Origin of the sequence: Brakhagea baltica (assembly GCF_052161605.1) — a bacterium.
Classification (GTDB): Bacteria; Planctomycetota; Planctomycetia; order Pirellulales; family Pirellulaceae; genus JBKCUI01.
On record NZ_CP197409.1, the window covers coordinates 2,595,219 to 2,652,889 of the forward strand.

Annotated in this window: 49 protein-coding genes (2 of these 49 cut by a window edge); 28 read left to right on the forward strand and 21 right to left on the reverse strand. The window is 51.6% G+C overall.

The genetic code is table 11. The annotated features are described in order from the left end of the window. Window positions 1-942: the beginning of an Orn/Lys/Arg family decarboxylase gene (locus tag SH449x_RS09525; protein ID WP_482381102.1), read on the reverse strand. It extends 1,413 nt beyond the left edge of the window; the window shows 942 of its 2,355 coding nt (coding positions 1-942); it begins with the start codon at window positions 940-942; the stop codon falls past the left edge of the window. Between the two features lie 683 nt (window positions 943-1,625). Beyond that, entirely contained in the window at window positions 1,626-3,611 is a 1,986-nt protein-coding gene (locus SH449x_RS09530) for a hypothetical protein (RefSeq protein ID WP_482381103.1), read from the reverse strand. A 384-nt stretch (window positions 3,612-3,995) separates the two neighbouring features. Here SH449x_RS09530 and SH449x_RS09535 point away from each other — a divergent pair, with 384 nt between their 5' ends. Together SH449x_RS09535 and SH449x_RS09540 are read left to right on the forward strand one after the other, a co-directional pair. Beyond that, a complete protein-coding gene (locus SH449x_RS09535) occupies window positions 3,996-7,085 on the forward strand; it encodes a PSD1 and planctomycete cytochrome C domain-containing protein (protein WP_482381104.1) in 3,090 nt (1,029 codons plus the stop codon). Beyond that, window positions 7,075-8,547: a DUF1501 domain-containing protein gene (locus SH449x_RS09540; protein WP_482381105.1), complete on the forward strand. Its 1,473-nt coding sequence runs from the start codon at window positions 7,075-7,077 to the stop codon at window positions 8,545-8,547. The genes SH449x_RS09535 and SH449x_RS09540 overlap by 11 nt, the downstream gene beginning before the upstream one ends. Window positions 8,548-8,568: 21 nt before the next feature. Here SH449x_RS09540 and SH449x_RS09545 read toward each other — a convergent pair whose 3' ends face one another. Further along, window positions 8,569-9,699 (reverse strand): acetate/propionate family kinase, encoded by a 1,131-nt coding sequence (locus SH449x_RS09545; RefSeq protein WP_482381106.1) that lies wholly within the window; start codon window positions 9,697-9,699, stop codon window positions 8,569-8,571. Between the two features lie 45 nt (window positions 9,700-9,744). Between SH449x_RS09545 and mobA the strand changes: the two genes are divergently transcribed. From mobA to SH449x_RS09570, 5 genes are all read left to right on the forward strand, one after another. Then, entirely contained in the window at window positions 9,745-10,353 is a 609-nt protein-coding gene (mobA, locus tag SH449x_RS09550; RefSeq protein ID WP_482381107.1) for a molybdenum cofactor guanylyltransferase, read from the forward strand. Between the two features lie 123 nt (window positions 10,354-10,476). Beyond that, window positions 10,477-11,355 (forward strand): DUF4058 family protein, encoded by an 879-nt coding sequence (locus SH449x_RS09555; RefSeq protein ID WP_482381108.1) that lies wholly within the window; start codon window positions 10,477-10,479, stop codon window positions 11,353-11,355. Next, the gene (locus SH449x_RS09560) at window positions 11,352-11,489 is read left to right on the forward strand and encodes a hypothetical protein (RefSeq protein ID WP_482381109.1); all 138 of its coding nucleotides are present in this window, start codon (window positions 11,352-11,354) and stop codon (window positions 11,487-11,489) included. The genes SH449x_RS09555 and SH449x_RS09560 overlap by 4 nt, the downstream gene beginning before the upstream one ends. 518 nt (window positions 11,490-12,007) lie before the next feature. Then, window positions 12,008-14,569, forward strand: a complete 2,562-nt coding sequence (locus SH449x_RS09565; RefSeq protein ID WP_482381110.1) for a circularly permuted type 2 ATP-grasp protein — start codon at window positions 12,008-12,010, stop codon at window positions 14,567-14,569. Further along, a complete protein-coding gene (locus SH449x_RS09570) occupies window positions 14,566-15,477 on the forward strand; it encodes a transglutaminase family protein (RefSeq protein ID WP_482381111.1) in 912 nt (303 codons plus the stop codon). Before SH449x_RS09565 ends, SH449x_RS09570 begins: the two co-directional genes overlap by 4 nt. A gap of 294 nt (window positions 15,478-15,771) precedes the next feature. On the opposite strand, the gene recA is transcribed toward SH449x_RS09570, so the two are convergent. From recA to SH449x_RS09585, 3 genes are all read right to left on the reverse strand, one after another. Further along, on the reverse strand, window positions 15,772-16,896 hold the full coding sequence (gene recA / locus SH449x_RS09575) for a recombinase RecA (RefSeq protein WP_482381112.1): 1,125 nt from the start codon (window positions 16,894-16,896) through the stop codon (window positions 15,772-15,774). Between the two features lie 287 nt (window positions 16,897-17,183). Further along, window positions 17,184-17,711 (reverse strand): low molecular weight protein-tyrosine-phosphatase, encoded by a 528-nt coding sequence (locus tag SH449x_RS09580; RefSeq protein WP_482381113.1) that lies wholly within the window; start codon window positions 17,709-17,711, stop codon window positions 17,184-17,186. After that, the gene (locus SH449x_RS09585; protein ID WP_482381114.1) at window positions 17,695-18,204 is read right to left on the reverse strand and encodes a hypothetical protein; all 510 of its coding nucleotides are present in this window, start codon (window positions 18,202-18,204) and stop codon (window positions 17,695-17,697) included. The genes SH449x_RS09580 and SH449x_RS09585 overlap by 17 nt, the downstream gene beginning before the upstream one ends. A gap of 152 nt (window positions 18,205-18,356) precedes the next feature. Here SH449x_RS09585 and SH449x_RS09590 point away from each other — a divergent pair, with 152 nt between their 5' ends. The 13 genes from SH449x_RS09590 (at window position 18,357) to SH449x_RS09650 (ending at window position 34,202) form a co-directional block, all read left to right on the forward strand. Continuing rightward, on the forward strand, window positions 18,357-19,250 hold the full coding sequence (locus SH449x_RS09590) for an ImuA family protein (protein WP_482381115.1): 894 nt from the start codon (window positions 18,357-18,359) through the stop codon (window positions 19,248-19,250). Next, entirely contained in the window at window positions 19,174-20,982 is a 1,809-nt protein-coding gene (locus tag SH449x_RS09595; protein ID WP_482381116.1) for a Y-family DNA polymerase, read from the forward strand. The genes SH449x_RS09590 and SH449x_RS09595 overlap by 77 nt, the downstream gene beginning before the upstream one ends. Window positions 20,983-21,190: 208 nt before the next feature. Next, window positions 21,191-22,015 (forward strand): transglutaminase-like domain-containing protein, encoded by an 825-nt coding sequence (locus SH449x_RS09600; protein ID WP_482381117.1) that lies wholly within the window; start codon window positions 21,191-21,193, stop codon window positions 22,013-22,015. A gap of 483 nt (window positions 22,016-22,498) precedes the next feature. Further along, complete coding sequence (locus SH449x_RS09605; RefSeq protein WP_482381118.1) at window positions 22,499-24,556, forward strand: GAF domain-containing protein; 2,058 nt, start codon at window positions 22,499-22,501, stop codon at window positions 24,554-24,556. A 20-nt stretch (window positions 24,557-24,576) separates the two neighbouring features. After that, window positions 24,577-25,863 (forward strand): efflux RND transporter periplasmic adaptor subunit, encoded by a 1,287-nt coding sequence (locus SH449x_RS09610; RefSeq protein ID WP_482381119.1) that lies wholly within the window; start codon window positions 24,577-24,579, stop codon window positions 25,861-25,863. 72 nt (window positions 25,864-25,935) lie between these two features. Continuing rightward, window positions 25,936-28,182: a hemolysin D gene (locus tag SH449x_RS09615; protein ID WP_482381120.1), complete on the forward strand. Its 2,247-nt coding sequence runs from the start codon at window positions 25,936-25,938 to the stop codon at window positions 28,180-28,182. A 93-nt stretch (window positions 28,183-28,275) separates the two neighbouring features. Next, window positions 28,276-28,611: a DUF3467 domain-containing protein gene (locus SH449x_RS09620; RefSeq protein WP_482381121.1), complete on the forward strand. Its 336-nt coding sequence runs from the start codon at window positions 28,276-28,278 to the stop codon at window positions 28,609-28,611. A 240-nt stretch (window positions 28,612-28,851) separates the two neighbouring features. Continuing rightward, window positions 28,852-29,085 (forward strand): AbrB/MazE/SpoVT family DNA-binding domain-containing protein, encoded by a 234-nt coding sequence (locus tag SH449x_RS09625; protein ID WP_482381122.1) that lies wholly within the window; start codon window positions 28,852-28,854, stop codon window positions 29,083-29,085. Further along, window positions 29,082-29,489 carry a PIN domain-containing protein gene (locus tag SH449x_RS09630; protein ID WP_482381123.1) on the forward strand — a complete coding sequence of 136 codons (408 nt, stop codon included), beginning with the start codon at window positions 29,082-29,084 and terminating at the stop codon, window positions 29,487-29,489. The genes SH449x_RS09625 and SH449x_RS09630 overlap by 4 nt, the downstream gene beginning before the upstream one ends. 127 nt (window positions 29,490-29,616) lie before the next feature. After that, a complete protein-coding gene (locus SH449x_RS09635) occupies window positions 29,617-31,026 on the forward strand; it encodes a DUF1501 domain-containing protein (RefSeq protein ID WP_482381124.1) in 1,410 nt (469 codons plus the stop codon). After that, a complete protein-coding gene (locus tag SH449x_RS09640; protein ID WP_482381125.1) occupies window positions 31,026-32,222 on the forward strand; it encodes an iron-containing alcohol dehydrogenase in 1,197 nt (398 codons plus the stop codon). The genes SH449x_RS09635 and SH449x_RS09640 overlap by 1 nt, the downstream gene beginning before the upstream one ends. A gap of 12 nt (window positions 32,223-32,234) precedes the next feature. After that, complete coding sequence (locus SH449x_RS09645) at window positions 32,235-32,819, forward strand: hypothetical protein (RefSeq protein WP_482381126.1); 585 nt, start codon at window positions 32,235-32,237, stop codon at window positions 32,817-32,819. 300 nt (window positions 32,820-33,119) lie between these two features. Beyond that, window positions 33,120-34,202, forward strand: a complete 1,083-nt coding sequence (locus SH449x_RS09650; RefSeq protein ID WP_482381127.1) for a 3-oxoacyl-ACP synthase III — start codon at window positions 33,120-33,122, stop codon at window positions 34,200-34,202. Here the strand turns inward: SH449x_RS09650 and SH449x_RS09655 are convergent. The 13 genes from SH449x_RS09655 to SH449x_RS09715 all read right to left on the reverse strand — a co-directional run bounded on the left by SH449x_RS09655 (window position 34,199) and on the right by SH449x_RS09715 (window position 45,360). Beyond that, entirely contained in the window at window positions 34,199-35,095 is an 897-nt protein-coding gene (locus tag SH449x_RS09655) for a DUF1559 family PulG-like putative transporter (protein ID WP_482381128.1), read from the reverse strand. The genes SH449x_RS09650 and SH449x_RS09655 overlap by 4 nt on opposite strands. A 43-nt stretch (window positions 35,096-35,138) precedes the next feature. Then, complete coding sequence (locus tag SH449x_RS09660; RefSeq protein WP_482381129.1) at window positions 35,139-35,591, reverse strand: hypothetical protein; 453 nt, start codon at window positions 35,589-35,591, stop codon at window positions 35,139-35,141. Continuing rightward, a complete protein-coding gene (locus SH449x_RS09665; RefSeq protein ID WP_482381130.1) occupies window positions 35,581-36,165 on the reverse strand; it encodes a hypothetical protein in 585 nt (194 codons plus the stop codon). The genes SH449x_RS09660 and SH449x_RS09665 overlap by 11 nt, the downstream gene beginning before the upstream one ends. Next, a complete protein-coding gene (locus SH449x_RS09670; protein WP_482381131.1) occupies window positions 36,162-36,521 on the reverse strand; it encodes a hypothetical protein in 360 nt (119 codons plus the stop codon). Before SH449x_RS09670 ends, SH449x_RS09665 begins: the two co-directional genes overlap by 4 nt. A gap of 90 nt (window positions 36,522-36,611) precedes the next feature. Beyond that, entirely contained in the window at window positions 36,612-37,703 is a 1,092-nt protein-coding gene (locus SH449x_RS09675) for a type II secretion system F family protein (RefSeq protein ID WP_482381132.1), read from the reverse strand. A gap of 15 nt (window positions 37,704-37,718) precedes the next feature. Then, window positions 37,719-38,729, reverse strand: coding sequence for a type II secretion system F family protein (locus tag SH449x_RS09680; RefSeq protein ID WP_482381133.1), 1,011 nt, complete (start codon window positions 38,727-38,729; stop codon window positions 37,719-37,721). After that, on the reverse strand, window positions 38,730-39,731 hold the full coding sequence (locus SH449x_RS09685; protein ID WP_482381134.1) for a hypothetical protein: 1,002 nt from the start codon (window positions 39,729-39,731) through the stop codon (window positions 38,730-38,732). It abuts the gene before it with no gap. 210 nt (window positions 39,732-39,941) lie between these two features. After that, a complete protein-coding gene (locus SH449x_RS09690; protein WP_482381135.1) occupies window positions 39,942-40,409 on the reverse strand; it encodes a hypothetical protein in 468 nt (155 codons plus the stop codon). Beyond that, entirely contained in the window at window positions 40,399-40,980 is a 582-nt protein-coding gene (locus SH449x_RS09695) for an RNA polymerase sigma factor (protein WP_482381136.1), read from the reverse strand. Before SH449x_RS09695 ends, SH449x_RS09690 begins: the two co-directional genes overlap by 11 nt. A gap of 101 nt (window positions 40,981-41,081) precedes the next feature. Then, the gene (gene queA, locus SH449x_RS09700) at window positions 41,082-42,152 is read right to left on the reverse strand and encodes a tRNA preQ1(34) S-adenosylmethionine ribosyltransferase-isomerase QueA (RefSeq protein WP_482381137.1); all 1,071 of its coding nucleotides are present in this window, start codon (window positions 42,150-42,152) and stop codon (window positions 41,082-41,084) included. A 436-nt stretch (window positions 42,153-42,588) separates the two neighbouring features. Beyond that, window positions 42,589-44,835, reverse strand: coding sequence for a ferrous iron transport protein B (feoB, locus tag SH449x_RS09705; RefSeq protein WP_482381138.1), 2,247 nt, complete (start codon window positions 44,833-44,835; stop codon window positions 42,589-42,591). Between the two features lie 22 nt (window positions 44,836-44,857). Beyond that, entirely contained in the window at window positions 44,858-45,100 is a 243-nt protein-coding gene (locus SH449x_RS09710; protein WP_482381139.1) for a FeoA family protein, read from the reverse strand. Next, a complete protein-coding gene (locus SH449x_RS09715) occupies window positions 45,097-45,360 on the reverse strand; it encodes a FeoA family protein (RefSeq protein ID WP_482381140.1) in 264 nt (87 codons plus the stop codon). The genes SH449x_RS09710 and SH449x_RS09715 overlap by 4 nt, the downstream gene beginning before the upstream one ends. A gap of 430 nt (window positions 45,361-45,790) precedes the next feature. Here SH449x_RS09715 and SH449x_RS09720 point away from each other — a divergent pair, with 430 nt between their 5' ends. The 5 genes from SH449x_RS09720 to SH449x_RS09740 all read left to right on the forward strand — a co-directional run bounded on the left by SH449x_RS09720 (window position 45,791) and on the right by SH449x_RS09740 (window position 52,712). Continuing rightward, window positions 45,791-46,390: an RNA polymerase sigma factor gene (locus SH449x_RS09720; RefSeq protein WP_482381141.1), complete on the forward strand. Its 600-nt coding sequence runs from the start codon at window positions 45,791-45,793 to the stop codon at window positions 46,388-46,390. Next, window positions 46,387-48,363 carry a serine/threonine-protein kinase gene (locus SH449x_RS09725; protein WP_482381142.1) on the forward strand — a complete coding sequence of 659 codons (1,977 nt, stop codon included), beginning with the start codon at window positions 46,387-46,389 and terminating at the stop codon, window positions 48,361-48,363. Before SH449x_RS09720 ends, SH449x_RS09725 begins: the two co-directional genes overlap by 4 nt. A gap of 29 nt (window positions 48,364-48,392) precedes the next feature. After that, window positions 48,393-49,256 (forward strand): hypothetical protein, encoded by an 864-nt coding sequence (locus SH449x_RS09730; protein WP_482381143.1) that lies wholly within the window; start codon window positions 48,393-48,395, stop codon window positions 49,254-49,256. Window positions 49,257-49,847: 591 nt separating this feature from the next. Further along, window positions 49,848-50,453 carry an RNA polymerase sigma factor gene (locus SH449x_RS09735; RefSeq protein WP_482381144.1) on the forward strand — a complete coding sequence of 202 codons (606 nt, stop codon included), beginning with the start codon at window positions 49,848-49,850 and terminating at the stop codon, window positions 50,451-50,453. Between the two features lie 12 nt (window positions 50,454-50,465). Then, window positions 50,466-52,712: a serine/threonine protein kinase gene (locus SH449x_RS09740; protein ID WP_482381145.1), complete on the forward strand. Its 2,247-nt coding sequence runs from the start codon at window positions 50,466-50,468 to the stop codon at window positions 52,710-52,712. Between the two features lie 89 nt (window positions 52,713-52,801). Here SH449x_RS09740 and SH449x_RS09745 read toward each other — a convergent pair whose 3' ends face one another. Further along, a complete protein-coding gene (locus tag SH449x_RS09745; protein WP_482381146.1) occupies window positions 52,802-54,079 on the reverse strand; it encodes a hypothetical protein in 1,278 nt (425 codons plus the stop codon). A 739-nt stretch (window positions 54,080-54,818) separates the two neighbouring features. Between SH449x_RS09745 and SH449x_RS09750 the strand changes: the two genes are divergently transcribed. From SH449x_RS09750 to SH449x_RS09760, 3 genes are all read left to right on the forward strand, one after another. Further along, the gene (locus tag SH449x_RS09750) at window positions 54,819-55,625 is read left to right on the forward strand and encodes a DUF4058 family protein (protein ID WP_482381147.1); all 807 of its coding nucleotides are present in this window, start codon (window positions 54,819-54,821) and stop codon (window positions 55,623-55,625) included. Between the two features lie 41 nt (window positions 55,626-55,666). After that, a complete protein-coding gene (locus SH449x_RS09755) occupies window positions 55,667-56,374 on the forward strand; it encodes a hypothetical protein (protein WP_482381148.1) in 708 nt (235 codons plus the stop codon). A 63-nt stretch (window positions 56,375-56,437) separates the two neighbouring features. After that, window positions 56,438-57,115: a hypothetical protein gene (locus SH449x_RS09760; RefSeq protein WP_482381149.1), complete on the forward strand. Its 678-nt coding sequence runs from the start codon at window positions 56,438-56,440 to the stop codon at window positions 57,113-57,115. 440 nt (window positions 57,116-57,555) lie between these two features. Here the strand turns inward: SH449x_RS09760 and SH449x_RS09765 are convergent, their stop codons facing one another. Next, a protein-coding gene (locus tag SH449x_RS09765) for a hypothetical protein (protein ID WP_482381150.1) crosses the window boundary here: on the reverse strand, window positions 57,556-57,671 show its 3' portion. It continues 349 nt past the right edge of the window; 116 of the gene's 465 nt are visible here — the last part of the coding sequence; its start codon lies off the right edge, out of view; the stop codon is at window positions 57,556-57,558.

The following is a 57,671-nucleotide window of genomic DNA, read 5'->3' on the forward strand; positions in this document are numbered from 1 at the left end:
CGCAAAAGGATTCGCATCGATTTTGCGTTGGATTGCTTCGGGGCTGAACTCTTCGATCGGAATTGGCCCGATGATGCCGAGATTATTGCGGGTAGGAGTTAGAAAGACGGGGACCGCGCCTGTCATAATGATGGCGTGCAGTACCGACTTGTGACAGTTACGATCCACGACGACGATATCGTCGTTAGCGACGGTAGAGTGCCAAACAATCTTGTTACTGGTTGATGTACCGTTGGTCACAAAGAAACAGTGGTCGGCTCCGAAAATCCGGGCTGCATTTCGTTCCGAGGCAGCGACGGGACCGGTATGGTCAAGCAATTGCCCAAGTTCCTCGACGGCGTTGCAGACGTCCGCGCGAAGCATGTTCTCACCGAAAAATTGGTGAAACATCTGACCAACCGGACTCTTCAAGAAGGCGACGCCTCCGGAATGGCCCGGGCAATGCCACGAGTAGGAGCCATCGTTGGCGTAATGTACCATAGCTCGAAAGAACGGAGGAGCTAGGCCATCAAGATAGGCCTTGGCTTCGCGAAGAATGTGTCTCGCCACGAATTCGGGCGTATCCTCAAACATGTGAATAAAGCCATGGAGCTCTCGCAGAATGTCGTTGGGGATATGCCGAGAAGTCCGCGTCTCACCATACAGAAAGATAGGAATGTCTGGGTTTTTGTTTCGAATCTCGTTGATGAAGTTCCGAATGTTCGCCAAAGCGTGAGCCATCGAGATCTCGTTGGAGAACTCATCGTCATCAATGGACAAAATAAATGCCGAAGCTCGGCTCTGTTGCTGAGCGAACTGGGACAAGTCTCCGTAATTCGTGACGCCAGCTACTTCGATCCCTTCTTGTTCGATGGCATCCGCAAGGGCTCTGATTCCAAGGCCGGAGGCGTTTCCGGAACGAAAATCTTCATCAATAACAACGATGGGGAATTTGAACTTCATAGGTACCCTAATCATTCCGGTGGCAAAAAGTGGGAGAGGCCCACGTTTATTACCTGTCAACTTAACGGAGTTCAGAAAGTCCGAAAAGCGAAATTCTCGATTTTCTAGATCGGTTAACCTACAGAATTTTCTACCAAAACGAACCAAGGAACCTCATTGACTGAGATTCCTTGGCCGCTGGAAGGAATCCAGTTAGATCCATTCCCTCTGTATAATTTTTCTAATAACCGCTCAAGGAGTAAACGGATACACCGGGCGACCATCGACAGCGAATTCGCGTCCTACCTGTTGCTCTCCACTGACCTCGTGTCAGTGGAAGCACGACTAAGTGGCTAGAAAACCTTGTCCCCCAACCGCCTCCCGGCTCTCCACCGAGTTTACTCGGTGGAAGCGTGACTCGTCGGCTACTCAGCGATGTCCCGGATCGTCGGCGCGTTCTCCTAGCAAGCCAGTCATCCGCTCCATTGAGGCGAGCTCAATGGGGGCGAAGAACACGCGGTGCGTCTTTTGTTGCTAGCCAGCAAGTCATCGGTCCACCGACACGAGGTCGGTGGAGCCGTAAGAACGGGGGGACGTTGCGTTGCTCGCCGGTTAGTCTCCGGTCCAATGACACAAGGTCAGTGGAGCCGCACCACGAATCGACGTGAACGGTCAACTTTACCAGCTCCGCAAGAACCGGGATTTTAGAAGTTGTAATTCATGCCGAAAACCGCACCGTGCAGAATAAGGCTTCGATCATTCTTGATTCCTCGGATCGAACTTACGTGAGTAAACTCAGTCGGGATCTGTCCAACGGAGGTCGCGACACCTGCAACCCCCACGACACGATACCCCAGATTAAGTGTCCAGCCTGGCTTGATAAAAATCCCCGTTCCTAGAGTTCCCTCTCCGATGAACGCGACATCGTTCAGAGAATTTCTAAAGTTATAGGCAACATCAGCTTCACCTGGTGCTCCGAGCGGACGAACCATAGCGTCGGTCGACGTGGTGCCAGCGCGAGTGAAAGTTCGGATATGGTTGTTATAAACACCAAAGGTTGTGCCACCGAAGAAGTTAAACCGGTGACCGGTACACCATGTAGCGAGCGTACCTAACTGAACTCCCACCAAGTCGTTTGTCACGTTGCTGACGTAGTAAAAATCGTCGTCAGTGGTTCCAAACATGTTGTCGCTTTGGCTGGATGCGTACTCGAGTTCATCGCCGAACCGGAACCATCGGAGACCACCGAACGTGTTGAGTCTCAACCTGCTGCACTGAGCGCCATACCAAGGGGCACAAGGACCGGTTAGACCAGTTCCGCATCCCGCTAGGTTGGGACCACAGGAATTGGCACCCCAACCTGCGTCGCCGCTTGGACCACAGCTATCGCCACATTGACCGCCATGGCTATAGCCACGATGTCCGCCGTGGTGACCACCATGATGCAATAAGCCTCCGCCAAGTCCTCCGCAGCCGGTACCTGCTATACCCTGCCGAGCCCCCCCACCGAGAGCAAAGGTGAATAGGTTGAGTTCAACGTTGTGAAACTCGTTGTCGCGTCGCAACCTTTGCGAATGAGTTGCGGGGTTATTGGCGCCCACCCCGCTGCCACTATCGTACCAGTCATAGATCGGTCGATTGCCGCCCGGCATGTATGCTCCGTACCAAGGCATCGGATCACCGGCCGGTGCGATCGGTGAGAAGGCTAGATCAGTTCGGATATTGTTGCCAGCACCGGGCGTGATCGTTACCGTCCGCGGATTGCTGAAGATACCCCAGTAAGTTCCCACGAGAGCGTATCTACCACAACCAAAGTAACGACCCACCGATCCTTGAAAACCACCTGTCGCTCGCATGGCCGCATCGCCTGTTCCGAGCCACGGAGTTGGACCACTGGATGCTAGTTTGCGGTTGTAGTCATCGACGCGATTGAACAGCAAACCTCCAGCACCGAAGATCCACGGCGATGGCGAAACTGCCGTAGTAAGTCCCACCGCAGAAGGTCCGCAGTCGTAATACCCTTCGTTACCAGCCTCGATTCCGTAGGTTGGTCCTCCGTCGAAGGAATGGTCGGAATAGTAGGCACCAACACTATGGGTGGCACAAGCTCCCGCGGCACATGCCGGGCAGGGAGCCTGCGGACCTTGGTACTGCGGAACTGGTGCGGCATAGGCGTGTGGGTCAGGATGATGAAGCTGAGGAGCGTGCGAATGTTCGTGCGGCTGATGGCCGAACTGTTGCTGCCCAAATTGCTGTTGGCCGTGTTGGGGGTGGCCGAACTGCTGTCCGTATTGCAGTCCTTGCATCTGTGGGGCGGTATTCACCTGAGGTGGAGGGGGCGGTGCAGCCGGGCGAGAGTGGATCTGCGGAACAGCTGGCACGCTCTCAATTTCTCCGAGATTGCCGATGGAGTAAGGATCTTGATAGGCGGCGGTTGGGTTCGGAACTCCGCTGCCAATCGTGTTCGCTCCTACCTGACGGTAATTGGTAGGATGAACCATGTTCCCATAGGTTCCGGGAGTAGGTGCCCCCGGAGCCGCCAACGGCGTCCTGCTAGGAGGCAATGGGGGGAGCTGAAAGGAGCTGGCGCCCAAGCCGGTTCCGTTACCAACATACTGAGCTTCAACCTGCCCAGGTAACGCTGCAATTCCCATGGAAATTGCCAAGCCACTAAACCACTTCTTTTTCACCACACAGCTCCTTGCTTTACTCGTCCATCCGTAGACGTGGCGTTCATTACCTTGTTGTTTCGAGCGGGGGAGGCCCCGCTCTTGCCACGGTGCGACCTATCCTTAGGCGCACATTGTTGCTGAGTTCCGTCATCGGTCCCTTGATGCGCTGTCAAATAGTTTCCACTGTAGAAGCAGCAATAAAATTTCCACCGGTCCATGCATAACCGGAATATCTAGTCTGTGCAGCACGTGTGGATTCGGGCCGGCGCCTCTGCTATGTGCTGCACACCTCCACATACTTTTCCCAGGCCGCAGAACCAGCAGAGTCGATTTCATTGATTTTTTGGCTTCGCTGGAGAGGGGCAGACCCCTTTTCGGATATGCACCTAATATAATGTAGAGATGCGAATACCCCACCTCCCCCTCCCAGGCTTCGTCGCGGCACTATATTATTCCGTCGCGACACTCTATCTTGCGAGTGCGACAGCCCATGCTCAGCACTTTGAAGCTTCGGTTCTGCCGATACTCCGAACTCACTGCGTTTCTTGCCATAACAACGACGATCGCAAAGGAGACTTTTCCTTTTCCGATCGGCAGTCAGCCTTCTCAAGCGGAATGATCGAGCCCGGCGATCCTGATAGCAGCACGCTTTTAGACTCCGTGAAGTCTCACGGCAACAATCCTCCAAGAATGCCTAAAGCAGCAAAGGCTCTCAACACGGAGGAAATTGCAGTGCTAACGGAATGGATCGTAGCAGGAGCGGAGTGGCCCGACAGCGTGACGATCGAACCACCCACCGTAACCGATTGGAACTGGTGGTCGCTGCAGCCTATCACCCGACCTGACCTTAATGATTTCTTAGGAATGCAGGGAAACGAATCTGATTATCGCGAATCAGAAAACCCAATCGACCTATTCCTAGAGGCTAAACGACGCGAACTCGGTTTGTCGCATTCTCCAGAAGCCCCAGCCAAGATATTGCTTCGTCGTCTGTTTCTCGATTTAATTGGCTTGCCTCCCACGCAAGAAGAGCTTGCGGAGTTTGAACGGAGTTACCAACCAGGATCAGCAAACGCTGAAGCGGTTTACCTACAATGGGTCGATCGACTACTAGCGTCACCTCGATACGGAGAGAAATGGGCTCAGCATTGGCTCGACGTGGCTCGCTACGCAGATACCGCCGGATACGACAAAGACAAACTCCGCCCCAATGCTTGGCCCTATCGCGATTATGTCATACGCTCTTTCAATACGGACAAGCCGTACAGCCGATTTCTCCAAGAACAAATCGCCGGCGATCGACTGTTCCCGGGCGAACCAGATGGGATTCTTGGCTTGGGCTTCCTAGCCGCCGGTCCATGGGATTGGATTGGACACGCCGAAGTCCCCGAGTCCAAGATCGATGGCAAGATTGCTCGCCACACCGATCGGGACGAGATGGTTAGCGCGACCCTCAATACCTTTTGCTCCATTACGATTCAGTGCTGCCAATGCCACAATCACAAATTTGATCCCTTTACGCAGACTCATTACTACAATCTGCAATCGGTTTTTGCCGCAGTTGATAGAGCCGACCGGATCTACGACGACGATCCAGAAATCGCCCAACAACGTGAACAACTAACACGCACCCTCGAATCGAACCAGCAGCTACTGGCGGATCTGGACAAAGCGGTTCGTGTGCGAGGTGGTGCCGCTCTGACTGAGATGAATGAACGCATCCGTGAACTGACTCCCCTCGCAGAACTGCACTCAAACCCACCCGAGTTCGGCTATCACAGCGCAATCGCCTCTCGACCAGACGAAGCGAAATGGATCGAACTCGAACTACCTGCCGCTACCGAAATCGATCGTATTATACTGAGGCCATGTCACGATGATTATGCCAACATCGGTGCAGGGTTTGGTTTTCCTCAGCAGTACCAAATTCTCACTTCCCCTTATCCAGCCGATTCTAATGAATCAGACTCTCGCGAACCAAACGAGACATCCGCTGATGATTGGTTTGTGATTTTTGACTCTAGAACCAACCTCGATTCCAAGCAACACAACAACATCAATCCTGGAATCGCTGCTCAATCTTTTCATTGCGACAACAGGCTAACTCGACGTGTTCGCATCGTCGCAAACCAATTGGCTCCGCGTTCTCAGGATTATATTTTTGCCTTGGCAGAGGTAGAACTCCTCACGGCCTCAGGCGATAACTTAGCCCCCCAATGCAAGATCACCACCTTGGATTCGATCGAAGCCCCACCTAGATGGAGTACGGCCAACTTGATTGACGGCTTGTTTCCTAAACCTCAAGACGAGTCGGCGGCGATCCAGCTCTTTGCGGCCAGAAAGGAACAATCAGAGCTGCTCGGCAAACGGATTACTAGCGAAGAATTGCAACAACGAGCCGCCGCCGAAAAGCTCGCAACTGAGATCTCAGGGCAGATTGCAGCACTGCCGCTGGGACGATTCGTTCACGCAGCAACGACAGATTTTCCGGTGATAGGCACGTTTCGGCCCACGTTGGGGCAACCTCGCGAGATTCATCGTTTGCATCGAGGGGATGTGCTACAACCACGTGAGCCATCGGCTCCGGGCACGATACCTCTCGCCCCTGAAGAATCGGGAGTCTTTGAGTTAGCAACGGATCACACCGAAGCAGATCGACGCGCCGCCCTGGCTCTTTGGTTAACCAGTACGGATCACCCACTGGTTTGGCGATCGATTGTAAATCGAATTTGGCAATTTCATTTCGGTCGAGGCATCGTCGATACTCCCAACGATTTTGGACGCATGGGCTCACTTCCCAGCCATCCTGAATTACTGGACTTCCTCGCTTGCGAATTCCGAGATCATCAATCCTTCAAAAAATTACACAGAAGAATTGTCACAAGTCGCGCTTACCGACAAAGCAGTCAACATAACCAGGAAAATGCAGCCATCGATGCCGACAATCGATACTACTGGCGTATGCATCGACGGCGACTGTCTGCAGAGGAAATCCGGGATTTGCAACTCTGGGTGAGTGGCCGACTCGACACCAAGATGGGTGGCCCGGGATATTATCTGTTCTCGCTGGAACGCCCCGAACATTCGCCTCACTACGAGTATCACAAATTCGATCCTACCGATCCCGCGACCCATCGACGTTCGATCTATCGCTTTGTCGTTCGCTCGCAACCCGATCCATACATGACGACCCTCGATTGTGCAGATGCCGCACAAAGCACTCCGCAACGAAACGAGACCCTCACCGCCTTGCAAGCCCTTACGATGCTGAATAGCAAATTCAGTTTGAGTATGGCCGAGTACTTTGCCCAACGTGTCGAATCATTCTCAAGCGATCCAAACGATCAGGTAGATCATGCCTTTGAGCTCACTACCGGTCGATTACCGAACTCCGAAGAGCAGAGCATGCTTCGGGAGTATCGAATTGAGCATGGGCTCGTCAATTTATGTCGTATTCTTTTCAACTTGAGCGAGTTTGTTTATGTGGACTAGACGACATTGGCTCGCGACATCGGCCCAAGGGTTTGGATTATTGCCCCTTTCCCAATTGCTCCTCGGTGACGAGCCGAAAGCCGATAGCATCCTCACAGCAAGCATCGGACGGGGAGGCCAACTCAACGCCCTTCATCATCCTCCCAAGGCCAAACGGGTGATTCAACTCTTTATGTCGGGAGCAGCCTCGCACATAGACCTTTGGGATCACAAGCCACAGCTAGAGAAACATCACGGTGAACCGTCCCATTTTGGGGAACATGTCGAAGCGTTCCAGGACGGACTGGGGCCATGGATGAAATCCCCCTTCGCGTTTCGACCTCACGGTCAGTGTAGCAAGATGCTTAGCGAGGTCGTGGAGCCAATGGGCAAGGTAGTCGACGAGTTGGCGTTTATTCATAACATGGTCGGCAAAACGGGAGTTCATTCAACAGCCACGTTTTTGCAAGCAACGGGATTTCAAAATCCAGGCTTCCCGGGAATGGGCGCGTGGGTTAGCTATGGACTGGGTTCGATCAGCGACAACCTTCCCACCTTTGTCGTCCTTCCTGATCATCGGGGCTTTCCCTCGAATGGCCCTAAGAATTGGTCGTCCGCTTTTTTGCCAGCCCACACCCAAGGGACAACGATTTTTCCGCAGAAAAGAACGCCGATCGAAGATCTCCTGCCCTCCAGGGAATTTGTCACCCCGAGCAGCGATCTGGCTGGCAGAGAACTTTTAGCTCAACTGAATCGAGGGTATCAAGAGTCCAGGCCGGGCGATTCGCGACTCGATGCTCGGATCGCTTCTTATGAGTTAGCGGCCAAGATGCAACTCAGCGCGCCCGAAGCCTTGGATATCAGCCAAGAACCGGAATACATACTTAAGATGTACGGTCTGGATTCGATAGGTCGCGAGTATCCGTCGGAGATCAATGCACCAGAGGAGATCGAGTATTTCGGTCGCAAATGCTTAGTCGCGAGACGATTGCTGGAGCGAGGGGTTCGATTTGTTCAAATATGGTCAGGAAACGATAACAGTTTTCCGAGGCGGAACTGGGATAGCCACGAAGACATAAAACGTGATCACGGACCGTTAGCGATGGGGATGGCGGTCGGTGCCTCGGCGCTGATTCAAGATCTAAAACAACGGGGCATGCTGGAGGATACGATCGTTTTGTGGACCACCGAGTTTGGCCGTATGCCATCAACCCAAGGTACATTGGGTCGGGATCACAATCCATTCGTCTTCACCAACTGGATGTGCGGCGGAGGAATTAAGCCAGGTATCAGTTATGGCCCATCCGATGAGTGGGGCTACAAACCGCTGGATCGCGAGTCACCGACCCAAGTGTACGATGTGCATGCTACGATTCTTCACCAACTCGGAATAGACCATACCAAACTGACCTATCGCTCCAACGGTATCGATCGTCGGTTAACGGATGTTCATGGTCATGTTCTTCAAGATCTGATCGTCTGAAGTTGAATGCCTTGGTGAGAATCAGGAGATCAGCGACATTGCATGCCTTGCGACGATTCCTTGTTCGTCCGTGGCTAGTTTCAATAGAGCGATCTTGCTCGCTGGTTGATGCAGTATGGGTGTTTGATTGGATTGATTGGCTTCGGAATCCAATCGAAGGCCGAGCCAATCTAATTGCTTAACGATCCGGCTTCTGATCGTGGGACAATTTTCACCGATACCTGCCGTGAAGATGATCGCGTCGAGACCCGCCATGGATGTGGCTGCGGCTAGAATATGCTTGGCGACAGAATGACAGAATTGGTCGATTGCAAATTCGCAATCTGGATTGGAACTCGCCTCGCGCAGTAAGACCTTCATATCCGATGAGACCCCACTCACTCCGAGCAATCCCGACTCCTTCAAGAGGATGCGTTCTATTTCTTCGTGCGTGCATCCTTGCCTAAGCCAATGTATGACCACTCCGGGATCGATTTGACCGCTGCGAGTTCCCATAATCAAGCCGTCCAGCGGGGTGAAGCTCATGCTGGTGTAGCAGCATTGGAGCGATCGCATCCCACACACTGAAGCTCCGTTACCCAGGTGGCATACCGCGACGCGGCCTTGTGCGAATTCGGAGTAGGTTTCACGCAATTGCATCGCGATCGATTCGTACGATAGTCCGTGGAAGCCATAACGCTGGATCCCTTGTTCCCAGAATCGCTTAGGTATAGGAAGCCTCGACTCTACGGCAGGCAAACTCGTGTGAAAGGCCGTATCAAAACAAGCGACATGCGTTTTGTCGGGGAACGCAGCGCGCCCCATTTCGATGGCGGCTAGACAATAGGGTTGATGCAAAGGTGCCAATTCCGAAAGCGAACGGATTCCTGCCACCACGGTTTCATCGATTCTGGCTGGTTTGGAAAATAGTCTTCCTCCATGGACGACGCGATACCCAATCACATCAGGAACGCTTGGTAGTTGATCCGTGATACGACGCAACGCTTCTGCGAAGGACTGATCCAGCGACCTTTGGTTTAGGGTTGGGCGACAGGCTTCGTTAGGTAAATCCGATACGTCGAGCGCAATGGTATCATGACGCGATTCAACCCCGTTGGAGTAGAATGCATATTTGAGTGTTGAGGAACCTGGGTTCAGGACGAGTACGTTCAAGGGGGTGATTCTCCCAAATCGGTGCTGGAGAAAGTGTTGGTAACAATGGATCGTGATGAAGATCGCAGGATACGGCGAGCATACATTTTAGCAGGCGGAAAGAGTAGCCGGTTCGGCTCACCGAAGTCGTTTGTGGAAATCGACGGAAAGCCGTTGATCGATCGACTTTGCTCAGTGTTGGCGGATAGGGGAGTTGCGCCAACCATTGTTGCCAAGTCGAAATTCGATTTCTCACGATTTTCATGGCACTGCATCGAGGATGATGAGCCGGACAGCGGGCCATTGCATGGCATCCAACGATCTTTAGAAGATTGCCGAGCGAATGGCGAAACGTTGTGTTGGATATTGACCTGTGATTTACTAGCTTGGAAACCGATTTGGGAGCATGAGGTTTTAAGGCAAGAGATTGAGGTCTTGAGAAAATTCGATGTGATTTTGTTTCAAGTGGAGAGTGGCTTTATGCCGTTTCCTGGGATTTACGGAGTCTCTTGCTTGGAGTCGATTCAAAAGTCATGGAGTGAAGGAATTCGTTCTATACGCTCGTGGCAATCCACGATTCATAATAGAATCCTGAGGATTCCGATAGATCGAGCAGACTCTCCACAGACCTTTAATACTCCCGAAGAGCTCGCAAAGTTTCGGCCGCGAGCTTAACACGGGCCAGCGACGAGCTTCATTGCAATGGATTTGGTTGTTCGTTTGGGCGAACGTTGAAAATTTTATCGATTGTGCGATAATAGTTATCAACGACAAATTGGTGTGGTGGATTGAGACTGCGTGATCGATGTGGTCGTTCGCGAGTGCCAAATCCTCAAAATCCGAGAGACCATGAGAGCTTTTGCGAACAATCCGTTTCCCGGCATGAATCCGTGGCTCGAACGCCATTGGAGCGATATTCATTCTGCTTTAACTCTGTACGCGCGCGACGTTATTGAACAGGCTCTACCTCGTGGTTTGCAGGCCAGAGTCGAAGAGTACCTTTCTGTCGAAGGCCCTGACGAAGAGTATGATGATGAGTTTCCTAGGCGCATTGTACCAGACGTCACCCTATATGACACGCGATCCAGTGGAGTCTTTCTTTCTCCACGCGGGGTTGCCGTCATGGAAGGCTCGGAGCCGATCCGGTTTCCCCGTCGCGCCGAGCCAGTGACTCTGCGTTACATCAAGATCATCGATTCACGTGAACACCGACAAGTGATAACGGCCATCGAGTTTATCAGCCCTGCTAACAAGACGCCCAAGGGAGCTATTCGATTTCGCAAGAAACAAGATTTTTTGCTTCATGGCATGGTCAACTTGGTAGAGATCGATTTATTGCGGCAGGGAGAATGGGTGCTGACCGCAGATGAGAAAACCTATCCACCTCAGGTCGCCTTGCCGTATCGGATTTGCGTTACACGGTCGCTGGAACCGGACCACTCGGAAGCCTATCACGCCTCTTACGCATGTCCGTTGCCTGCCATTCGCATACCCCTGCGATACTCGGACGACGACCTATTACTGCCGCTACAGAATTTAGTAAACGAAGCTTACATAAAAGGGCGTTACGGAGATTCCATCAATTATGACCAGCCTCCTGAACCTCCACTTGCAGATGAGGAGCAACAATCAATCGCGGCTATCCTGGAATCCGCAAGCAACTCCAAGACCGGATGATGCAATGTACGATGGCGACCTCGTCAGGTGCAAAGATCTCCACCCGTGAAATGCGAGCCATAATAACCTCCGATGATCTCGGCACGAGCAATCGCGTTGACTTCGCGGGTGATGAATCGGGCAATGACGATTGACCCATGGGGCGCATCTCCTGTGTTCTAGGCTCGATTGCTGTAGCGTGAACTCATCGCAACAAGTTGCGATGCTTCCAACCGCGAAGCGGTCAAACATCACAGCCCGGGGTCGCAGAGCGCACCCCGGGGAAACGGCAACGTAGACATAAAAAGAACCCTAAAGGGGTTTAACATGGGGCAATGTGCAACCCCGTTGGGGTTGGTTCGGGATTTTTCGTCCGTCGACCCGGGGTGCGCTCCGCGACCCCGGGCTGTGTTGTGGTACTGCTTTGCAGTAAGGGGCGAGGCAAAGAGGGCGTAACAAAGCACTAGTCGCTCCCGTATTTTTGTTGCTTTTGAGAAATAATCCGTTGGAATTGGCTGGCATTTTCTGCCGATCAACCAAAAAATCGATGTCCAAAGTTTCGAACCGACGGTAACGCGCAGTGTTCAAGTGGATGCAGTCCAACTACGATATGGGCGGAAGTCCGAAGGATTTCGGACATTAAACAAACGATGACTCGGCATTAAGGAACAGAATGCCACAAACTCCTCCAAATGGCCTACATCCTCTCGGCGAGTTGTATCCAGCCTATCGATGCCTGCCGGGTCACTATGATGAGCTTCTCAGTGGTTCCACGGTTAGACCTCATTATCAGCGGTTGCTCGGAATTGAGCCACGGCTGGATGGGAGTCAGCTCTATTTGCGTTGGCAGAACATAAAGCGGTCATTAAGGGAAAATCCTTCGTCCTCCGGTGGTCAATTCTCCAAAGCAGATGGGACTCGCAGTTGGGAGTTAGACCCCATACCTTTCGTAATACCGGAGTCGGACTGGAAACAATTGGCGACAGGTGTGGAGCAGCGAGTCAGGCTGATCGACGCGTTGTTGCAGGATGTGTACGGCACTCAAAGGCTTGTTAAATCGGGAGCTATTCCTGCTGAACTTGTTTTCGGTACGGACTCGTTTCTCCGCCCCATGCAATCCGCCCAGGTCCGAGATAGGATGCTGTATCTATATGCAGCTCAGATTGCCAGAAACAGCAACGGGGAGTGGATGGTGATCGCTGATCGGACGCAAGGTCCGAGCGGCGGTGGATTAGCTGTGGAAAACCGGCTTGCGATCTCGCGAGTGCTCGAGACCGATTTTCGACAGATGAAGGTTTTGCGGCTAGCCAGTTTCTTTGCCGATATGCGAGACGAGCTCGACCCGACTGGACGCAAGAAGGAACGTTCGGTTCGCAACGTGCTTCTAAGCCCAGGGGTTGCAAGTCAGACATTCTTTGAGGATGCCTATTTGGCGCGTTACTTAGGCTATACCTTAACACAGGCGAGCGATCTGACCGTGCGCGGTGGATCGGTCTATTTGAAGACACTTGGGGGATTAGTTGCTATCGACTCAATCCTAAGACGAATACCTGATATCGACTGCGACCCCCTAGAGCTCAATACGGACAGCTCGATGGGAATTCCGGGGCTTTGTCAGGCCTCACGGGATCAGCAGGTTCGCGTCGCCAATCAATTAGGGAGTGGATGGGCTGAATCACCGGGCCTGACAGCGATTCTCCCCGAACTCTGCCGAATACTGCTCGGTGAGGAACTGCTGCTTGGCAACGCACCGATGCACTGGTGTGGTCGTCCCGAAACAGTTGAAGCAGTGCTCAAGGAGCCCGAGAGATTTGTCATTCGAAACGCCTTCTGTCGTCATTCTCGGGTGGACTGGGATTTTCGGCTAGCTAGCGAAGAGTCGAGGGAAAAATTCAAAGCGGAGTTGCTAGCAAGCCCCTGGAGTTTTGTGGCTCTGGAAAAGTTTAAACCAAGCTGTGCACCGACGTGGTATTCCAACCGCGTGGTCGCATGGCCCACGGTGATTCGCGTCTTTGCTGCTGCAACGAAACAGGGCTTTGAGGTGATGCCAGGGGGGATTGCTCGAGTTGCTGACAATGGGGACTCCCTCTCGGAAAGCTTGATTTCTGGTCAACTCAGTAAAGATGTTTGGGTTCTCACTTCTGCAAAAGTGAAGCCTATTAGCTTATTGTCCCCTAACAAAGTCACGACCGAGGTTCGTCGCAATGCGATGGATCTGCCTAGTCGTGTTGCTGAGCACTTTTTTTGGTTAGGCCGACAAACGGAGCGTGCGGAGGGGATGGTGCGGCACGCTAGGCTGTGTGTGTCGAAACTAGCAGGGGAACTGGAGCCCGAGTTACTACCTTTTGTTTGGCAAGTCGTTTATGCACTGAACGCCTCCGAGGGGCTTCTCAGCGAATCTCCACCACCGGACATGAGTGGGCACACGGAGGAAATGCGACGAGAACTAGTCGAGTTTTTATTCTCGGATCAACGAGTCAACGCACTTACCTCTTCGCTTCGTGGCATTCGCTTTAATGCGGAGTCTATTCGCGATCGACTCAGTTTCGATTCTTGGCAACTGCTGAGCAGATTGGATGTCGATGTGCTAATCCCCTGGATTGATCGACGGCAAAAAATTGGCGACGCAGGGGTGTTTATCAACCAGATGACCACGCTGCTTTCGGCTTTTGCAGGTTTGGTGTCGGAGAATATGACACGGGGGCCAGCCTGGGTTTTTCTCGATCTGGGCAGGCGAATTGAGCGAGCTTACGGGCTCCTACGTCTACTCGAATTGCTTTTGGTACCAGGAGGGCGATCCATCGCTGCTCTTGCGGAATCGGCCCTGGAAATTTGCGATAGTTCGATGACCTATCGCTATCGCTACCTGATGAATTACGAGGTTGCTCCGACGTTGGATCTGTTGCTCTTTGATCCGGCTAACCCTCGCAGCGTCACCTTTCAAATTGTCAAGATTGTCGATTTGCTGGAGGGTTTAACGGGAGCCAGCAGTGTGGACGTTACGCTGCAACGACGAGCCATGATGGATGCAAGAGGCATGATGCGACTCTTTGATGCGGAATCCCTATCGGTTGAAGTGGAGACAGACGAGGGAGATTCTTTGAAAAGAGCGCACCTAGAAAGGCTTATAATCGATCTATCGCAAAGCCTTAACTCCTTGGTGGACTTCCTATCTCAACGATTCTTGACTCATACAGTAGCTGCTCGTCAGCTTCAGGATGCGGCAAATCAATGAGCAACCACAGTAACCATAGACCTGTCAGATATCGAATAAGCCATGTGACAGAATATGACTACTCGTCAGCTGCTAGCCTATGCCACAATGTGATCCGACTTCATCCTAGGAGACTCGCCTATCAACACGTTGAGTATAGCCACGTTGATATCGAACCGTCCCCGGTCGTTAGACGATCCCGGATGGATCGATTTGGCAACCAGTGCGAATTTTTTAGTATTGAAGCTCAACATAACTCCATGATCATTCGCTCATCGAGCCATGTGGTTCGGGAATGCGTCGATACAGAGGGCGCTGACCAGGTAGATTTTCGGACACTTCGAGAGCGATTGCGAAATCCAAAATCAGAGGAGGATCGCGCTGCACAAGAATTTTGTTTCGATTCGAAATATGTGCGAACCAGACGAGAGTTCTCCGAGTACGCGATGGAGTGCTTTAAGCTTGATCGATCCATCCATGAATCCGTACTGGAGATGACTGCAAGGATATACAACGAATTCGACTACGTTCCCAATTCAACCTTGGTCTCAACGACCCCAATCGAAGTACTCCGATCACGAAAAGGGGTATGTCAAGACTTTGCGCATTTGCAGATCGCTTGCTTGCGATCGATCGGCCTCGCAGCCCGCTATGTTAGTGGATATTTGCTCACTCATCCCGCTCCTGGTCAATCAAAGCTAATCGGGGCAGATGCTAGTCATGCGTGGATCGGAGTTTACCTTGGCGAATTTGGCTGGCTCGACTACGATCCAACCAACAATCTCGTCCCGGACTGCGAACACATCACGCTCGCCTGGGGGTGTGACTACGAGGATGTTGCCCCCGTTACAGGAGTTGTTGTTGGTGGCGGGCTTACGACTTTAAACGTTAGTGTCGATGTTCTGCCCGATGAGGCTCACGCCTCATAAAGAAAAGGTAACTGTTCACGCTGTACCTATCTAATTCCATCGCCGAGGCAAAAATCGGGAAACGTTTAATTCGATTCTGGCAACTGACCGACGGAGCGGTTAGCGACAATGTCGCGGATCGCTCCGCCGATCCGATTCTCCGTTTCCCAGTTATCCCCACAACTAATTCTGTCACCAAGCCGTGAACGGATACAAGAAAAGATCTGACCTGAACAAAAAACCTATCTCTGCTGGTCGCAAATGGGAACGACCAGCAGACTTCGATACAAATAGCGTGACAGGAAGTAACAGGGCTTACGAATCCGCTGGCTCGCCGTCTTCTTCCTCATCCACGACAGGCTTACCCTCAGGGCCTGCGTAGCCACCGCAAGCTAGGATCGCTTCTCGGATTTCCGCTGCAACCTCTTTGTTCTCCACCAAGAAGTTCCGTGCCTTCTCTTTGCCTTGGCCGATATACGTGTCACCGTATTTGTACCATGCTCCGCTACGAGACAAAATCTTGTGCAAGGTGCCAAGATCTAGCAAATCCCCTTCATAGCTGATTCCACAGGTGTGCATCATGTCAAACTCAGCTACTCGGAACGGAGGTGCGACCTTGTTTTTTACAATCTTAACTTTGACTCGCTGACCGACGACATCCTCCCCTTCCTTAAGGGCTCCGATTCGTCGAACATCGATTCGACATGAGGCATAGAACTTCAGAGCCCGACCTCCGGAAGTGGTTTCCGGGGATCCGTAGCTCATGCCACCGATTTTCTCTCGAATCTGGTTGATGAAAATGACTGCCGTCTTGCTCTTGGCAATAACACCGGTCAGTTTGCGCATAGACTGACTCATCAAGCGAGCTTGGAGCCCGACGTGCGTGTCTCCAATTTCCCCTTCGAGTTCTTGCCGAGGAACCAAGGCAGCCACCGAATCGATCACGATCACGTCGACAGCATTACTCTTGACCAACATCTCAGCGATTTGCATCGCCTCTTCACCACTGCTGGGTTGGCTAACCAAAAGGTTCTCCAGCTCCACACCGAGCTTCCTACCCCACGTCGGATCAAAAGCATGCTCAGCGTCGATGATCGCAGCAATGCCCCCCTTCTTCTGGGCTTGGGCGCAGATGTGGAGCGAAACGGTTGTCTTACCGCTAGATTCCGGTCCAAAAATTTCAATGATTCGGCCACGAGGTATTCCGACCCCGCCGAGGGCGACGTCCAGCGAAAGGGATCCGGTTGAGATCCCCTCAATCTTGAGCTGTGACTCGCCGCCGAGCGGCATGATCGATCCCTCGCCGAATTGCTTTTCAATCTGCTGGAGGGCCGTCTTTAATCCTGGCTCTCGCTTGTAGAGATTCTCCAAGCCAGTCGACATCTCGCTGGGGGCTCCCTTGTCCTTTTTCGTCTTAGCCGTGCTCTTGCTAGCAGCCATCGTTCGTACCTTATTCCTGTGAACTAGACGAGAGATAATGGTTTTACTCACGTGAACAAGCATCCCTCACAAAACTTGTTCACCGGGCAGAGGTCACTCTCCGAGCTGAAAAGCGTTCCAAACGCTGCTTTTACAGGATGCTAACGCATTCCAGCCGCGTTCACAATCAGATACCTGCCTCGCCTGACTAAGTTTTCGCATCCCAGTGTGACACGTCTGGTCCTGCGGCGTGGAAATTTCCGAAATTCTTCAGATTCTCAGTCCCCCCATCAGCTCACGTCATCAGCTCACTGCGAGGGGGCCGCGAGCCCGAGCTCACTCCGAATCTGTTCAAGAATTCGCGGACAGCCGGCTTCGAGCATGTCCAGCACATACTCGAACCCATCCTCTCCGCCGTAATATGGGTCGGGTACATCGTTTGGCCAGCTATCATCAAGGTATTCGCTAAAGAGCTTCACGTTGGGGGCGATGCCTGTTTGATGTCGCTGTATCTCTCGATAATTGTCCCGGTCCATGGCAATCACCAGCTTGCGGTCTCGCAAAAAGGATCGCTCGAACTGCTTCGCGGAACTCCGAAGCTCGAATCCCCGACGAAGTGCGGCGGCTCGCATGCGATGGTCCGGCAGCTTGCCGATGTGGTAGCCAGCTGTTCCCGCCGAATCCACCAAGATTCGATCGTCGAGCCCCGACTCCTTTACCAAACGCGCCATGATCCCTTCTGCCGCCGGGGAACGACAAATGTTCCCTAGACACACGAACTGGATTCCGTAACGATCTGATGCTGGCAATTGGGAATGATCAAGAAAATTCGTCATTGTCTGTTAGATTTACGTGAATATTAAGGAGCTGCCCTGGAACATCGGTCACTCGAGATAAACAATGGTAGTGTCGATAAAACCCCGGAGGTTTGTCGTGGGCAGAAACCGTTACAAAGGACAAAGATCGGTGAGCAATTCGTTTCATCCCAATGATTGGGTCGTCTACACGAGGGAAAAGTATAGCCGTTCTCCAGGTCCTCGCGCCAAAAATATCAGCCCAGCCCCCCGAGGCGAATTGTATTCCTACGAAGTCGACAAATACTGGGTCGTCCGAGAAGTTCGCGAAAAGGAACTCGTCCTCGAAACCAGGACCGGCAAACTGCACACGTTGCCCATCAACGATCGACGCCTCCGAAAAGCCAGCCTCTGGGAACGCCTCTTCCAGTCGAATCGCTTCCCTCCCAAAATCTCCCGTGTGAGTGAATCCCGCACCAGCGACTCCCGCACCAGCGAACTGACGCCCAGCAGCCGGTAATCGTTGGTCGCACATCTCGGTCAGCAAAATTCTTGCGGCTCGTGACCAGACGAGTCAACCCAGCCCTTCTAATCGGATTCCTTTGGACCTGAAGGGATCGGAATGCTAGCATTAAGCGGATGTTCCCCTCAGGTTTTTCCGAGGGTCAACCGATGTAAAGGCATTCTATGTCCAGTTCTGTATCTCTGTCCGGATCTCCGTCTCTGCCATCGAGGCCTCGATCGATCGCTTCTGCTGTCGCACCTGATGCCCAGCAAATCGTGAGTCGATTGGGAGAGCAAATCCGTGATATCCAATCTCATATTCGACGAACAGGACCGGTGATCTCGTCGGGGTCGCCTGCTCTCGATCGCTGCTTGCCAAACGGCGGATTTTTGGGTGGAACCCTTCTGGAACTCACCACCCCGCGCGGCTTGCCCGTCGGAGCCACCAGCATCGCCCTGCGGATTGCCAAGCAAGTGATCCAGCCCGATCTCGGCACGACTCCCTCTCACGCCCCCTCTCACGCCCCCTCTCACGCGACTGCTGGCAAGTATATCGTTCTGATCGAGCCTCCCACTCCCTACTATCCACCAGCCCTCGAGCATCTCGGGTTGCCTTTAGATCGCGTCATCGGATTGCGACCGACCAATTACGCCGACCTGCTGTGGAGCTTGGACCAGGCGCTCCGTTGCCCGGCGGTCGGTTGCGTTATCGCGCATGTGGATCGGCTCGATGATCGAGTTGCTAGACGTTTACAACTCGCCACCGAGACGGGTGGTGGGCTGGCCATTCTCGTGCGACCTGCGGCTGAGGCTCGTTGCGAACGTAGCTGGGCCGATGTCCAGTGGTATATCGCGAGCGAATCGCCCGCGACGTTTTCTTCGACTCGATGGTTTCGCATGACACTGAAACGTTGTTCTGGCGGAAGAGCCGGTGCTAGGCTGCGTATCGGGATCGGTGCCCACGGTGAATGGATCGAATCGGATGGACGAGAGGTAGGGAATGCCAAAACGAATCATGTGCCTTTGGCTGCCGAACTGGCCAAGCCAGCGCGCGTGCGTCGCGAAGCGGCTGGCTGAGCCTGGCGCTGTCGGGCCGGTCATCCTCTACCGTACCGATTCGCGCCGAGGCCAGATTGTCGCTGCCGCGAATCAAACAGCTCGGGCTGCAGGTGTTCTGCCCCAAATGCCCCTCAGTCAATGCGGCCCACTCTGTCCCGATGCTGACGTGCAGGAACACGACCCGCAAACCGACTTGGAAGCTCTGGTCCAATTGGCCGAGGCGGCACAATCTTTTAGCCCCATCGTCGGCATCGAAACGCTCGACAAGGATCCTTGGGCTGGCCGCTCCCTTCACGAACCTCAATCCCTCTACCTCGATATTACGGGCATCCCAGACCTATTCGGAGGCGAGCTGTCGTTTGCCAGCCAAGTGGATTCCTGGCTGACCAGTCGCGGTTGGGTTGCTGCCATGGCTATTGGTAACCAGATCGGGCAAGCGTGGGGACTAGCCAATTACGTCCATCGTCATGTGATGGCAGGTCGATTGTTAGATGCGGAACGTGGCTCGCCAGTACCAGAAGGGGCTTTGTTAGCGGGGATTCCTCAAGGTGAATCAGACGACTTACACGCGACATTGTTAAAGCTGCCTATCGAATCGCTGCGAATCGATCTTGCCACGTGCTCCAAGCTGCATCGATTGGGAATCCGGCGTGTCGACCAGTTGGTACAACTGCCGCGAAGCAGTTTGCCATCGCGGTTCGGAGACCTACTTTTAAAGCGTATCGATCAATTGCTAGGTACGGAATCGGAAACCATCCAAACCCTTCGCGCCAGTCCTGAACTGGAGATCGATGAACTCTTTGAGTTTCCACAGCCAGAGAAAGACGCGGTTCGCGAGCGGATTTCCGTGCATGTCAGCCAACTCTGCAAACGGCTTGATAGTCTAGGTCATGGAGCATTGAGGCTGGTATGTCGTGTTGCGATGGAGAAGAACGCGTTCGATATCGACGAAGCACTGCCAACCAGTTCCAGTTCCAGTTCGTCTTCTGCAACGCCCACTTCAGGACCTCTCAATCAACCTTCTATAGTCAATCAACCCTCGTTGGCCAGCATGTTACAAATCGGGTTATTCCAACCATCGAATGATGCTGAACATTTGATGTGGCTATTGCAATCACAGATAGAGTCCCCTGCCTTTCGATTGGGTGGTAGCTACTGGGCCAAAGGGATTCGCACTCAGGTCACCCTATCGGCACCATTGATCTGGTCGCAAGCCAGCTTGTTTGATTCGGAATCGACCAAGCATCGCGACACGATCGCCAAGTTTATCGACAGCGTAAGTGTGCGATTAGGACGAGAGAACGTACTCACTCCCGTCACGAAACCGAATCCGCTTCCTGAAGCCACCTTTACGTGGCGTCCCATGACGGGCTGGCGTAAGGATGGTGGCAAACAAGAGGTCAAGCGCAAGCTGCGTCGACCTCCGCGCCGCGATTATCAATCGGAGGAAATTTCTCTTGGACCGAGCAAACATCAGGTATGGCGCAGACCGAGTCTATTGCTCAAGAAGCCAGTCGAACTAAAGGTGAGTGAATTCGGTGAAACTGGGAAGCCGACCGTAGTTTGCTACCCTCGTTCCAATGTGCGAGTTGTGGATTGGACAGGACCAGAACGAGTCGAGAGTGGCTGGTGGAACGGGGTGACTCAACGACGTGACTACTATCGGTTGGTGTTAGAAAACGGTATCTGGTTGTGGGTCTATCGTGATCTCACGAGCAAAACCTGGTTCTTGCATGGAGTTATGGACTAGAACAGATAGCTAGAACAGATAGAGAGTTCACATCTATGCAACGGAGTGCGGTATTCAAAGCGAATAACCAGTTTGGTGATTTGAGGTAATCGAGACGGGGGAAACTTCTGTCTTTAGGAACTAAGAGGCTTGTTCTCTGGGAGAAGGAAGGCTAAGGTCAGTAGCTGGCCTTTCCATTTTAAACGATTCAACGAAAAGCTATTCGTTAATGTTTCTCAAAGTTGGTTATGAAATCGCGTTCGAATCGCCCCAAGCATCCCCGATGCTGTTGATGTTGTACTTGCATCCGTCACGGGAGTTCACCACCATCCGTGGTGATCAATTGCTTATTACCCCATCGTTGCCTCTGCAAAACTATTTTGACGGATACGGAAATCGTTGCGCTCGGATTGTAGCACCTCCAGGAATCGTCAGGTTTTGGAACGAAGCCATTGTCGAGGATTGTGGATTGACGGACTTGCAGGTCCCGGGAGCCCCACAAGCTCAGGTGCAGGATTTGCCTCATGAAACGTTGCTTTATCTCCTGCCGAGCCGATACTGTGATGTTGATAGTGAGTTGCGCGATATCGCCTGGAGTCTTTTTGGTGGAACATTACCTGGATGGCCACGCGTCCAAGCGATTTGCGATTACGTACACCGATTCATTCGCTTTGATTACATGATGGCCCGAGCCAATCGGACTGCCTTAGAAACCTATCGGGAGCGAGTGGGAGTTTGCCGAGATTACGCTCACCTTGCGATCGCTTTCTGCCGAGCCTGCAATATTCCCGCACGGTACTGTACCGGATACTTGGGGGACATTGGGGTTCCTCCCTCTGCGGACCCGATGGATTTCAGTGGTTGGTTGGAAGCGTTTTTGGGAGGCCAATGGTATACCTTTGATGCACGAAACAACGTACCTCGAATCGGTCGCGTTCTAATGGCTCGGGGGCGAGACGCCGCCGATGTTGCGTTAACCACGACATTTGGTACCAATCGGCTTCACACCTTCCGAGTCTGGACCGACGAGGTCAGCGATCCACGCATTCGTTAAGGTGATAGAGTTCGAAAAACGAACCGAAGAAAGACGGATTTCACCGGGACTTTGAAGCGGTGCTTTTGGCTGCCGCGCAGACGCTTCGCTTTCAGACCGCGACAGCCCAAGTGTCTCGTTGAAGAATAAATATTCGCTCGCCAAAAGGCAGGCTTGAAGTTAAGTGTTTTAGGGAGTTCGGGAATTAACGAATTTTAGGATTCCTCCATAAGGGGGGATTTTCTATAAATAGTTTGCGTAGAGGTCCTGGTCTACGCTCGCGTTCAGCTCCTCCCAAACCATTCAGACGTTAGACTTTGCCATCCAATTTCACATTAACAGGATAGTTGTCTGATTTACGCCTTTTATACCGACCTCATCGCTTCTATGTTGACAGTGATCCGTTCTATCGCTGACAATTTGTCTGAAGGCAATTCTCGAGATTGTTCGATGGATGGATGTCGAACTTTGCTAGCTTGTTTCTCATTTTGCTGACCAAATACTATGTCTTCTAGCGCAACGGACGAAAACGTAGAGCAGACCAAGCGGCGGATTCGTACGCTCGTAACCGAAATTACGGAGCTATCCAAGTCGGATACCAAGGCGACGGAGTATTATCCTGCTGTCTTGCAAAGGATTATTTCTGCGCTAGCCGCCGAGGGCGGAGCGGTCTGGTTGGTTGATCCGGATGGGGCAATGCGATTGGCCCACCAAGTCCAGCTGGATCCGATTCTGATGCAGTCGGACAAGGCGGAATCGATGCAGCATGGTCGACTGGTCGGACGATTAATGACCCAGGGACGGGCAGAACTCGTTCCTCCCTTCTCAAGTTCGGGCGACGCGGATGGCGAGGGTAATCCGACCCCCCACTTACTCGTCACTGCTCCGTTGGTCTCGAATAAGCAAACGGTGGGGCTCCTTGAAATTTTACAACGAGCCAACGCACCTGCGGAAGCTCAGCGAGGTTATCTGCGATTCTTGGAGCACATGACCAAACTGATTGGTGAATGGCTTCAGAATCACGCGCTCCAGCAAGTCTCCACCAGACAGGAGATGTGGCAGCAAGCGGACCAGTTCGCTCGCTTGGTCCACGACAACCTCGATCTTCGAGATACGGCCTACACAATCGCCAACGAAGGCCGCCGCTTGATCGAATGCGATCGCGTAAGCGTGGCATCCATGAAAGGTGGTAAGACAAAAGTAATCGCCATTTCAGGGCAAGACTCGATCGAGAACCGATCCAACATCGTCCAAGCACTCAACGCGTTGGCCACTAAGGTCGTGAAGAGTGGTGAACCTCTCTGGTATGACGGCAGTACGGAGGACTTGCCACCACAACTCGAAGAGGCAGTTGAAGACTACGTCGACCTCTCTCACGGGCGTACAATCACAATTCTGCCGATACGTCAGCCCGAGAAAACCATCGAGGGGGACGTCCTGGCCGCTCGGAACGAGACCAATGAGGCACGGCAGCGCCGAAAGATTATCGGGGCGTTAATAGTTGAACAGATTGAAACGCAACTCTCGCGTCCGATGCTAGAAGGTCGAGTGGACTTGGTCTATGAGCACGCTTGTCGCGCCATGTCCAACTCGCTAACACACTCGAATATTTTGTTCATGCCGGTTTGGCGATTTCTAGATCGCTCCCTCTGGATGTTCCGAGGATCTGCTCTACCGAAAACAGTAGCCGTTTTGGGAGCGATTGCAGCTGGCATCTTGGCATTGTTTGTGGTTCAGATTGACTTCAAGCTCAAGGGGAATGGCCAGCTAAAACCATCCATTGAGGAGAATGTCTACGCGCACGCCAACGGAAACGTTGAAGATGTATTTGTAAAACACGGTTCCAAGGTTACCGCAGGCCAGCAGCTAGTCATGATGAAAGATGATGATCTCTCCCGCGAAATCAAAGGCGTGGAGGATCAACTCAAGCTGCAAGTCACCAAGCTGGACAATCTCAGCAACCAAAGTCGCCAGTTTAGTGGATCCTCTCGGGACGAAGAGTTTAGAATCCAGAGAGAAATCACCGAGACGGAAGAGACTATCAAGTCTTATACTACCCAGTTGATTCTTCTACGTGAAAAAGAAGACAAGATGATTCGCACCAGCCCGATCGATGGGGTGGTAATGGATTGGGATATTGAGCGGGTTCTCAATCGTCGACCGGTTGTCATGGGCCAGCGATTGATGACGATTGCGAACAAGGATGCGGAATGGGAATTAGAGGTCTTGTTGCCGGAGAAGAAGGTTCGGTACCTGGAACAAGCCTTTGCTAAGGAGAAAGAGCAAGGTTATTTGCCCGTTACGTTTATCTTGATGACCGATCCGTCCATCGAATACACTGGAAAACTGGCTCTAGAGAATGTCGCGGGTCGGGCGGAATTGGACTCTGACGACGGGCCGGTCCTGAAGCTCCGCTGTACCCCTGATCCTGATGCTTTGAAAGATATCAAGAAGAATCCCGGGGCACGAGTTATCGCCCGAGTCAAAGCAGGTCGGGCGAGTGCTGCATTCGTTTGGTTCCACGAAATTGTGGAATGGGTTCGAGCATACGTTTGGTTCTAATCATCTTATCGGAGTGAGTTGTGAATAAAGCCTTTGTTGTTTCCGGCGCCATCGCCGTTGCTGCGTTCGCTGGGCTTTCAGCCGTCCCTCAGGTTCGGCAGTTTGTTCATAGCATGGCACCATCCCTTGGAATCGAGGTAGGGTCGCGAACTGCGGCAACGTCGCCTGTCGCAGATCTGCGATTGACTGATAAGTCTCGCTTTGCAGATGTCAATGCACAGCCTTCGGAATCGGAATTCGTCGGCAAGCTGGTCGAAATCGATGCCATTGCACCCGATCAATCCGCCTCCACCTCGCACGCTCAAGCAAATGCAATTGGTTCCGACCCGATGATTCGCCTGGCTCAATCCACGGAGGCTGCTGCACCACGAACCGTCAACGCCATCCAAACCAGTCCCAAAAGAACTCCGACCACGCGGCTAAGCTCATTCGAGCAATTGCCCGGCGATGGTGTAGCGGTACCGTCAGCAGCTAGCAGTCGCTATTTGGTTGACGAAAACGCGGCCTTGATCTTCGTTAACGACGTTACCGTACCGGCCCAGGCGGATGGGATTATTACCAGCTTGCTGGTCGATGACGGAAGCCTCGTCAAGAAGGGGGATTTGATCTACCAGCTTGATCCTCGTTTGGCCAACGCTGAGATATCGGTACAAGAGAAGGAGCTAGAGCAAGCAAGAATTAAATATGAGGACGATAGCAGTCTTGAGTTTTCTAAGTTAGCCTATGAGGTTGCGAAAAAAGAATTTCAAATCTCTAACGACCTAGTCAGCAAGAATGCCGAAGACGCAATGGCTAATGAACGCAAAAGACTCGAAGCCGATAAAGCCCGCCTCCAGATCAAAGTCTCGGAGATGGACAAGGTTAAGGACGCCGCATTGGTCGGTGTTTCGGAAGCCAAACTCGACGCTGCGAAAGTGCAACTAGAAATGCGTCGATTTGAAGCCCCCTGGGAGGGGATGGTCAGTGAAGTCAAGAAGCGACAGTCGGCCTATGTCCGAGCTGGCGAACCGATTCTTAACCTTACCGATATGCGCAAGGTGCGGGTCAATGGGGCGGTTAAGCTGACAGATGATGTTCCCCCTCATGCGATTTTGAACGCTCCCGCTCGGATTACGATCAACATTGCTCCGGGCGTCTTGGAAACTGTTGACGGAATCGTCGGGTACGTCGCCCCCAATTCTCGAACGCCCAACAATTATCCCTTTTGGATTGAGATCGACAATCGATTGCTACGAGATGGTCAGTACCTGTTCCGCGGTGGTATGCGGGCCAAGGTCGAGATCCAACCGGTTGCTTATCAAAACTGATCCTGACTGAGTGAGAATCGATACTCGAATTCCTTTCAACTAGTTTTATCTCTTTCTTAAAGCTGTAAACCCATGACCTCGATGGCTGACTCACTAGTCAACAGCGCGATGCGACCGCTCAAGTTGCGTCGACGCCCCGACTTGGAAGCACGTCGAAACAAATATCATGGCAAAGCCTACTGGGTCGTGAAGGAACCGGTGGGACTCAATTACTTTCGTTTTCACGATGAAGAGTTCGCCATCCTGAATATGCTGGACGGCGAAACGAGCTTGCAGCAGATCAAGGATAACTTCCAAGCACAATTTGCTCCTCAGCGGATTTCGCTTCAGGATCTCCAGCAGTTTGTGGGCATGCTTCACCGGAGTGGTTTGGTCATATCACATACGGGAGGTCAGGGCAGACAACTGCGACGAAGAGGAGATCAGAAGAAAAAGAAAGAGTTGATAGGAAAACTCTCGAACATTTTTGCCATTCGCTTCCGGGGCATTGACCCCGAACGAATTCTCAATCGCATATTGCCTTGGTTTGGATGGGTGTTTAGCACCTGGGCGTTGTTATTCGTCATCATGTTTGGCTTGTCAGCCATCATGTTGGTTCTAGTGAACTTCCAAGACTTTAAGTCCAAACTACCGACCTTCCAACAATTCTTCGCTGCCGACAACTGGCTCTATCTGGGGCTTACGATGGCAGCGGTCAAGGTCTTGCACGAATTCGGGCACGGGTTGAGCTGTAAGAAGTTCGGGGGGGAATGCCACGAGATGGGGGTAATGTTCCTCGTGTTTACTCCATGCCTTTATTGCAATGTATCCGATTCCTGGATGCTACCCAATAAGTGGCAGCGTGTCTTTATTGGAGCAGCAGGAATCTATGTCGAGTTGTTTTTAGCGTCCATAGCCACCTTTCTTTGGTGGTTCAGCGAAGACGGGATGTTCAATTTTCTCTGTCTTAGTGTCATGTTCATCTGTTCCGTAAGCACCGTCGTTTTCAATGGGAATCCGCTTTTGCGATTCGACGGATACTACATCTTGATGGACATGATCGAGATCCCGAATTTACGACAGAAAGCCAACGAGGTTCTGAAGCGTTGGTTCCAAAAGAATTGCTTGGGATTAGAGCTTCAAGACAATCCATTTCTTCCCACGAAAAATTTGTTTTGGTTCGGACTTTTCACCGTCGCGTCTAACATTTACCGGTGGGTCGTCACCATCAGTATCATCATGTTCCTGAACGAAGTTCTGAAGCCATACGGTCTGCAAGCTCTGGGGCGTGCCATTGCTGTGGCGGGCGTCGTTGGGATGTTGGCTCCTGGAATCATTTCGATCGTGAAATTTTTTAAGACCCCTGGAAAGGCATCGAAGATGAAGCGTGCGAACATACTGACCAGCTTGGCGGTGACCGCAGCTGTTCTTTCCGTCGTGTTTTTCCTTCCGCTACCCTTTAGCGTCCGATGCTCGATCGAGACCAAGCCGCGAGACGGCGTTGAGGTTCGATCCACGGTACCCGGAGAGTTAGTAGAATGGCGAGTTCAACCGGGTGACAGCGTTCAACAAGGCGACATCCTATGCGTTTTAGATAGCATAGACCTTAAGATCCAACTCGCCAAAGCGCAGGCAGAGCAAGATCTATCGGCTCGTCGACTGGAGATATTAAAGGATCGTAAAAGCGTTGATCCGGGGCTTACTAGCGCAGCGAACGAAGAACAGAAGACTTTCGACCGCACGGTACGGGCTGTGCAGGAGATCGAGCGCAAGCTCGAACGGTTAGTGATTCGCAGCCCCATTGATGGGATCGTTTTCGCTCCACCAGAAAAGAAAGATAACAAGACTCTCGATGCTCAGGGGCAACTACAGGGCTGGACTGGAAATCCATTTCACCCCAGCAACAAACAACTTGTTTTCAGCGATGGGGAACTTTTGTGTATTGTCGCGCCTCGAAACGAGATGGAAGGGGAACTCCTCGTCGACCAGTACGATCGAAACCTGCTCGAGGTAGGCAATGAAGTTGAGATTATGTTCGACTCTGCAAAGCTTAAGTCGTTTAAAGGTCGAATCGTTGGGTTTTCCGAATCCCGACTTACCGAGGCTTCCTCCAATGTGTCGACACAGGCAGGCGGTGCGCTGGACACCAGAACCGACGAGTCAGGCAGGGTTGTGCCCATCAGCACGACCTATCAAGCAAGAGTAGAGTTCGAAGACCTCGACTATATGCTGCGGCCTGGTTACCGAGGTCGAACCAACGTGCACCTCTCCTGGCGTTCGCTCGGATGGAGATTTTATCGTTACATAATGAAAACGTTTAATTTTAGATTTCTTGGTTAGTGCGGCTACGTGCACTGGAATACGTGGTATATTGACACTGTATTTGGAAGAGCCCACAAGCTTTCCAGTTTTTGGACTTAGGAGAATTGAGTTATGTCGTCAGAAGTAGAAACCCCACAAGCAACCCAGCAACCCACCCAAGCACAACAACCTGTGCAGGTTCAGGTAAAGGACGAAGATGCTCTCGCTCTCTATGCGAACTTCTGCCGCGTTACCGGTTCCCCTGAAGAGTTGATTGTAGACTTTGGTCTCAACCCACAACCAGTCGGTATTCCCAAGGACCCGATCGTTGTTAAACAACGAATCATTATGAATTTCTACACCGCGAAGCGATTGCTAGCAGCGCTCTCGATGTCCGTTCAGCGACACGAAGCGGTGTTCGGCGTCCTGGAAACCGACATCCAGAAACGACTCAAGATACAACAGTAGTCGAATGTTCGGTACCGCACCGCCCGTTGATGAAGGTGCTCCCGATTGACGAAAACTTAGAAGCTCTGTTCCACAACAGGGCTTTTTTCGTTGCTTAACCAAAAGTGCCAGGATGATGATTCCCCTCAACTCTACGCGGAAATAATCCGCGATTAAGTTTCTTCCCCTAAGCGACTGCCGTTGTGGTGGTGCCAGATATGGTGGCTTGACGCTGCTGCGGTAAGACTGTATCTTACTTGTATGAATACACAACTCTCTTCTAAAGGGCAAATTGTTTTGCCCGTTGAACTTCGCGAGGTGGATCATTTAGTACCTGGCCAGGTATTCGAAATCGAGCGAATTTCGGAAGGTCAATACCTGCTTACGAAGATTCGCCAGCCAGGAAAACCAGGGCTGGTCCAATCGCTCGCCCGTTGCCCAGCGCCGGATTGGTTTCGACCAATCGAATCTGAATCAACGGATTCGCTGCGATGAAATTTCTTGTGGATGCAAACGTACTTAGCGAAGCGACTAAGCCTAATCCTGATTCGAGCGTAGTGGAGTGGCTTACAATTCACGAGACTCAATTGGCGATTAATCCGATTATTCTAGGTGAGCTAAAATTTGGAATCCTCCTTTTGCCTAAAAGCAAGAGGCGTAGCAATCTGCTCGCGTGGTTTGAAACGGTCATTGGCTATCTGGTAATGCTAGATTTTGATGCACAAACATCAGAGCACTGGGCACAGCTGCTTTCGGAATTGAGGAAGCAGGGCCGTGCGATGCCTGTGAAAGACAGCCTTATTGCCGCAACGGCTCGCCAGCACCAACTGCCGGTCGTCACCAGAAATAGCAAGGACTTTGCCTTTGCAGGAATCGAGGTCGTCAATCCGTTCGAATGAGATCTCTCGGTGATGAGCCATGCACTGCGAGTATTCTTAGTATCCATTCGCCCCCTCCGCTTCGCGTCGTGTACAATAGTAGGGCTCCCCACCTTTAATGATCTTGCCTTGTTCGTGAGTCCGTACCATGTTGAGACGCACACTTCTGGAAAGCTCCGCCTGTGGCTTCGCTGCCTTGGCCGCAGCCTCTCTGGCTTCAAAGACGATCGCTAGCCCTGCACTGCCATTCGAACCACCGTTCGGAAGCACCACTGCTGGTCACCTACCTGCTCGGGCCAAACGAGTCATTTTTCTGTTCATGCAGGGGGGAGTGAGCCAAGTTGATTCCTTCGATCGCAAACCGTTGCTGTATCAACGTGACGGGGAACTGATTGCTTTCGATGACCCTCGCCAGGTCGCCAACACAGGGACCATGGGTACCGAGCAAAGGATCATGAAGCCGCTTTGGGATTTTCAGCAGCATGGTGCATGCGGCAGATGGGTTTCGAGCCTTTTCCCCGAAATGGCAAAGCATGTTGACAAGATGTCTTTTATTCACAGCATGAACACAGAGGGTGTCGCACACGGCCCCGCAACCCTCTTTCTTCATTGCGGAGCGCAGAATCAGATTCGCCCTTCGATAGGATCCTGGATCGATTACGGATTGGGAACCGAAAATGAAAACCTGCCCGCCTTTATCTCGATCGCTCCTTCGATCGGAAATGGCGGTACTCGCAATTACGGCAATGCGTTCCTGCCCGCAAAACATCAAGGAACACCGATTGGCGGAGCTGACCGCCAAGAACTGAGCATTAACCATCTAAACTCGAAAGCTATAGATCGACAACAACTCGTTGCGCTGCAACGCCTCAACCTGCTTCAGAGCGAAAGGCGTGGTGGTGTGAACGAAGACTTCGAGGCCATTATCAAATCGCAGGAATTAGCTTGGCGGATGCAGGCCGTTGCACCCGAACTCCTAGATTTCGAAACTGAGACGGAATCGACCAAGCAAATGTACGGGCTGGATGATTCCAAGACCAGCAGTTACGGCAAACGATGCCTCCTCGCGAGAAGACTGGCGGAGGCTGGTGTTAGATTCATCCAAGTTAACTATGGAGACAACTCAGCCAACCCCGCCTGGGACCAGCATTCCAACATGCCTAAACATGCCGAGCACGCGTTGGCTGTCGACAAACCAATAGCAGCTCTATTGCAAGATTTGGAGCAACGCGGCTTGCTCGAAGATACGCTGGTGTGGTGGGGAAGCGAATTCGGGCGCGCCCCCTACGCTCAGCAAATGGGAACTGGGCGTGATCATAATCCAGGTGGATTTACGGTATGGCTCGCTGGTGGTGGAGTGAAATCAGGCTTTGCCCACGGCGCGACCGACGAGTTTGGCCAACTCGCGATCCAAGACAAGGTTCACATGCATGATCTACACGCTACGATACTTCATCTGTTGGGCTTGGACCACGAACGCTTGACGTTCGAGCACGCCGGGAGAGCCTTTCGATTGACCGACGTGTATGGTCGTGTTGTGAAAGAGATCATTAGCTAGTGAACGCATATCCCTTTTGGAAATTTTCAGCGGCAGGAACTATCTACTTCGGTCGCGGATCGCTTACAAAGCTGAGTGAAGAGATCGATCGCAGGCAGCTCAAAACGTTAGCCGTTGTCACGGATTCCATTGTTGCCAACATCGACTTGGTTCAACATGCCATCGCAACTCTTCAAGCGAGAGGCGTGAAAGTCGCCGTCTTCGATGGTGGAGAAGCCGAGCCATCGATTGAGATTGCAAAGAAAGCTACCGTCAAGGCACGTGAAATCGACGCCGATGGAGTCATCGGAATCGGTGGTGGAAGCAATATGGACGTTGCTAAAGTCGTAGCAATCCTTCTTAAGCACGGAGGCAAACCGGCTGACTACTTTGGTTTTGATAAAGTCCCCGGCCCGATTTCCCCTCTCATCGCTATTCCAACCACCTCAGGAACGGGTAGCGAAGTGTCGCACTCCGCCGTTTTGACCGATACTGTGGCCCAGATAAAAGTAAGCACCCTTAGTCCCTATCTAAGACCAAGTGTTGCGATCGTGGATTCGCGACTTACCGACTCCTGCCCTCCCAGAGTCACGGCCCATAGCGGAATCGACGCATTGGTTCACGCTATCGAGGCCATGACCAACCGTCCATTCACAGAGTTGAGCAATGATACCCCTCGCGCTTATGAAGGCAGCTACCGATTCACTGAGCTATTGGCCGGAGAAGCCATCAAACTAATTGCACAGAATCTTGAACAAGCGGTTCGCACACCCAACGACGCGGCGGCTCGCGATGCTATGGCGTATGCTGCCATGCTCGCGGGGATGGCATTTTCGAACAGTGGTGTCGGCTTGGTCCATGCCCTCGAGTACCCGATCGGAGCAATTACCCATTGTAGCCATGGCGAAGGGAACGGATTATTGCTTCCCTACGTTATGGAATACAATAGATACGAATGCGATATTGCTTTGAGAAAGATCGCTCATCTGATGACCGGCAATCCCTACGAATCCTGTAGCGTAGAAGGTGCCATATTAGCGGTCCGAGCATTGCAATCCAGCATCGGAATAAGAACTAAGCTAGGTGAACTTGGACTCCTTGAGGAGCACATACCGACTGTAGCAACGAAAGCGATTCAGATCGAACGCCTGATGTCGATCACCGCCCGCCGTCCAACGGAAGCAGATTTGATCGCGATCTTGAAAAATGCGATTTGATGAGTATACAAAATGACATCACAAAGAAGAATACAATTCGGAACTCGCGTAATTTTGCTCACCACTATTGTTGCGGCCGTTCTTTGCGGAGCATTCGCATGGGGTTGGCAAGCATACTACTCTGAACGGCATGCGGTACTAGCGGTACTCAATAAGATCAAAGGTATATCGTACACATTGGATACCGTCGCAGACGTGAGTGAAAAGGTGACCAAGGCAACCATCGCCATCGACGGCATTCCTGATTCTCAATTCGTGGTTGTAGGGCTACCGCAGTATGCCGCAAATGGGCGTTTTGCCATCAGCCAAATCGGGAGATGGCGATTTGTGGTTTCCGGACTAGCTTATCTAGGTGCCGAAGACTCAGAAACGGGGGAGCCAATACAATCGAGTTACTTGGTAGGCTATCTAACTCTAGGTACCAATAGTCCTTACCAGGAAATGATCCCATTCCCTGTCAACACGCTTCAAGACCTCATCAATCACTATCAACAGTTCGTCACCCTACTCGAAAGCTGGCCAATCGAGTCAGCCCCGGGGCGTGTTTTCCTGGATGACGGTTCTGCACAAAGCTACTTTGTCTTTGATAAAGGGTAGCTGGCCACGGCTTGGTGTCCTGGTTAGTTTCAGAGATTGAAGGGATCCCCAGAATCAGTGGGATTATTAAGTAATCGGATCGGCGGAGCGATCCGCGACAATCGTCGCTGACCGCTACGTCGGTCAGCCGCCGCAATGGAACGCATGACTCGCTGGCTGGAGGACCGTGCCGACGCCCCAGGGCATCACTGAGTAGCCATATCACGAATGGGTGTTAAAGATGATCAATATTGGGATTCAGTCGCAGCGAAAACGGGATAAAATAAGTTCCGCATAGCTATTTTCTCCATCGATGGTCGGGTGTTCATTTTGCAATTCCAAAACGTTTCGCTACTCTCAGTTGGTTACTGCCTGCCTCCCGAAGTGGTGACTTCTGACGACATCGAGGAACAACTGTCCCCGGTCTACGAACGCCTAAGGCTTCCACAAGGCAGGCTGGAGGGGATGAGTGGGATTCAATCCCGTCGCTTATGGCATCGAGGGACCCGCATCAGCGACAAAAGCGCCGAGAGCACTCGGCTAGCCATTGAGGCAGCCAATTTTCGTCGAGACGATGTGGGATGTTTGATTCACGCTAGTGTCTGTCGGGAATACCTAGAGCCCGCGACCGCCTGCCGCGTCCATCACCTATCCGGATTACCATCGAACGCTTGGGTCTACGATGTCTCGAACGCTTGCTTGGGAGTCATGAACGGGGCTGTGCAGATTGCACAACTCATCGAAACGGGAGTCATTCGCGCAGGCATCGTCGTCGGAACCGAAGACTGTCGCGGTCTTCTCGAGGCGACCATAGCTCATTTGCTTCAAGATAGCCATTTGAGCCGGCAAACCATCAAGCCTGCGTTCGCATCACTAACGATTGGGTCTGGGAGTTGCGCTTGGCTACTTGGGCGCACGGATCTGTTCGGCGGCAGCCCGCTGCGAGCTGCGGTAGCAATTGCTCGGACGGAGCATCACGGTCTTTGTCAGAGCGATACCGATCAAGCGGGCTCGCAAATGCAACCCATCATGAATACCGATTCGGAGTTGCTACTAGAAGCGGGCATACAAACCGGTGCTGAAACCTTCGAAGCTCTGCTTGCCGAAACGCAATGGAATCGCAGCGAAATCGACTACACCGTCTGTCATCAAGTTGGCACAGCTCACCGACGACGCATGTTGCAATCGATCGCAATGCCGGAGGAGACCGATTTTTGTACGTTTAGTCGATTCGGAAATACCGGTTCGGTCGCTCTCCCCGTGGCGCTGGGCGAGGGGCTTGCCAGCGGGTTCCTGAAACCCGCCAGCCGCATTGGTCTGCTGGGGATAGGATCTGGACTAAACTCCGTCATGATCGGATTAGAACTCAAGCAAACCCCGGTACGATCGCAAGAATCGAATTAGTAGTCGAGGCCCGTAAACAGGGCACGATCGTCCCTGTCACCCAGGTACTTGAGAACTTCTGAATCAATGTTCTGGGATAAGAATCGAACGGCTCCATCGACGAACACGGCGTTGACCCCTCCGGTGTGGTAGCTCCCTATTCCGCCTACCTCTAAAGATCCAATATCAAGCGACCCACCTTCCATCCCATCCTGAGCTTGCCCACGACGACTGCTAGATTTGTCGAGGTTGATTGAGCTCATATTACGCAAGGTATCTCGCGTTCCAGAAACCCAGCCAAATCGATCACCAACTCCTCGCTTTTCCGAGAGTAAAAGAGTTTGGGACAACCCATCTTTGATCTCACTCATTCTTAACTTCGAATTGAGGAACAGAACGCCATTGTTCGTGATGTCGATGGGTGATTCTTCAGAATGATGGATGCCGACGTAACAGGAAATGGGATACATCGTCTCATCCGAGTACCCACGATCTCGCCGATAAGCATCGGGACTCGAGGGACATAGAAACGTCGGAATATTCAAAACGCGAATCTGTTCGTTCTCAGACGCATAAGCTCCCAAGCTCTGATCAAACATCTCATGAACGCGGGTTTGTTCGATATAAGGTAAAAGATGGATGGTCCAACTGGTATGGTTGCCAATCGGTTCGTAGCGAATTGGCCCTTCGGGGTTGACCACTCCTGAGGGAAGCGAGCCATAGGTAAATTCAAAATTGTTGGTGGCCAATCCCAGCTGGGCTAGGTTGTTCGAGCACTGCATTCGCCTGGCAGCTTCCCGAGCCGCTTGGACAGCCGGCAAAAGTAAACCCACAAGAATCCCAATGATCGCAATGACAACAAGCAGTTCCACCAATGTGAATCCACGAGCAACTCGAATGCTGACTTTTTTCATTTTTGTTATTCCTTTGACAATTTGTCGTTAAAGTTGTTTATTATTAAGGACGGTTATTTGTATCTAATGGGAGCAGAAGCGATAATTCATATCCAGGAACTAACAACGGACTGGAACCCAATTCCGAAGATTCGAGGAATTTGAGTCGTATGATGATTTCAGTCTTTTTATCAATTTCTTGCTTGTCTTGACTGCTTCTAACAAACCACTCACCTGACAGCGATTCACCGCGTCCGAGACGAACTTGGCCAGCCAACCGGCCCAAGTCCGTAGTATCCGCAGCGTCCGACACTTGGCTCATGAGCAAGCGTCTCGTTACGGCATTTTTGAGAAACTCGGTTTGAAGTGCGACTTCTTCTATCTCCACTTGACGCCTTGCTCTCAGAGCCGGCGGAATCAATGGAACGAGAATGCCGACCACTACTATCATGGCGGTCATCACGACCACCAACGCGATACCCCTTCGCTGGCGACTTACAGTCCATTTATTGATCATCGCTAACCTCCTCCGCTGATGTGTCCTTTTGAACAGCCTCCGGGCTCGGCTCAACTGAGCCAAAGCTCGACATCGTCGCCGCGCGGAGCGTTAACCGTTTATGAGGTAACTCGGTTACCGATTCCGAACTTAGCCCCTCTTCGATCGAAAGGGTCACCAGCCGATCGTCAAGTGACAACCTAGCCGACTGGGTATCCAAAAGCTTATAAGCGTTCGACGCGTCCGATCGCTCTTTAGCATTCTCCGCCTGGGACTCATTCCACACTTCGCGAATGATCCTCGATGTGTCAATCCGGTAAACGACCCGTGAATGGGAAAGCGTTTTGAGCTCCAATTGGTTTTCATCGACGAGGTTAGCCGTCAGGGCTTCATGCACATCGGTACGGAATTGTCTTGCAAGCAGACTCTTGACCCGCTGGTCATTGAAACTGTTCTGGTAGACACTCGCGAAACGGAAGCTCTGCTGGATAAGCTTAATAGCAAGCATCATCACCATACCAGAAATCGCGATTAGTATCAGCTGCTGAATAAGGAGGGACCCTCTGCGTCGATCACGCATGCATTTAGTTTTCATGCCCCACCCTCCGTTTGACGTTGTTCTTGTACAATCCAACCGCTCAACTGAATAGTCTTGGCTGCTGGATCCGAATGGAGGATCAACTCGACCGTAACACGTGTTCCAAGCTCATCTTGTGCTTCGGTATACGCGAACTTAGCATCAGGCCATCGATGCAAAACCGACTCGCTAGGACGTCGCTCCTCTGTTGGTTCGTTGCGATCTTCGTTCGATTGTTGCAAGCGTTCTTCAAGGACGTTGGCGACTTCCTGCAAAGCGATCGATCGGTAGTTCGCGTCCTGCCCGATTCGATAAATGCGAATGAACATGGTTGCCCCGACTGCCATCAAGGCCGACAGGACTGTACAAGCCACAGTGATTTCAACCGTCGAGATACCATTTCGTCTGATACTCTTCGAATGTTGGGATAATGAATGTATTTGCGTAATCATCGATTTGTATCCCTAAGCGAGAGCTGTGATCAGACTGATAAGGGCCGCGAAGAAACCTATACAGAACATCCCCACGAATACTCCAAACACAAGGGTCAATGCTGGATTGATCAACAAGGACCGAAGAGACTTCATGCGATCTTGCACTTGCCAACTCTTTTCTGCTAGCTGTTTCAAAAAGTATGCATGGTCGCGATTGTCCTTCTGTTCACATAAGAATTTTGTTTCCTTTGCATTTAGCAAACCAGCACTCTCGATCGCCGACCAGCATTCCGTTCCCAGCTCCATATCGTTTCTCGCCACCAGCAATTTCTGTCGCGTTGCCGATTGGAAGTGATACTTAGCGAGGATCGAAAGTGTTTTGTGGATCGACTTTTGCTGGCCAATAGCGTTTGCCAAAACATGGTTGGTGATCCCCGTCGGTTTCTGAAAGAGGGATAGTCGTTTCAGAAATCGAAATCGAGAGAAAATCCAACGTTCCGTACGAGGGGAGAGAATGGAAATAGCAAAGAATACAAACGCGAATAGGATTAGTGGCCAGTAGCCTGCGGCAATATCTGCGACCCTGAAAACCAGAAGCATCGGTGCCGGAGAGGGCATCTCAAACTCATCGAGCATTTTCTTAAACGTCGGTGCAATAAAGTAGAGAATGAACGAAACGCAAATGAGATAAACGTAGGCAACGCTCATCCAATAGAACCGCGACGAGACGGGATGGAAAGCACGTGCTCGACAGCGATTGTGTTGAAGCGACACGAGTTCACTTAAGGCGGCGGGTAGAATCCCTAACTGCTCACCCACACGAATCGCCAGAACCGTCTCATCATCCAAAAGCGAAGGGAATTGTTCACATGCCGTAGCTAAAGAAACTCCCGATCTTAATTGCTGCACCAATTTGAACAGATCGCGTCGTGCCCCTCCTCGCAACTCACACGCCGCTGCCGTCAACATGTCGGACGGAGATTCACCACACTCCAAAGCGGTCTTCATGGTTCGCAAAACGAACAGTTGAATCGTCGCGAAATCATCACGTCGACGTAGCGAGATCGCTCGCCAAGGCGAGAGACTCGAGAATACAAAGTCAGATTGAGCTGCAAGTGTCATAAAAATCTGCTTACCTCAACCCAAATGGGTGATCAGTGATATTAGTGGTGCAAAGTAAGCTGCAATAAACAGCAGCACCATCACACCCAGAAAAAGTATCAGCCAAGGCGAGGTTATTGAGAAATTTCGGGCTGTTGCAAGCAACGCATGGTCACGATACGTAGTGGCCATTTGCCGTAAGAGTCTTGTCGAGCGTTCTCCTCCTCCATCTCGTTGAAGCAAAATAGATAGGTAGGGTGGAAACGCTTCCCACGATTGTCGACGAACAGAAGATGTTTCCAGCGAATAGGCTAGCTGATCCGCTCGCAGTCGATACAACGCGTGCTGACTAGCGATACCAGCATCTCGGATGGCTATGTGTATTGGTGTTCCAAGTTCGAATAAATCCGCTAGAACCCTCATGAACCGGGACATGGCGATCAGATTCGAAGTCCGACCAGAAAATAGAAAGTCGAAAATAGGATACTTTTGCATTTCAGCTACGAGCAAGGAAAGCCAATAACGAACTAAGCCGCCACCAAAATGAACTAATACGATAAAGGGTATAATAAGCCACACATAGTCTCTTGCGATTCGGCTAAGCCAGAAAACTGCTTTGGTAAGATATACGAGTCGCAATTGAAATTCGGCAAACATCTTCTCGAAAGTCGGAGCGATTAAGAACGCTTGTATCACAAAGAGACTAAAAATTATCAGTAACATCATGGACGGGTAACTGAATACGCGTCCCCAGCGCGTAGCAATTCGCCCCTCCTCGTCAATCAACGCCTGAGCATCACGAAGCAGGGCCTCTTGATCTCTTTTGGCTGCACTATTAAGCAGAGGCAAAAGTCGTAAAAGGTGTGGTGAAGTGAGTAACTGTTCCGCTTGGGTTACCCCTCGCAGTGCGTTCAAGTTTCGCTTGAGATCCCCATAACGCCGTTCTCCAATGTCGCGCAAGCCCGACTGGACAAAGTCCGCAACGGAGTTTCTCTCTTGTAAAAGCTTGTCGATTCGCCTCAAGTAATCTGGCCGTTCGGAATTCATCTAAAAAGCCTCCGGTACTACGGTTGCATACAGCAACTCGATAAGTGGCCCAAACACCAAAAGCCCGATCCCGAACACGACCACTCCACTACCAACAAAGTAGAGCGTATACGGCAAAGCCGAGACTCGATACGCAAGCCGTCTCTCCATAGCTCGTTCTGCACTCCATCGGATATAACTCCCAGGAGCAATCCAAGAATGGGATTGGTCTGTGGAACCACTATCCTCCGTTTGTTTCGCGGCCTGCTCACTCGTTACCAGCTCACCAGCGTCTATTCGAGACGTTGCAGGAACAGCTCCAGAACGTACGACCGATTTAAAGAGTTGTTGAGCCTGAACTACGCTAAGAGAGGGGCCAGTCGCAAGCTTTAAGAAGCGGGCTTGAATCCAGTTCCATCTCGCCTCCGCCTCTTTGGCTGTTATGGATTGATTCAGGGTGCCTAACTTGCGTTTGACCGAGTAGAGTACACATCCCCACAATAAAAGAGCCAACGCTCCTCCAGCCAACGCAAAGGTGGGGTTCTCTTGCATCGCCCCAAGAAACCGACTCAGAGGCCCCACTTCCAGTTTAGAATTTTCATAGATAAGACTCATTCGCCCCGCAGATAACCAGAGTGCCAGCACCACCAATGCGAGCACGAAAACCAGACCGAGCTGGAAGTTCAAAAACCACGTCCAACGCGATTGAGGCAATTTGGATTCGTCAGGCTTCAATAAATCAAAGGCATCAGGCGAGCGATCCGAAAGGACCCAAGCCAAAAAAGCAGCCTTATAAGTTGGCGAAAGATCGGGAATCGATTTCCAAGCATCTAGAAAAGATCGCCCCTCGCCGACCAAGATCGCCGCACGGCCCGCCACCCTTTCCAACTCGGTCTTGAGCATGTTCGCAGAATCTTCGCCCTGCCAGGAGAACGTAACACCAGCGGCAACCATTCCCTCAATCTGCCGATGGAATTCTAGCAAGTCGACCAAGCCGACTTGATCGTTAAAAACCGATGCCATAGCTTACTGCTCCGTGGATTTGACGCATTCTTGGAGCAGATGAACGGAGACTTCCCAATTATTTAATCGAATCGAAAGTTTTCCATTATGGGTGTCATGGCGGAAGCCATACGGTGTTCGGCAATGCGAAGCAAGCCGACAAAAAATCTGAAGATAGCGTTACGCTAAAATGCGAACTTTAACCGGCAAAGCTAAAAGCGGATTCTCACATTAAAGCCCTACGGTAGGACTTACGCCCATCCCGCTGCGATTGGATTCGATGCGATTGGGGGTAACCGATGTCGCGGCTGGCTTGACGTAACGAGATCGCCACTCCTCATAAGCGTCCACGGTTGCTTGGTGAATATTGACCGATTCGGTATCGTGTATCTCCAACGCGCGTTGACTGATGGAGCTAGCGGATCGTTCAATCGAATCCGCACTGACACTGCCAATCCAATACCATGCCACTGACCAACATGCCGAGACAATCGCCGCAGAGATAATGGCGTAACCGATCCGTCGCTCTTGCAGCTTGTCGTCGCTAACCATCGCAGCAGCCTCGAGAACTCGCGGTCTCAAATCATCAGTGGGAACGACATAATCCCGCGCGGACGAAATCCATGCTTCCAAGCTCTGGACTTCGCGAGCGTGAGCACTCTCTTCTCTTTCGTTGCCACCGAATCGATCACTCGCCATGCTGGATCGCCTCTTCATGGCATGACCGCAGCTTCGGCATAAGCTTTTGAATCGCGTAGCGATAGCGGCTGGCTACGGTTTGGAGCGAACAATCCAGTAAATCAGCGATTTCTTGAAAGGTCATCTCCTCCCAGATTTTAAGCACCACCACCTGCCGTTGCTCGAGCGGTAACGACCTGAGTGCCAACAGGACCGCTCTCTGCGTTTCCTCCTGCTCGAGCGAGCTTACATCGCTGTGGGCCAAAAGATCATGAAGCCCACTTCCCAATAACCCACTAAGCGACCAACGCTTCTTCTTGCGAAGAATCATCAGCGATTCGTTGCGAACCATGCGAAGCAAGTAATGCCAGGGCTCGGAAGCGGTTGCCACGGCTGTCGGGCGAGCAACCGTCGCAACCAAAGCCGCTTGAACGGCATCCTCAGCATCATGCTGGTTCCGAGTGATCGTGATCGCGAAACGCAACAGCCTCTGCGCAGCGAGATCGTACAGCCCGGCTAAAGCTGCTGGACCGCTCTCGGAGATGCGAACGACGTATTCTCGAATGCGAGGGGAAAGGTTTGGTTCTGACATGACAAGGTGAGAATGTTGCAACCACCTTAGTTTATCTACGGTTTCGAGAAAAATTTGCGGAATGCGGCAAAATGGGAATTTCTAGCGATCTCCCACCACACCTACAAAATGAGCATGCAGTCGCCGTAGCTGTAAAAACGATAGCGTTCCTCGATCGCTTTGGCGTATGCCTCCCGTATGAGTTCCGAGCCAGCCAATGCACTCACCAGAACAATAAGACTGCTCTTGGGCAGATGAAAATTAGTCAAAAGCCCGTCCACTGCCTGAAACCGATGCCCCGGCTTGATAAAGATGTCGGTCTCCCCTCCCCATGCGACCAGGTTCCCGCCTCCCATCATGGCCGCAGACTCCAAAGTCCGAACCGATGTCGTCCCAACCGCAATGATTCGGCCCCCTTCAGACCTGGCGTTAAGCAGCCGCTTGACCACGGGTTCCGAGATATTGGCTCGCTCCGAATGCATCTTATGGCTGGATAAATCATTGCTTTGAATTGGACGAAAAGTACCTAAACCAACGTGCAATGTCACTGCCACCAAAGCAGTTCCACCCTGCCTTAACTTCCCAATAAGCTCCTGCGTTAGGTGTAATCCTGCGGTCGGAGCTGCAACAGAGCCTGGATTCCTGGCGTACACGGTCTGGTAACGCTCGCGGTCCACGGCCGTCATCTGACCGTCCCGGATATAAGGGGGCAGCGGAATTCGTCCGCATTCGTCCAGGAACTCGAACCAATCTTGATCTCCTACCGCCCGGAACAAAAAATTACCATCAGCGGTGCGCCCCGCATAAACGATTCGCTGCGTTTCACGACCCTCAGGATCCCGAATGACAATTCGCTCCCCCTCCACCAATTTGCCCCTGGTCGACGACAGAAACTCAGCGATCCCATTCTCGTGTCTCAGAAACAATCCTTCCCAGCGCCCTCTAGTTGTTTCGCGATACCCGACCAACCTGGCAGCAATCACCTTCGAATCATTGACCACCATGACATCCCCCGCCCTGAGCAAACTTGGGAGATCCCTCACAGAATAATGCTCGATTCGACCCGTGCGACGATCCACCAACATCATGCGTGAATCGGTCCGATGCGTGGGGGGATCCTGGGCAATCAGCTCTCTCGGAAGCTGAAAATCGTAAGCATCTAGATCGTTGTGCGAAGCGGGAGTTTCCGCCATAAGAAAGGCTCTATTTTGAGGTTACTGGAGGGACGAGCAATTCACGTCTCCAAACATCTTACCCTCCCAGCAACCATCGACGAAGTGCTATCGAGGAACGCGACTCTTGGGTGGCTGCAACGCTACCACAACAGGTTCCCTGTTTGCATTTCCCCCACGCCTATTCTTCCCGCCCCCCAATTGACGCGAGGGGCAGCTTCCACATGAACCACAATCGCTCGCCTCGTCAACTGATCCAAACAGAGCTCTTTTAAAACTAAGCACCGATCGATATGCGACCACGAGCCCCGCCAGGACAACGATTACCAACGCTACACCGGTCTGCCAATCGTGCATCACTCAGCTACTCCCTCTCCCGCAGTATGAACCAGCCCAGGCATTTGGACTGCCCAGGATGCTTGACAGTTCGCCTCGCCCCCGTTCAGACAGCACCCTCCTACGAGGCCCAACCGAGCCACTGCCCAATAGTATACGTCAACCAAGCCCCGAAATAGGCTAGCGTGGTCATATAAGTGAACGAAAAAACAGCCCACCCCCACGAGTTCATCTCTCGCTTGACGATCAACAGCGTCGAAGCACACTGGGCACACAGGGCAAAGAAGACCATAATCGACAATGCCGTCGCCAAACTATAGACCGGTCTCCCATCCGGCCAACGTTCGTTGCGCATTTTATCCATCAACCCATCACTACTTTCGTCCTCGCCACTCCCGAGCGAATAAATGGTTCCAAGGGTCGCGATGATTACCTCCCGCGCCGGAAAGGATGCCAGCGTCGCAATCCCAATCTTCCAATCCCAACCAAGCGGTTTGACAACCGGCTCAATGGCCTTTCCCGCCATCCCTAAATAACTACTGTTGATTAACTCCGATTTTTCCGCATTGATAATCTCGGCCTGCTCGTCCATCTTGACACGGTACTCCGCCAGAGCTGCCTCAACCTCCTCGGACGGTTCGACATCCTCTGCTGGCGTGAGCTTTTCCAACTCAGCAGCAAGCGATTCCCATTCCGATTGGGCGGCATCGAGCGTAGTGTGATTCCCCGGGAAATATCCGGCTGCCCATACCAAAACAGCCGTGCAGAAGATGAGGGTACCCGCTCGCGTAACAAACGCAGAAGCCCGCTCCCAAACACGTTGGTACAAAACAGGTATCGACGGCCACTTGTAACTGTGAAGCTCGAGCAAGAACGATCCTTGCTCACCGGTAAAAATGAACTTGCGCAAAAGATAAGCAATCGGAATCGCGACCACTGCCCCCACACTGTTCATGGCAAACAGGACAATCCCTTGCAACGTGATCCAGCCCCCGAGATAGCGAATCTCCGCAGGTACGAACGCCGTAACCATCAGAACATACACGGGCAACCGAGCAGAACAACTCATCAGAGGAGCGATCAATATGGTGACCATCCGGTCTCTTGTGTTCTCAATGGTACGAGTCGCCATGATCCCAGGGACGGCACATGCAAAGGACGACATGAGAGGCAGAAAGGACTTGCCACTCAAGCCGACCGACGACATCAGCTTGTCGACTACGAATGCAGCCCTCGCCATGTATCCACAATCTTCGAGCACTGCAATAAAGAAGAACAGAATGATGATCTGGGGTAAAAAGATAAGAACGGCTCCTATGCCCGCAATAATTCCGTCACTGACAAGGCTTCGCAATGCCCCAGGCGCAATCGCTTGTTCAACAAGCCCTTGCAAAGCCCCCTTGGCATCCTCGATCCAAGACATGGGCAAGGCTGCGAACAAGGTGATGGCTTGAAATACAGAGAACATTATGACGAGGAATACGAGCATCCCCACCCAACGATGCGTCAGCCAGCGGTCAACTCGATCGCTCGACGATATCACATTCGCCGGCGGACGTTTATTAATTCCCTCCAGAATGCTTCTAACCCAGGCATAGCGAAACTTGGTCTCGAAGAGCGGGACCTTGCAACCTGCTGCTGCCAGCCTTTCACGGGCCTCCTGCAGCGTCTGCTCGAGGTCTTTGCCCCCTAGCTTGGAAAACTTTTTTTGAAAGTGCCCCTCTTTGTCGATCAACATTCGATCGATTTCCAACAGGGGAACGTCGACACCGCGACTCTTTAATGAAGCCTGAAACTCAGTCGAGGCATCCAAAAAAGCTTGCGGAAAAGTGACTCTGGCCAACTCTCGCGGACAATCATTGGATTGAACTAGCCGCTCGATAGCCGTTCTGACTTCGGCAACACCTTTCTTTTGGCTAGCTGTCGTACACAAGACGGCTACGCCTAACCGCTCGCGAAGCTTCTCTACATCGATTTCATGCTTCTCAGAAACGGCCCGATCCCACATGTTGAGGACCAGCAACGTTGGCAACCCTACCTCCAACACTTGACTCAGTAGATATAGATTTCGCTCCAGATTGGTGGCATCGACGATCACCACAACCGCATCAGGTTTCGGCTCATTGGGTTGCAACCCGCACAGCACGTCAATCGTAACCGCTTCGTCCGCAGAACGGGCCGCCAGGGAATAGGTACCCGGTAAATCAACAATGTCGATCTCCTGGGAAGAGTTGAGCAAAACACCGACCTTTTTCTCGACAGTAATCCCAGGGTAATTGCCGACCCGCGCCGACATACCGCACAGCGCATTGAACAGGCTACTCTTGCCAGTATTCGGGTTCCCCAACAGGGCAACGGTTTTCCGCACAGCAGATTCCTCGTGAGAGACTTTATGGAGAAGGGGCAACCAGAACGCGGCACGCTTCAGCGCGTCTCAAGCTCAACCGATAACCCCGGATCGAGTACTCGGTGGGGTCCCCCATCGGAGCGCGACCAATGCAATGCACTTCTTCGCCATCTAGCAAACCGAGCTCCATGAGCCGGCTGGCAAGTGCATCGTCGCCGTCAATTTCTTGGATAATGGCCGCCTGACCAGGCTCCATATCCGATAATTTCCTGACGCCTTCACTCATGGTGAACCGACGGCAGCGACCGGCGATGTTGCGTTCGTCCCAGGCTCTGGGGCCACATAAATCTCAGTGTTTCGGTCGAGTCTCAAGCTCATTCGCTTGCCCTCAACACAGACCATGCAAGGACTCCCCGGACAGACCATTCTCAAGTTGCAACCCACCTGGATCCCAATTTCCTCAAGTCTTTTCAGCAAACAAGGGTCCCCATCCATCTCAACGATGACACCGCAATCGTCAGGCGACATTAGGTCTAGTGGAAGCATGATCGGTAGGTGGGGAGGTTTCAGGAATTTCGGGAGCTATCTCGTTTCATCGGCCACCGTAACTATAGAAACCAATCCGTTTGTTGAGAAGATGTCTCAATAAGAAAATCCGGAATAAAAACACCCTCAGTAGCGAAAAATGGCAAAAGGTGAGAAACGCCGGCTGAGCAGAAGTTCGTTGGTCCTTGGTAAGATTTTGGTCCATCGACTGCTGTTGATAGTAACCCGACGGATTTAGGGCCACTGGTCGGTGTTTAGCTCCGCGTCACCACCGGCTGGCTGACACCGATCGCCCATACGGACAGTCGGATTACGGTTCGTGGTACATTTCTGTTGTTTTCTATTCTTTCGCGCAAGATGACTAGGGTTGGTTGCGTCTACCATTCACGAGCTTTTCCTTGGCAAGTAGATTTTTCAAGAGTCCCCGCACATGCGTTCCCATTTTCCCGAAACCCGAGCCAGCCTCCTGCTGCGATTGCCAAACGCATCAGATATGCTGGCGTGGGAGGAGTTTGTGAAACTGTACGGCCCTTGCGTTTTACGCATCGTAACGCGTCATGGATTGCAGGCCGCCGATGCTGAGAATGTACTTCAGGAAGTACTGCTGCGAGTGGCCAAGTCGATCGATCTGTGGCTAAACCGATCAGACCGAGGCCGATTTCGACCTTGGCTCCTGAGTATTGCTAAGAACGAAACGGTAAGTTTGCTCACTCGCAAAGGGACGCGTCCTTTCGCATCGGCTGGGCTGTTGCAAGGAACCAGCCTGGAAAACCTACCCGATCCATCCAAGGAACTGCTCTCTGCCATCGATCTGGAGTACGAACGAGAAGTCTTTCTCTGGGCCGCAGAACAAATAAGAGAGATTGTCGCACCTCACACTTGGCAAGCATTCTGGCTCTCACATGTCGATGGTCTCCCGATTGAGGAAGTGGCCAAGCGATTGGGAACGCAACCATCCAACATCTATATCGCCCGGAGTCGGGTTATGAATCGCCTACGACAAATCGTTCAGCAGTTTGAGGCATCATGATGGACCTACCCAACTCAGCTTGCAATGAAGAACTCCTCAAGCAGCTACTCGCTAGCGACAACGACTTTGTTGATTCCACGCCTGGGGCTACAGGTGTTTTTGAGCATCTCGAGATTTGCCCCCGTTGCCAAGCAAAACTAAATGAATTGGCTGCTTCGGATATGCATTGGACCAAAGCGAAGAGTTGGCTTCAAGGGTGCCACTGCGATGGTGAGTTGCGAACGTCACATCACGGGACACCAGGATTCGAACAGGATGTATCGTGTACTGTTTGGTCTAAATCTATGGCTGAGCAATTGCTTTCCCCTCCATCCCATCCGGAGATGCTAGGTCGCATCGGACGATACGACGTAGAACGATTGATTGGATCCGGGGGAATGGGGATCGTCTTCAAGGCTTACGACTCCGATTTAAACCGGCCTGTGGCAATCAAAGTTTTAGCGCCGTATCTCGCGGGAAACGGTGCAGCACGTCAAAGATTTGCACGTGAAGCAAAGGCTGCTGCTGCCGTGGTTCACGAACATGTCGTTCCTATCCATAACGTTGAGGCCAATACGGTATCACCCTATTTGGTGATGCACTACGTAACTGGTGAGTCATTGCAATCACGCATTGACCGAAATGGCGCACTCGCAACCTGCGAGATTCTTCGCATCTCCATGCAGATAGCATCGGGATTAGCGGCAGCCCATGCTCACGGTCTGGTGCATCGAGACATCAAACCACCCAATATTCTGCTTGAACATGGAGTGGAGCGATCGCTGATAACAGATTTCGGTTTAGCTCGAACGGCCGACGATGCGAGCTTGACCAATACCGGAGTACATGCGGGAACACCACAATACATGTCGCCAGAGCAGGCCAAAGGGGAATCGCTAGATTCACGAAGCGATCTGTTCAGTCTCGGTTCCACGATGTACGCCATGTGTACAGGACGGGCCCCTTTTCGGGCCGATACAGCGTATGGGATTCTACGCAAAATTGTAGAGACCGAACCGCATCCGATTCGCGATCTAAATCCAAGCATCCCAGACTGGCTATGCAAAATTGTTGCAAGACTTATGCGCAAGGATGCGGATGCGAGAATCTCTTCTGCGAGAGAGTTAGCCGACTTACTGTCAGCATGCCTTGCCCACCTCCAAATGCCTCTCGAGAATCCGTTGCCAGAATCACTACATGATGCAAATCCAGTCTACTTCAGAGAGATTTTCAAACCGGTCGCAACTCGTTCGAACCGTTTGCTTCGAATTCTATTCCTGTTCGCTTGTTGTGTTTGCCTGGGGGGCATAGCATGGTTTCTTTGGACCGGATTTGCACAGAGCAAGCCAACAACACATGAGATTTTTAATGAGGAAACACGAGGAAATGGAAAAGAACCGGAATCTGTAAATCAAGAGGATGCCCGTCAGTCGGCCGGTATGGATCAATTGGTTATTCGATCCTTCAAAGAAGATGAAATTCTCGACAAGCTTGCTTCGACGATGATCGAACCGGCAATAGCTCTTCCCCTCAAAGATTTGGTTGCATTCATCGCCGTACAAATCGACGTCCCGTGTATATGGAACGGTCAGACGTTTTCAGATTCACTTGTAGATTTAGCAAAAGCGATCGATCTAGTGGGTGATCTATCCGCTCGTGAAGCACTTGCATTGGCTTGCGATTCGGTCGAGGCCGCATACATCGTTCGAGAAGACTCGATCGAGATATGCTCGCGTGAATACGCTCAGCACCATCCTGCGATTCGATTCTACGATCTCAAACACGTATTGCGATCAAGTGATTCAGCCAGATCTGTCGTCCACGCGGTCGAATCGATCATTGGCATGGGGGATGGAACGTCTACGACCAAAACACCTGTCAGCCTGCTCGGTTCTGTTTTAGTTGTACGTACGACGGAAACCAAACACGTGCTGATCGAGCAGTTGTTGTCGAAATTGGCGATATCATTCCATGCGGAATTCCGCACGGAGTAACTTTTTACTTCATCACGAAAGGGTAACTTATGAAACGACTATCTTTGGCTATGTTTATCGGGGCTATCTGCCTCGCGTTAGGTGGGCAATGGTTTGCCGCGGGGCAAGTGAGCGATCAACATTTGAAAGCGGTGGAGCAGCAGAAAGCGGATCGGGAGCGATTGCTAAATGAAATGATAGATCAGGGCCGGCCTTGGACTGCTGCCACAGGGCCGGCTCCGGCATGGCTGACCCGAGGCAGGCGACATTGTCAATCAATCGAACAGATTCGGGAACTTCTGGGACAGACGATAGATACTGAGGGTCTCCCGAATCTTCCTATTTCAGCCGTCTTGAGATTCGTCGGTGAAAGACTTTGCGATGAAAGACCTATACCGATACACTTTGATGAACTGGAAGTCCCCGAATATGCAGCCACAAAAGAAACCTTAGTGAGCATGCAATTTGCAGGGACTGCACGTTCCTTTCTAAATCTGTTGCTGGAGCCACGTGGTTTAGCCTACGTAATCCACGAAAGCGGAATTCTAGTTACAACGACTGAAAAAGCTCGATCTAAGCCCTCATTGGCCGTATATGACCTTTCGTTCGTAACCAGCGATTACAGCAATTTGAAATCGATCAGCTACACGATTAGTGCGATAATCGACAATGGCGATGATATCCTGTCGGGCTCTGCATTTCTTTCACAGATCATCGTCGTGGATAAATTGTTGGTAGTCTTTGCGACCGAACCGCAGCATGTCGAAATCGAATCCTTCCTAGCGAGACTTGCACCGATTGATAAGGCGAAGTCCGAACAAGAAATACAAAACCCAGATCCTGCCTTGAGAAAAGCTCCCAAAGACCCGTTCGCTGAAGGTATCGGTAGAGAACCGGACACATTTGGCTTCTGATCAACGCTGTAAATTCCGGCCTTGATCTTAATACGGGCGGACGAGATGGTTAGCAGCATTTAACGCTGATATTGGATGATTGCTCCGGCAGAGCTACAGGGGACTCAGCACTTTTTAATTAAAAGCCGTCCCCTCGTCGGGCGCGTTAGGTTCATTGTCGTTGACCGCTCCGTCGGTTCATTCTGCTTGAGCGTCGTGGCCATCGTAGCCCGAATCGATTCCAGGTCCACTTATCGCCTCTGTCATCATTTTGCCCTACATCATTCTGCCTATCCCCTGCCTCCGAAATTCACTTTGCTTTCCATGAGAGGAGTTCCGCCTGTCGCGACATATACGGCATCCCTATTACCGAAAAGCGTGAGAATCAGAAGCGAAGACCTTCAGCCCCCTCGACCGTCATTAAAAAATAGACTCGATTGTTCTCGGAGCATGGCTGGCACCAAGTTGTCCATTGTGACTAACCAAATTTTACCCAGTTTCTTCGGCATATTATGAAGGTCGCATCAAAATCCAGAATCCAATTCGAGAAATTCCTGCAGATTCTAGTAAGAATTACCGCCCAGCCGTGTGGTACTTGTTGGAGGAACCGCAATGACCAATTTTCCTGAAACTAGCGAAACGCTGATCGCCCGAGTGAAAAATCTCGGCGACGTCGATTCTTGGTCGGAATTTGTGGGCATTTACCAACCTACTATCTTGAGAATGGCGAAGAGGCGAGGATTGCAAGATGCCGATGCACTAGATGTTGCTCAGCAGATCCTAATATCCGTATCCCATTCGATTAGTAGTTGGTCCCCTGACTTAGATGCCCCCCCTTTTCGAGCTTGGTTGGTCACCATCGCACGAAACGCAATTACCAATGCGCTTTCGCGAAAACCAATCGACTCCGCTTGGGGAGGATCTTCCGTAATAAGTCAACTGAATTCGTTACCTGAACCATCCTCCATAGAAGAAACCAGAGCGGAGCTCTCTCGGGAAACGAGAAATCAAACAGTTCTATGGGCGGCCAATCAGATTCGAAATGAGTATAGCCCGTCTGTGTGGCAAGCCTTTTGGCTTACTGCCATAGAGGGGCAACCTATCGCCGAGGTCGCCAAAGTACTGAATTGCTCAACTGGTTCTATCTATGTCGCTCGATATCGTGTCGTAGCCAGGCTCAAAGAAAAAGTACACGAACTCACACAAGATTGGGAATAAAAAGGAATGACCATGATGATTGCCCCCATGTCTACTCAATGCCTCAACGAGGATCTTCTCAACAGACTCACAGAGGGTGTTTGTTCACCTGTCGAGATCGCTGCCTGCGAGGATCATGTTTCCCGCTGCCAACGCTGTCGCGAGCTTTTGGATGCTCGCACTACCGATCCCGCATGGAACAATCAATTCTTGCCCGCGTTTCACACAATCTCCGAGTCTGATTTTTGCGGTAGCGGAGATGGGATCATACAACAATCCGCTTTGAATCTACTTGGTCCCACAGATGATCCTAATATGCTTGGGCGAATTGGTGGCTATGAGATCGTTGCATTAATCGGAATGGGAGGCATGGGGATCGTCTTCAAAGGCTTCGATTCAACACTTGACCGATTTGTTGCGATAAAAGTCATGCATCCTCATCTAGCCGTATCAGGTGCTGCACGGCAACGATTTGAACGAGAGGGCCGTGCTGCGGCCGCAGTGATCAGCGACTTCGTATTACCCATTTTCGCTGTCTCGGAGTGGCAAGGTGTACCCTATTTGGTTATGCAATATTCAGCTGGCATGAATTTGCAAAAGCGATTGAATCTTCATGGACCGTTAAAGCTCTGTGAAGTCTTGCGGATTGCTATGCAAACCGCGCGTGGTTTGGCTGCTGCTCACTCACAGGGCCTAGTGCACCGTGACGTGAAACCATCCAATATCTTGCTAGATGGGAGTGTTGAACGCGCCGCTCTAACCGATTTCGGTCTCGCTCGTGCCGTAGACGACGCTTCCGTCACGACCACCGGATTAATCGCCGGAACTCCTCAGTACATGTCACCAGAACAAGCTCGAGGGGCGAGGGTCGATGCTTCGAGCGATTTGTTTAGTTTAGGGAGCACGATGTACGCCATGTGCACCGGACATTCACCCTTTCGTGCAGACTCGAGCTACGCTGTCCTACATCGTATCGTCGGAGACACTCCGCAGCCGATTCGTGAAATCAACACCGAGATACCCGATTGGCTCGAGCATATCATCACCAAGCTTCTATCGAAAGATCCGTGCACAAGATATGAATCTGCCGAACAGGTCGCAACCCTGCTTGAAAACTGTTTGGCCCACGTTCAGCAACCGACCACAAAATCGCTACCGGATATCTTACCAATCGATTCCACCCGCGAGAGACGATGGAAGCCTCTTGTGCCAGTCTTAATCGCACTAGGATTCCTAGGTCTCATCGTCGCAGGAATCCTCATCTCTTTGGAGTGGAATAAAGGAATTTTGGCTATTGAATGCGATGCTGACGATGTTCCCATTCGTATTATGCAGGATGAGAAGGTCGTAGACTCCTTGACCATATCACGAGCTGGCAAGTCGATTCGAATCGCTGCGGGGAATTATGTGGTCGAAATCGAACAGGGGTTCGAGAACGTAATCATCAATAACGGGCTAGTGACATTATCCCGAGGCGATAAACAAGTCGTAAGTATCCAAACCCAAACGAAAGATGATTTTAAGACAGCAAGCCATGATCTGAACGAACCACTGGGATATCAATCACCGACTCTCAATGAAGCGGATGACGCTTCGCAACGACTAGAGATAAATCCCTTTCAGAAGCTCTTTGATTCGATAGCGTCGGCCTGTGGGCAAGACAAACCCATGCCCATACCGACACAGTTGATCATTGACTGTATGGGCGATCCCCCGGAACGGGGAGCGTCTTTTAAAGCGTTGAGTGCAAAGCAATTTCTGTTCAAATCGATTCGAAATGTGCTTCGAACGGAACAGATTGATGGATCTATAAGCTACGAACTGGACGTGGATGGCGCGCGCTTCATCGAGGAATTCTTTTACTTGCTCACCGGCGACAAGGAAACCGTGGAAGCCGTATTGCATGGTATGGAGAAAGATACTGTGGGACCGATGATTGATCTACGAATGATAGCGGGGAAGTATATTGGTAAACGAGTGAAGCTTCATTGCAATTTTCAAAATGACGGATCGCTTGAATACCTAGTCGCAGTAGAGCTATCCGATAAGGACTTGTTCACGTCGAATCTTAGGAGGTTCTTTGAACGGGAGTCGAACTATCTGGCTAACGTTGAAAAGGATCTTTACGTGATATCAAGTCCGCGCATTGGGGCTCATCCAAAGGTAGACCGAACTGGAGTGACCGTTTACAAAAACAAACTCTATTGGGGATCACTCGACAGAGTGGAGTCAGTCCGTCGGTTCGAAACAGAATCTCCTGAGCATGACTTCGTGCGCTAGTGCCGTAGTTCATGATTAGCCCAACTCGTTTATCCCAAGCGCCGATAAGTGGCTGGCACCTACGGAAACTTTGCATGACTACCGGTCTACTATTCCAGAAGCCTTTCACCAGTGATTTCGCTCAACAACTGAAAGAAACCTTTCTTGCGTTCGCTGCTTGTTCCCCAGTTAACGGGTACGCTTTGATATCCCTCGTCAAAGCCTTCGTCCTTCATCCTGTAATCGAAATATCCCCAGCTCGCATACTCACGGACCGCCGCAGAAAAATTGTTCTCTGGCTTTTCAAAGTCAAAGTGATCGTCTTCGTTGAACAGGATTGGCATGGGGCGATAACCGTCTACCTTGCGTGTCTGCTGAACCATTTCCGTGATCCGCTTGGGCTCTTTGACTCCATTGCCATGCAGCAACAAAAAATCCGACGCCTTCACAACGTTTGGGCGTGGAATTGAGTTACCCCCATAACTTGTTGATACCAACAAGCGATGTCCGTTTACCGTACTGCGTTGCTTCACTCGTTCGATTAGCTCGTGTACCCGGTCCGGTTTCAATATCTCGTGGTCATAAGCATTCACGTTGCACTCGTTGTTCACTTCCACCAGGACGTTCGTGTATCCTTTGGCAATCAGCCAATCGATGGCTGCATCCACGCCAGCAATCACAGCCGCTTCGTCTTGTACCCGCTCGTCTTGTCCAAAGTAAAACAAACCTAAGATCACAACCATGCCTAGCTCGTCCGCTTTGTCGAGGACTTTGGTGAGCCTCGCCATCGTTTTTCCGTCTAACGTACCATCAGCATTGATGGCCGAATTGTGCCACGGCTGCGTCTTGGAATAACCCTCTGGACTACCCCCCTGTAGATTGAGCGTCACGGCTAACAAGCCCTGTTGTCGCCACTCGGGCATCATCGCTATAAACTCTGCCGTGTTGCGGTCAGCATCCCACAGCTTTGTGTCTGGGTAAGCCCATCGAGAGACCGTTTCTGGGTTTCGATCGTCAAAGGTGGCCTGAACCATGCGGCTATTCATCAAAAGCCCCTCCACTGGTTTACCGTTCCATATTCTCCCTGCGTAGGTCGGTTTGCCGTTGATGAAAAACTTTTCTCCATCAATCGAAACACGCGTTTTTCTCTGCTCTCGACCGGGTGCTCCAGCTAGTGCATCTTTATCCAGGTTTTCTTGAATCCATTTAGCAAGTGTACTGCTGCCCTGACCGTATCCGCCTGGCAAGGGGCGTAAGTCTCGTGTTTGCAAAGCAGGTGGATTTCCCCAATGTTCCGGAAAATTTTTTGCGGGTGGGTCGACCTGCGCGAACAGCGGGGAGTGGACGATTGCTAGTAACCACAATACAGAACAAAGGAGAGTTTTCATGAAGAGGCTCGTAGTCAATTTTGGGAAAGAAACACTGGGAAGGGTGAACAAACTGCGACGCTAGACTGATGATCTGAAAAGAGATCACAAGATGCTGGTCGTAAGCAGTTGGTGACTCCCTGATTCAATCTAACGAAAGCTACGCCATGAAACAACTAGAGCATATTCCTTCTGGAAACGCACCACGCGACATTTCAAGCTGCCTCGACCAAACCAGTCGGCTTTCGAGTGGGAAAGCTAAGAAGTGGCCCCCATTACTCGAACCACTTCAAAATCAACTACTTGGGGCAGAAAATGGGGGCGGGATAATTCCATAGGTTGATCGATCCTAGACTCCCGCTCAATTGGAGCGGAATATGCCACAACAGAGGCGAGTCCATGAGGCTGGCATCGTGTATCATGCAATCCATCAAAGGAATACTCAGTAAAAGATCTTTTAGCACGAAGACTCTGCAGTAACCGCACCCATTCTCTCTGCTATCACGGCCATTGCCAAACACGCTTCGAAGGCCACATCTACCAGTCTCGTTTTACAGTTTTCCGGTTATCGCTCTTTCCCCTCCTGAAGATTCCAATAGGTGAAAAATAGGGGGCGATAACTTGTTTTCCGCGATCGCAACAAGTTGGTTCCTCCCCACGTCGACGCCGATGTTGTCTTGTCATTTTTATCGCATAGAATGGAGGCAATGTAGACATTTAAGCCAATGAGCAAATTGCTTTAAAATCCAAGGCCGATGACGTGAATCAAGATAACCCATTTCCCGGCATGAATCCCTGGCTCGAATCGCACTGGGGGGATGTTCATACCAGGTTAACGACTTACGGTAGCGATCAGCTACAATCGCAATTACCTGCGGGTCTTCGGGCTCGTGTGGAGGAATACGTGACAGTCGAGTCGGATGATGATGCCGAAAGTCGGGCCAACCGTTTTGCTCCAGATGTGCGCATTGTGGAACGCCCAGACGCTCCCCTTTCCGGTGGGGGAACCGCGACGATTGCAGACGTGACTGAGCCTGTCATGGTGTCTCGCATGGTTGAGCCCGAAACGCTTCGTTACATTGCGATTGTCGATGCTGCCGATGGGCATAGGATAGTGACCGCGATCGAGTTTCTTAGCCTCACTAATAAGATCGCAGGCAAAGGCCGCGAACAATACTTCGCAAAACAAGAGAAGATGTTAGCCGGTCGAGTCAATCTGGTCGAAATCGATTTACTGCGAGAGGGTTCTTGGGTGCTGGCTGCTCCGAAAAGTGAAGTCCCCGCTGCTTGTCGTGCCCCATATCGCATCTGTGTTGTGCGAGGTGACCAGCAGCATCGCGCCGCCATGTATCCTGTTCCTTTGCAACAACCTCTTCCCACGATTCGCATTCCTTTGCGTCCTCAAGACCCCGATGTTCTGTTGCGGCTTCAACCGCTACTCGATATGTCTTACGCGAACGGTCGCTATCATGAGGATCTCGACTATCGGATCGATCCTACACCGCCTCTCGTAGGTCCAGATGCAACTTGGGCCGATCAGTTGCTTCGCGAGATAGGTCTGCGATAGAACACCGAGTCAATGATCGCTTACCATCTTGGGATCGTAGTTTGAGTTTTCCTCTTTGTTTGCTGGCTTCCTGGAGTGCTACCATAAAAGACGACGCTACATCCTCTATTGCAGAATCGATGTGGGATCGATTTCGACGATCAGCTCAAATTGATGCCGGCAATTGGCGAGATCCACAATACGATCTAGATGCGATTCGGCACGCCACACCGCAAGAGAAGGCAGAGATAGAACAGTTTTTGTGTGCTCGGGGGATTGGGCACCCGTGCGATGTTGAAGCCTTGGCGTTGCTTGATACCCCAAAGGCACGAGAAGTACTTCTGGCAGCGTTTCGCGAGGGCAAGGTCGAGATCCGTGCTGCCGTCGCTCACTTCGCTGCCAAGTTGATGGATAGTCACGAGCGCAAACGAGAATTACTCGATCGAATCGCTACCTGCGATGCTTATCGAGGTCTCAGTTTTACGCTTGAACAGATTCTCGCGGATCATCCTCAAGAAGTCATTGATGCTATGTTGCGACGAATTGTTCTCGATCCCGGGGTTGCTGCGGTCCACTTTGTCGCGTTGCTTTTCTTTCTTTCAGGGATCACAAACGAAGAGTTCGACTGGCAACATCGACCGTTCTTTCTGCGATTTAATCCGGGGGACGATTTAGACCGCAAGGCCGCGTTTCTTGAACTTTGCGAGAGAATCAACCAAGACTCGCGTCCTTATGACGAACTCTGGTCTCTACCAGATAGTACGACTTGATTAATTCCATATCCCTACTCTGGGAAGTCTTGCTTCATACATCCTATCGCTTTTTGTTCAACCATGCTTTCCACTATCCTTTGGCTAGTCATTGTTGCCGTACAAGCGGCACTCGCGATTATTCTGACACGCAACCTAGGGTTGAGCCTTGGTGTATTGGCTCAGACCGTAATTCTGATTGTATTCTCAGGGGTGGGGTGGTTGATACTGTATCGGCTAAGGTCCAACGAGATCACTTGGCAAAACCATGTCGTAGCAATCTTAATGCCATGGCCATCGATTGTAGGAGGAGGCACATTGACGGTTTTCGCGGTAAAGAATGCAATTGCTTCGATCGTTTTCTCATGGTTCGTCATAGCCATCGATCATTTCAAAGTGTTAAGTATTCCAAGCCACGATGCTGCTCTAGAAGCTCCCAGTTTTGGATCGAATCTTATCTTCTGGGGGACTGTGATTTGCTGGGGAGTCGCAGCTATCGCTTGGGTCTGGTTATTGCGATCTACCATAGCGAATCAGATGGATGTGTCTTCGACATTTCTAAGTCTGCGTCGCGTCGCCATCCCAATGTTGCTACCTCCGTTTATAGTCGTGGTAAGTATTGTTCTGAGAGTCAATGGTTACAAAGTTGCATCCCTTCTAGCAGTTGCAATACCACTACTTTTTGTGCTATTGCCCGTGTTCCTGATGCTCACGGTGGTTTTTTATCACTACGTGATCGGCAAGCCGATGCGTTGGAACTGATGCACATCAGGGCTAACTCACACATCGGGGCTTGCATCACTAGATCCACCCGCTGTTCGCGGATATCCCCGACGACTATCAAAAAGCGCATGGAATTTGAGGTTTCACGGCACTTCATGCGTGCCCGAAACAAAGGGGACGGGGGTCGTTTTGTGTGAGGAAGAAGAAAAGGTGCGACGCTCCATTGAAACTACCCCCGTCCCCTTTTTCCCGCCTCTGCCCCTTTGTTCCGTCCAGATGATAGTGGTTAGAAAGAATTGAGAAACCGAGAAGATCGATTTCCATGAATTTGGTGAGTTTCTTAAGTTCGATCTCCATCCGTGAAGTGCGAGCCATGAGAACCTCCGTTAGCATAGAAAAACAGGAAACTCGTCATAGTCGCCAAGTGTACCCTAGTCCCGTAAACCGAAAGAGATGCCGCGTCCCCCAATTGTCCGTTTTCATTTACCAAACGGTGCGATGTTGAGCTGCTGACGTTTCTGCCGGACTAAGCCGCTGCTACATCCGAGTTCAGCGGCAAGTTGAGCATCGGAAATCACACCCATCTTTTTGATCA

Coding starts and splice junctions, on each gene's coding strand:
- SH449x_RS09535 (WP_482381104.1), top strand. CDS start 3,996: ATGCGAATACCCCACCTCCCCCTCCCAGGCTTCGTCGCGGCACTATAT.
- SH449x_RS09540 (WP_482381105.1), top strand. CDS start 7,075: ATGTGGACTAGACGACATTGGCTCGCGACATCGGCCCAAGGGTTTGGA.
- mobA (WP_482381107.1), top strand. CDS start 9,745: ATGGATCGTGATGAAGATCGCAGGATACGGCGAGCATACATTTTAGCA.
- SH449x_RS09560 (WP_482381109.1), top strand. CDS start 11,352: ATGATGCAATGTACGATGGCGACCTCGTCAGGTGCAAAGATCTCCACC.
- SH449x_RS09565 (WP_482381110.1), top strand. CDS start 12,008: ATGCCACAAACTCCTCCAAATGGCCTACATCCTCTCGGCGAGTTGTAT.
- SH449x_RS09570 (WP_482381111.1), top strand. CDS start 14,566: ATGAGCAACCACAGTAACCATAGACCTGTCAGATATCGAATAAGCCAT.
- recA (WP_482381112.1), bottom strand. CDS start 16,896: ATGGCTGCTAGCAAGAGCACGGCTAAGACGAAAAAGGACAAGGGAGCC.
- SH449x_RS09580 (WP_482381113.1), bottom strand. CDS start 17,711: ATGACGAATTTTCTTGATCATTCCCAATTGCCAGCATCAGATCGTTAC.
- SH449x_RS09585 (WP_482381114.1), bottom strand. CDS start 18,204: ATGTGCGACCAACGATTACCGGCTGCTGGGCGTCAGTTCGCTGGTGCG.
- SH449x_RS09590 (WP_482381115.1), top strand. CDS start 18,357: ATGTCCAGTTCTGTATCTCTGTCCGGATCTCCGTCTCTGCCATCGAGG.
- SH449x_RS09595 (WP_482381116.1), top strand. CDS start 19,174: ATGCCAAAACGAATCATGTGCCTTTGGCTGCCGAACTGGCCAAGCCAG.
- SH449x_RS09600 (WP_482381117.1), top strand. CDS start 21,191: ATGTTTCTCAAAGTTGGTTATGAAATCGCGTTCGAATCGCCCCAAGCA.
- SH449x_RS09605 (WP_482381118.1), top strand. CDS start 22,499: ATGTCTTCTAGCGCAACGGACGAAAACGTAGAGCAGACCAAGCGGCGG.
- SH449x_RS09615 (WP_482381120.1), top strand. CDS start 25,936: ATGACCTCGATGGCTGACTCACTAGTCAACAGCGCGATGCGACCGCTC.
- SH449x_RS09620 (WP_482381121.1), top strand. CDS start 28,276: ATGTCGTCAGAAGTAGAAACCCCACAAGCAACCCAGCAACCCACCCAA.
- SH449x_RS09625 (WP_482381122.1), top strand. CDS start 28,852: ATGAATACACAACTCTCTTCTAAAGGGCAAATTGTTTTGCCCGTTGAA.
- SH449x_RS09630 (WP_482381123.1), top strand. CDS start 29,082: ATGAAATTTCTTGTGGATGCAAACGTACTTAGCGAAGCGACTAAGCCT.
- SH449x_RS09635 (WP_482381124.1), top strand. CDS start 29,617: ATGTTGAGACGCACACTTCTGGAAAGCTCCGCCTGTGGCTTCGCTGCC.
- SH449x_RS09645 (WP_482381126.1), top strand. CDS start 32,235: ATGACATCACAAAGAAGAATACAATTCGGAACTCGCGTAATTTTGCTC.
- SH449x_RS09655 (WP_482381128.1), bottom strand. CDS start 35,095: ATGAAAAAAGTCAGCATTCGAGTTGCTCGTGGATTCACATTGGTGGAA.
- SH449x_RS09660 (WP_482381129.1), bottom strand. CDS start 35,591: ATGATCAATAAATGGACTGTAAGTCGCCAGCGAAGGGGTATCGCGTTG.
- SH449x_RS09665 (WP_482381130.1), bottom strand. CDS start 36,165: ATGAAAACTAAATGCATGCGTGATCGACGCAGAGGGTCCCTCCTTATT.
- SH449x_RS09675 (WP_482381132.1), bottom strand. CDS start 37,703: ATGACACTTGCAGCTCAATCTGACTTTGTATTCTCGAGTCTCTCGCCT.
- SH449x_RS09680 (WP_482381133.1), bottom strand. CDS start 38,729: ATGAATTCCGAACGGCCAGATTACTTGAGGCGAATCGACAAGCTTTTA.
- SH449x_RS09685 (WP_482381134.1), bottom strand. CDS start 39,731: ATGGCATCGGTTTTTAACGATCAAGTCGGCTTGGTCGACTTGCTAGAA.
- SH449x_RS09690 (WP_482381135.1), bottom strand. CDS start 40,409: ATGGCGAGTGATCGATTCGGTGGCAACGAAAGAGAAGAGAGTGCTCAC.
- SH449x_RS09695 (WP_482381136.1), bottom strand. CDS start 40,980: ATGTCAGAACCAAACCTTTCCCCTCGCATTCGAGAATACGTCGTTCGC.
- queA (WP_482381137.1), bottom strand. CDS start 42,152: ATGGCGGAAACTCCCGCTTCGCACAACGATCTAGATGCTTACGATTTT.
- SH449x_RS09710 (WP_482381139.1), bottom strand. CDS start 45,100: ATGAGTGAAGGCGTCAGGAAATTATCGGATATGGAGCCTGGTCAGGCG.
- SH449x_RS09715 (WP_482381140.1), bottom strand. CDS start 45,360: ATGCTTCCACTAGACCTAATGTCGCCTGACGATTGCGGTGTCATCGTT.
- SH449x_RS09720 (WP_482381141.1), top strand. CDS start 45,791: ATGCGTTCCCATTTTCCCGAAACCCGAGCCAGCCTCCTGCTGCGATTG.
- SH449x_RS09725 (WP_482381142.1), top strand. CDS start 46,387: ATGATGGACCTACCCAACTCAGCTTGCAATGAAGAACTCCTCAAGCAG.
- SH449x_RS09730 (WP_482381143.1), top strand. CDS start 48,393: ATGAAACGACTATCTTTGGCTATGTTTATCGGGGCTATCTGCCTCGCG.
- SH449x_RS09735 (WP_482381144.1), top strand. CDS start 49,848: ATGACCAATTTTCCTGAAACTAGCGAAACGCTGATCGCCCGAGTGAAA.
- SH449x_RS09740 (WP_482381145.1), top strand. CDS start 50,466: ATGATGATTGCCCCCATGTCTACTCAATGCCTCAACGAGGATCTTCTC.
- SH449x_RS09745 (WP_482381146.1), bottom strand. CDS start 54,079: ATGAAAACTCTCCTTTGTTCTGTATTGTGGTTACTAGCAATCGTCCAC.
- SH449x_RS09760 (WP_482381149.1), top strand. CDS start 56,438: ATGCTTTCCACTATCCTTTGGCTAGTCATTGTTGCCGTACAAGCGGCA.